Below are 53,967 nucleotides of genomic sequence, written 5' to 3' on the forward strand. Positions count from 1 at the left end.
CGAAAGGGACGAGAAGGTAACCGCAGTCCTCCGTATTGATGAAGGAGAGAGCGGAATTGAGATGGGGATATCACGCAAAGAGGCCACGAAGTGGGGGAGTTCGTTTGAAGTGCAGGAGGAGAGTGAACTAAAACTACAGGCATTATCTGTAGACCAAGTGTTGGGGGTTACTGGGCTACTTGAAGATTGGCTCAAATCCGAGTCACGTCCAACAACTGATGTGCAACTTACTGACGTTGGAGGCGTTCACATCCGCAAAGATTTAGATTCGTATGGCTCTCATTCTCAAACGGAGACTGAGTTCAACGACTTTACTGTCGCTGTAAGTGGACGAGACATCAAATTTTCCTACTGGTATGACACTGCTGAAGAGTGGCGAGAGATAGCTGTACCCTCTTGCGAAAACGCGAAAAGGGGAGTCTCACAGGATTACAGGAATGTACAGAATGTCTATGACACGATATACGATTTCTTCACGGTCGAATATTCGGGCCAAGTGAGTTACTTCCAGGAGGAGGAACCTGTGTCAGGGGAGAAAACGGCAGTTCATCAAATTGAGCAGATTTTTAACCAGTTTGGGGAAATCAGTATCCCGCTTCAAGAACGAAGAAGCGATAGAAAGCCTCTGACGATGGACGATGAGGCAGATGTTCAGTATCTTCTACATGGGCTTCTAAAACTCCATTTTGATGACGTTCGACGGGAGCCACATACTGAACGACACAGCTCAGTATCGCCTCGGATAGACTTCTTGATACAAAACGAGACGATAGGGGTGGAAGTAAAACGAGCCTCGCCAACCCGGCAGGAGCATTCACTTCGTAGTGAGTTGGCAGAGGACAAAGAACAGTATCGCCTTGACACGAATATTGATACCCTCCTCGTCTTTGTATTTGACCCCGAAAAACAGATTGGGAATAAGGCCGAGTTCGAAGACTCGTTTGAGCAAGAGACATCTCAGATGGAGACTCGGGTCACTGTTACGAGATGAGTTTCTTTCGGTAGTTCTGGCGGACTCGATGGCAACGGAACAGAACTTGAGGCTCTACTCGGGAACTTAGACGGCAATCAGACCAACACCGACGACAGCCAGTACCGCAGCACCCAGCCGACGTCTGAGCCCGGGCTCACCCAGCAACAAGCAACCCAGCAAGACGGCGACGATGGCCTGGGCGTTGACGAGCGTGGAAACGATGCTCGCGGGCGCGCTGGCGAACGCGAGCGCGGTGACGTGCTCGCCGACGGCGACGCCAGCGCCCGCGAGGACGAACTGGGGGAGGTAGGGGCGAATCCCGGTCGCTGGCCATCGGCGGAGGGCGAGCGGGAGGACGGCGACGGCGATACCGGCGAGGAATGTCGGCACCCAGAGGCGAGTCGGGAACGCGAAGTCGCCGAGGACGAGGCGACGGCCGATGTCGCTGGCGGCGTACAGCATCGCGGAGAGGAGGGCTAGCTGGGCGGGGCGGGCGGTGGCGGCCTTCCGGAGTGGCGTGAGGAGGTCGCCGCCCTCGTAGTTCGCGAGGTAGACCGCGGACGTGGCGACGGCGATGCCAAGGACGGCAGTCGGTTCGAGCGTCGCATCCAGTCCGAGGACCTCTATCGGGACGACGAACACCGGTACGATCTTCGCGATCGGTGCGACGTAGGAGACGTCGCCGACCCCGAGCGCGTAGACGGAGATGATGAACGCCGCGCCGCCGAGCACGACAGTCGCAGCGAACACGCCAACTGCGGTGGCGCCCAGCGACGGGAACGCCGGGAACCCGTCGGGACTCGTGGCGGCGACGGTCGGCAGGTACCACGCGATGGCCGAGACGTTCACGAACAGTGTGAGGACGGCGGCGTGGACGCCGGCGAAGTAACGCTTCAGAGCGAACAGCCAGACGCCCCAGACGCCAGCGGCGGCGAGCGCGTACAGTAGCCCCGACTCCATCACGCGAACGGAGCGGGTTCCCGGAGAAGAGTGGTTCGATTACTCCCGGAGGCCGTGGACGTACGTCTGGTCGTGGTCCGGGAACACGTCGCGGATGGCCTCCTCGCCGTGCTCCTCGGCGAGGAGCGCACGGAGTTCGGCCTCGTAGTCGGCGCGCGGAATCTCCTCGCTCGGGCCGACTTCGACGTCGAGTTCGGCGTCCACGAGGCGGTCGACCGCCCGGCGGCCGAACCCGGAGAGCGGGGAGAGGTAGTCGACGTCGTGGCGGTCCTCGAGGCTCTGTGCCTGGGCGCGCGAGACGGTCGGGACACGGTCGTCGCGGCGGGTGCCGTCAGCGATGGCGTCGAACCCCTCGCCGGCGACAGCCTCCAGGGCGTGCTCGTGGACGTGTTGGATGCCGTTTCGGGGGTAGCCGTCCTCGCGCATCAGTTCGACGGCCTCCCTTGCGACGTCCTGGTCGAGTTCGATCTCGGTGAACTCGAAGCCCGCCGCGTCCGCGGCGTCGCGGGCGTGTTCCCACTCGTCGGTCACGCCGAAGTGCGCGGTGACGAGCGTGATGTCGTAGAACCGTTCGAGCACGAGTGCCGCCAGCGTGGAGTCCTTCCCGCCGCTGTAGAGCAGGCCCAGCTCCATGCTAGCGGCGGTTGATGTTGAAGCTCTTGGAGTCGGGCTTGAGTTCGCGGAGCAGTTCCTTCATCTGCTCCTCGTCGATGCGGTCCTGTAGTCGGCCGGACTGGGCGAGCGCGAGGACCTGCTGTTCGACCTTCTCGGCGAACTGCGGCTTGCTCATCCGGATGGTGTTGAGCCGCTTGCGCGCGCCGTCGGTGAGGTGCTGCTTGAGCAGCGCCTGTTTCTGCTGTTCGGCCTGCTGCTGGGCCTGCTGCTGTGCCTCTCCCTGGGCGCCCCCGCCTCCCTGCTGTTGCTGCTTGAGTTTCTCCATCTTCTGTTCACGGAGTTCGTCGAGCCGCTCGTCGTCTGGGTTCCCACTCATGTTAGTCGGACCTTTGCTTCGTATCCCGTTAATTGTTGCGCACCCGGTCGGTGGTCGCGTGGCTCGGCGGCGGAGAAATCGGAGAAATTGCGTCGAACGCTACTTCAGGCGTAGCGCTCGAGTTCGGGACGGTCCAGGTTCTCGATGACCGTGTTCGCGGTGTCGTCGAGGAGGCTGCGGCCCTCCGCGGTGACGACGCGGCCGCGGTCGTGCTGCTGTTCGACGAGCTCCGCGTCCTCGAGCTGCTGGAGGATGGTGCGGATGATGTTCCGGGAGCCGGCGGCGCTCTCGGAGGGCGAGACGACGTAGCGGTTCGACCCGTCGCGGGTGTCGCCGTACGCCGTCGAGAGGCGCTTGACGCCGATGGGGCCTTCCATCGCGACCTTGCGCAGGAGGCTGGCGGCGCGGGTCGCCCAGAAGTCCTCCTGTTCGGGCGGGAGTTCTCGGCCGGAGCCAGTCTTCGCGAACTGTGCCCAGTCGGGCTCGTCGAGTTCGTCCTCGAGCTCCTCGGCGAGCTCGGCGAGGAGCTCGTCCGCAGGGGCGTCGTAGAGGGTTGCCATTGGGCCGAATTCACGGTGGATTCGTTTAAAGCCATCGTTAGGCGCGTGGACGAACGCAGTGAGTCCACGGCATGAGCGAGCGGAGCCAGCCGCGAGCCGCGTGGACAAACGCAGTGAGTCCACGGCATGAGCGAGCGGAGCCAGCCGCGAGCCGCGTGGACAAACGCAGTGAGTCCGCAGACTGAGCGAACGGGGAGTGGAACGACCCGTGAGCCGCGTGGCCGACCGGCGGGAGACCACTCCAGCATCCACGGCGTTTTAGTCGCGGGCGGTGAAGGGCCGGTATGGACGAACGGGCGGCGCTGGACCTCGTCGGTGGCCTCGTCGCGAGCGCCGGGGACGACGCCGCGTTCGTGGACGGGACGGTGCTCACCGTCGACATGCTCCACGAGACGACGGACTTCCCCGAGGGGACTACCCGCTACACCGCAGGCTGGCGGTCGGTCGGCGCGTCGCTGTCGGACGTGGCAGCGATGGGCGCACGGGTCACCGCAGCAGTGGCCGCCTACGCCGCGCCCGACTTCGACGACGAGGAACTGGGCGCGTTCGTCGAGGGCGCGTCGGCGGTCTGCGAGGACGCGGACGCGGCGTACGTCGGCGGCGACCTCGACAGCCACCAGGAGTTCACGGTGGCGACGGCGGCGGTCGGCGAGACGGACCGCCGCATCGGGCGCGACGGCGCGAAACCCGGCGATAGCGTGGTCGTGACGGGAACGCTCGGGCGGAGCGCGGCCGCACTGCGGCTGTTCGAGTCGGGGGAGACCGGACGCGCGAACGAGCTGTTCCGGTTCTCGCCGCGGGTCGCGGCGGGAGTGGCCCTCGGCGAGTACGCGACGGCGATGATGGACTCCAGCGACGGCCTCGCGCGCTCGCTCCACCAGCTATCGGAGGCCAGCGACTGCGGGTTCGCGGTGGACGCCGCGGAGATTCCCGTCGCACCGGAACTCGACGCACTCGTAGACCAGCCCCTGGAGGCCGCCACCACGTTCGGGGAGGATTTCGAACTCGTGGCGACGCTTCCGCCAGAAGCAGTGGACGACGCGCGCGAAGCGACACCGGTTCCACTGTCGGTCGTCGGCGAGGTCGTCGAGGACGGCGTGACGCTGGACGGGGAGCCGCTGGCGGACCGCGGCTGGACCCACTAACCCACGATCTGAATGGGGATGGGCATGAAGCAGAGCGCCCCGAGGACGAACGTCAGCACGCCCAGCGCGGAGCGGCGGCGGTCGAGGGGCTGGTCGTCGATCGGGTCGACGCTCCCCATGAACGTGACGAGCATGGAGAGGAACCCCCATAGCACCCAGATGCCGGCGGCGTTGCCGGCCTCGCCGACGAGCCAGAGGTAGCCCGCGAGCGCGAACAGGGTCGTGGGGACGAGCGGCGCGATGCGGTCGGCGGTGTCGCCGACGAGCGACCGGAGGATGTGGCCGCCGTCGAGCTGGCCGACCGGGATGAGGTTGAGGAACGTGACGAACATCCCGATCCAGCCGCCCATCACCACGGGGTTGATAGAGCGACTCGGGTCGCTGTAGGAGAGCGGCTCGCCGACGACCGTCGCGATGGCGCGCAGCAGCGGCGGGTAGGCGAACTGGATCTCCACGGCGGACGTGGAGTTGACTATCTCCGGCGGGACGTGCACCGGCGGGAGGAGGAGTCCGACGACAGTGACGACGACGGCGGCGACGAGTCCGGCGAGCGGGCCCGCAGCGCCGATGTCGAAGAGAGCGTCGCGGTCGGGCATCTGTCCGCGCATCCTGATGACCGCGCCCATCGTGCCGAACAGCGACGGGAACGGGATGAAGTACGGGAGGCTGGCGTCCACGTCGTGGTAGCGGCTCATCGCGTAGTGGCCGAGTTCGTGGGTGCCCAGCACGCCGATTACCGCGAGCATGAACGGGAGCGCGCGGAGAATCGCCGGGGAGAACGGGTCGACGTAGTACCACTGCGCGCCCACGAACAGCGTCGAGAGCACGGTGGCGACGAACAGCGCGACGTTCTTCCACGGGAAGTCACCCGTGTTCGTCTCGTGTGGCTCCGCGACGAGCACGAGTTCGCCGGTTCGGCGGGCGAGTTCGACCTCGTAGCCCCGCTCGCGGAACAGCGGCCAGACCGTCCGGATGACCGTCTGTCGGTCGGTCGTGGCGTCGCCGAAGTAGAGCACGCGGCCGTCCTGCTGGCTCACCTCGTAGACGTCGAAGACGGAGTCGAATCTCGCCGGCGCGGGCGCGTCGTCGGGCGGCTGGGCCGACATCACGCCGTAGTTACGCCCACAGTGGTTTAAACGCCTTGTCACCGGCACCGGCCAATCGCCGGACGTGGGACGGGAGCCGGAGCGGAGCGTCGGAAGGGGGAATCCGACGGGAACGGGCGTCGAGAAAGGGAACGGGAGCGCGAGCGGGGACAGTAGTCGGGGAACGCCGGCTTACGCGGGCTGGACGCGCCACGTGGTGGCGCTGGTGTACGACCACTTCTCGATGTCCAGGTCGGTCGCGGACTGCGAGAGCTTCACCATCAGCGCGCCGATCTCCTTGGGGGAGAGGTCGACGTCGTCGGCGATGAACTTGCTCTTGAAGTAGAGCTCACCGTCTTCGGCCTTCTCGCGGAGGTAGGACTTGAGGCGGGTCTCCTTGTCCTGCGGTTCGGGGGTCGTGGAGGACTGCTGGGTTGCGCTCATCTTCATCCCACCCTACTGCCCAGGAGAGGTTATAAAGGGGTGAACGTTAGCGGCTGTTCGCACGTTTTCAGCAGTAAACGGAATCAGTTGGACGTTTCACGACATTTTCAAACTCCCTTAGACGTTTTATAGGACCCCCTTACCGTTTCTTTCTCGTGGATTTTTGTAGCATCAAACGTCAGACAGTTGCGCCGGATTTCGACCATCGGACGCCTCAGTTCGGGTCGTGAACCCAGAACTCCTCCTCGACGGTCACCTCCTTCTTGAATATCGGCACCTCCTCCTTGAGGCGGTCGATGCCGTCCTCGACGGCCTGGAACGCCTCCCCGCGGTGGCCGGCGAGCACCGCGACGAAGACGATGTCCTCGCCCGCCTCGACGCGGCCGACGCGGTGGTGGAGTCGTACCCCCAGCACGCCGTCGCGGACCTCGAGTTCCTCGCGAATGGTCGCCGTGCGCTCGGCGGCCACCTCGTCGTACTTCTCGAAGGTGAGCGACTCCGTCCACTCGTCCTCGTCGTCCTCGAGTGCGCGCACCTGGCCGGTGAACGTGGCGATGGCGCCCGCGTAGTCCGCTTCCGGGCTGCGTTTGAGTTCCGCGACGAGCGAGGATAGCGTCTCGAACGGCTCCGCGTCCTCGACGGCCGCGACGGCCGCGTCGAGGTCCGGGTCCGCTGCGATCGTCGAGAGCACGGGGTCCTCCACGCCGGCGTCACCGACCGCAATCTGGGGGACGCGGGCGTCCGGGAAGTTCACGAGGAGCGCGTAGTCGTGGTCGCGGGCCAGTTCGTCGAGTACGTCGTCGACGGAGCGCTCGCCGCCGACGCCGGTCCAGCCGTCGCCGACGACGTAGGCGGTCCAGTCGGGCGCGTCGGTGTCGCCCTCCCGGACGACGGCGACGCGGCCCCGGTCGGCGAGCCGGTCCGCGAGTTCGTCCGCGACCGGGTCGGCGCCGGGCCCGGCGATGCCGAGCAGTTGCATACGTCGAGGTGCGTGTCCGCGGGGCTTGTAGGTGTCGCCGCGACGCTGCGAGCAAAGGTGTTCCGCAGCCGAACGAACCCGAGTTGACAACCCTTAAGGCCGCTTCGGAGGTATCACGCTGTAGTATGCGAGTCGTGGTTTCTATCGGCGGGAGCGTGCTCGCGCCCGACCTCTCACACGAGCGGGTCGAGGAGCACGCCGCCGCCATCGAACAACTGGCCGACGCCGGCTGCGAGGTCGGAGCCGTCGTCGGCGGTGGGGGTGTCGCGCGGGAGTACATCGGGACGGCCAGGGAGCTAGGGGCCAACGAGATCGAACTCGACGACATCGGCATCGACGTGACGCGTATCAACGCACGCCTGCTCATCGCGGCGCTCGGCGGGCGGGCCGCCCCCAGCCCCGCAGAGAACTACGAGGAGGCCGGAGAAGCGATGCGCCGCGACGACGTCGCCGTGATGGGTGGCGTCGTCGCCGGGCAGACCACCGACGCCGTGAGCGCGGCGCTCGCGGAGTACACGGACGCCGACCTCCTCCTCTACGCGACCAGCGTGCCGGGCGTGTTCAGCGCGGACCCCAACGAGGACGACGACGCCAAGCACTTCGAGCAGATGACCGCCGGCGAACTCGTCGACATCATCGCGGACATCGAGATGAACGCGGGTTCCTCCGCGCCGGTCGACCTGCTCGCCGCGAAACTCATCGAGCGCTCGGGCGTGCGCACCATCGTCCTCGACGGCACCGACCCCCAGCGCATCGTGGACGCGGTGCTGTACGGCGACCACGAGGGGACGGACATCATCCCGGACGGCGCCGACGACCAGATGACGTACTGGGCGAGCGAGTAGATGCAGTCCGAGGACGACCCCTACGCGCTCGCCGACGACCGCGACTTCTGGGCGGACGACGTCGCCGACCGCATCCTCGAACGCGACCCCGAGGAGCCAATCGTGATCAAGGGCGGCATCTCGCCGTCGGGTGTTCCCCACCTCGGCAACATGAACGAGATCGTCCGCGGCTACTTCGTCGCGGAGGCGCTCCGGGATCGCGGCTACGACGTCAGGCAGGTGTTCACGAGCGACGACCGGGACCCGCTCCGGAAGCTCCCGCGGAAACTCGCCGACCTCGACGGCAACATCGTCGACCTCGGTGACGTGAACGCGGGCGCGCTCGGGAAGAACCTCGGCGCGCCGTACACCGCGATTCCGGACCCGTTCGGCTGCTGTGACTCCTACGGCGACCACTTCTCGAACCTCATCGAGGAGTCCGCCGCGCTGCTCGGCATCGAGGTGGAGATGGTGTCGAACACCGCGCTGTACGAGGACGGCGACCTCGAGAACGTGACGGGGTTCCTCCTCGAGAACCGCGACACCGCCCGCGACGTTCTCGGCGAGTACCAGGACAAGGTCGACGAGGACTACGTGCCGTTCCGCCCCATCTGCGAGAACTGCGGGCACGTCACGGAGACAGACGCCGTGACCGCCATCGACCTCGACGCCGGCACCGTCGACTACGAGTGCGCGGACATCGAGGCCGGCGACCAGACCATCGAGGGCTGTGGACACGAGGGCACCGCGAGCCTGCGCGACGGGAAGCTTCCGTGGCGCTTCGAGTGGCCCGCCCAGTGGCGGGTCCTCGGCGTGGACTTCGAGCCGTTCGGCAAGGACCACGCGGAGGGCTCCTGGCCCTCGGGCGTCGACATCGCGCGCAACGTCCTCGGCGACGAACCGCCGGTGCCGATGGTGTACGAGTGGTTCACGCTCGACGGCGAGGCGTTCTCCTCGTCGTCGGGCCACGTGGTGCTCGTCCAGGACGTCCTCCGGATGCTCGAACCCGAGGTCGTGCGCTACTTCTTCAGCAAGGACCCGAAGAAGGCGCGGGACTTCTCCGTCGAGCGCCTCGACCAGCTCGTCGACGAGTTCGACCGCCTGGAGGCCGTCTACTTCGAGGACGCCGAAGCGGACGAGGACGAGCGCGAGCACGCCGAGCGCGTCTACCCGCTGGTCGCCGGCGAGGAGCGCCCCGAGCGCGTCCGCATCCCGTTCACGTTCGCGGCCGTCCTCGGGATGACCGACGACCCAGACATCCGCGAGACCATCGCCCGGAAGGAGGGCCACATCCCCGAGGACGCCTCGGAGGACGTCGTCGAGGACGCGCTCTCCCGCGTCGAACTCGCCCGGGAGTGGGCCCGCCGCACGGACAACGAGTTCAACTACGACCTGAAGCGGACCGAACTCCCGGACGCCGAGTTCGACAGCGTCACCGAGACGGCGCTCGACGAACTCGCCGACTTCATCGAACGCGAGGACCCCGACAGCGAGGCGCTGCAGGGCGAGATATACGAGTCCGCGAAGCGCCACGACGTCGACATCGGCGAGTTCTTCTCGGCGGGCTACCGGCTGTTCTTCGACGAGGACCAGGGGCCACAGCTCGGTCCGTTCCTCGCGAAACTCGACCGCGAGTTCGTCCTCGAGCGCCTGCGCCGGGAGCGGTAGGCGGGCCGACCGGACGCCGGCCGGGCGAATCCCACCCCGAACGTCTTTTGTCGCCACGCCACTGACGTTCTCATCAATGGACATCTGGACGGTACTGCTCGTCGCACTCGTCGTCTACTGGGCGGGCGTGGCGTGGGCCCGCAGTTCTGGGCTGCTGCCGTCGTGGGTCTCCGCGACGGGGCCGGTGCTGACGCTGCACACGAAGCGCGGGAAGCGGTTCCTCGACTGGGCAGCGACGCCGAAGCGGGCGTGGCGCGCGTGGGGGAACTTCGGGCTCGGCATCACCGCCGTCGTGCTCGTGAGCGTGCTGTTCGTCCTCCTGCTGTCGGCCGTTTCGACGCTCGCGAACCCGCCGGAGCCCTCCGCCGTGAACGAGCCACAGAACACGCTCATCATCCCGGGCTTCAACGAGTTCCTCCCCGCGTCTGTCGCGCCCGAAATCGTGCTCGGTCTCTTCGTCGGGATGGTCGTCCACGAGTTCGGCCACGGCCTGATGTCCCGCGTCGAGGACATCGAGGTCGAGTCGATGGGCGCCGTGCTGCTCGCCATCCTCCCCATCGGCGCGTTCGTCGAACCCAACCAGGAGAGCCAGAAGGAGAAGTCCCGCGGTGCGCAAGCGCGCATGTTCGCGGCGGGTGTGACGAACAACTTCCTCGTCGTCGTGCTCGCGTTCGGCCTCCTGTTCGGCCCCGTCGCGGGAGCCATCGCCGTCGCCGACGGCGGCCTCGTTGGCGCGGTGTACGACGACTCCGCGGCGGCCGAAGCGGGCATCTCGGGCGGCGACCGCATCGTCTCCGTGGGCGGCGAAGCGGTCGAGAACAACACCGAGTTCCAGCGTGCGCTCGGCGAGACCGGGGACCGCTCGGTGTCGGTGACGCTCGCGAACGGCGACCAGGTCGACGTCGACCGGCGGCTGCTGGTCGTCGGGAACTCCTCGGAGTCGCCGCTGGCCGCCATCGAGCGGGGCGACACGATAACCGAGGTCAACGGCACCGCGGTCCACACCGAGGCCGGACTGCGTGATGCCATCGAGAACAACACCGTCGCGACGTTCACGACCGAGGGCGGGAAGTCGGTGACCGGGCCGGCGGGCGCGTTCGTGACCGTCGCGCCGAACAGCCCCGCGGCCGCCAGCGGACTCCCCGCCGAGGCGACCGCGGTCATCGTCTCCGTCGACGGCGAACGAGTGACGGGCCGTGAGGACCTCCAGACCGTGCTGGACGCCCGCGCACCGGGCGAGACGGTCAGCGTGGTCGCGTACTTCGACGGCGAGCGCCAGACCTACGAGGTCGAACTCGGGACCCAGCCCGACGGCTCGAGCTACTTCGGCGTCGGCATCGCGCCGGGCGTCAGCGGCCTCACCGTCTCCGGGTTCGGCGCGAACCTCTACCCCGCCGAGCAGTTCCTCACGATGGTCTCCGGCGACGCCACCGGGTCGGCGTACCTCTCGGCGGTGTTCGGCTCCGGCGGCGGCCCCGTCCTGGGCTTCATTCAGGCCATCGTCGGCGGGCTCTACCTCCCGCTCATCGGCCTGCTCGACCCCTCCATCGGCTTCAACTTCCCGGGTTTCACGGGCGTGAACACGAGCTTCTACGTCGTCGAGGGGGTGCTCGGCGCGCTCCCCGCCGGCGTCGTCTTCGTGTTCGCGAACGTCCTGCTGTGGACCGCGTGGATCAACCTCAACCTCGGCTTCTTCAACTGCATCCCGGCGTTCCCGCTGGACGGCGGCCACCTCCTGCGGACCGGCGCCGAGGCGGTCACTTCGCGGCTCCCGGTCGACAACCAGCAAGCGTTCATACGCGCCATCACGACGAGCATCGGGCTGCTGATGCTCGCGAGCCTGGTGTTGATGCTGTTCGGACCGGAGCTGCTGAACTAGCGGTAGTCGCTTGTGCGGTTTTTCTTCGACCGTGGACGAGTCGTTCGGTAGGCGTGTGAATCCAGCGAGCGCCCGTTGGCAGTGAATCCGCAACCAACGTGCGAGCAACCACTTTCGGGGCAGCACCGTACGGTGCGTATGGACCATTCCGACTCCTACCGGCGTGAGGTCACCGCGAAGGTCGAATCGGGCTGGCGGGTCGAGGAGGAGACCCGTGAGCGAGTCACGCTCGTGCAGCGTGACTTCGGGAACCCGGGCATCCACCTCATCATCGCCATCTTCACCATCTGGTGGGCGATGGGCGTCCCGAACCTGCTGTACGCCGCGTACCGGTACTTCGGGAGCAACCAGCGCACCATCGTCTGGAAGGACCGGGGTGAGACCGACGCGGACGAGCAGGCAACGACTGTGGAATGATGCAGTATCGACGGCGCTAGAACCGGCGTTCCAGACGGAGAGACCGGCGATGCACAGGCGGCGTCAGTTCCTGGTACTGCATCTACGCCCTCAGGCGAGCGGCTGTGTCACTGTACGCTCTGAACACCGAACCGTTCTGACACCTGCCGGGAGCTATTCTGAGAGGCCCATCCGCTCGGCGAACTCCTCGGGGGTGTCCTCGACCCGCTCGAACTCCTCGAAGTAGTAGTCGTGGTGGCGGATGAGCTGTTCGACGATCCAGGCGGAGAACGCCTCGTCGAAGCGCCACCCCTCGCCCGGTTCCGGGTTCGTTATCTCGAAGCGTTCGTCGGTGCCGAGCACCGCGAACACGTGGTAGAAGCCGAGGATGACGTCGATGAAGTCGTCGCCCGTGTCGCCCACCTCGTCGCGCTTGTCCGCGAGTTCCGCCCGGCCCTCGTCGGTTATCTCGAAGTACTTCCGGTCGGGTTCGTCCTCGCGCTCGATCCGTTCGGCGTACCCCTCCTCCTCGAACTTGTAGAGGATGGGGTAGACGGAGCCGTAGGAGGGCTCCCAGTGACCGCCGCTGAGTGACTCGATCTCCTTGAGAATCTCGTAGCCGTAGCGGGGCTGTTCGTCGAGCAGTTCCAGGACGAGATAGGAGACGAGTCCCTTCGGTGGCCCGCTCTTTCGCATCTGCCCCCACGTTCCGCGGGTCGGCGGGAAAGGGTTTCGGTCGCGGTGACCCGCTCAGGAGGGGGACAACGGTGGGTTCACCCGACGAAACCGGCGCTCTCAGAGGGCGGGGCGGTGGCCCGAACGTGTCACTTCGGTAATTTCTCGTGGTCCTCGGTAGGAAAACCCTTCTACGCGGATTCCGAACCCCCGAACATGGTAGACGCCCCGCAGACCGAGGAGGGCTGGTTCGCGCTCCACGACTTCCGCACCGTCGACTGGGACGCGTGGCGGGACGCCCCGGAGCGCGACCGCGAGGCCGCACTCGAAGAAGCCGAATCGTTCCTGGAAGACCGCGAAGCACTCGCGCAAGCGGAGGATGGGGACTCCGCCGTCTTCTCCATCACCGGCCACAAGGCCGACCTCCTGTTCGTCCACTTCCGGGAGAGCCTGGACGAACTCGACCGCATCGAGCGCTCCTTCGAGCAGACGGCGTTCGCCGGCTACACCGAGCAGCCCCACTCCTACGTCTCTGTCACCGAAATTTCGGGCTACACCTCCCCTGAGTACTTCGAGGACCCGAAGAGCGTCGACGCGGGCCTGCGGCGCTACATGGAGGGGAAGCTCACGCCCGACATCCCCGAGGACACCTACGTCTCGTTCTACCCGATGAGCAAGCGCCGCCAGCCCGAGCAGAACTGGTACGACCTCTCGATGGAGGAGCGCGCCGACCTGATGGCGGGCCACGGCGAGGTCGGCAAGCAGTACGCCGGGAAGATCAGCCAGGTCATCGCGTCCTCCGTCGGCCTCGACGACTGGGAGTGGGGCGTCACGCTGTTCGCCGACGACCTCACCGACGTCAAGGACATCGTCTACGAGATGCGCTTCGACGAGGCGTCCTCGAAGTACGGCGAGTTCGGCGAGTTCTACGTCGGCCGCCGCTTCCCGCCCGCCGACCTCCCGGCGTACATGGCCGGCAAGCCGCTTCCGACCGGGGACGAGGACCAACAGAACGAACTGAAGGAGGCCCACCACCACGGCGACACCGGCCACCACCACGGTGAGGGCGGCGAGGACGAGGCCGAGGACCAGGACCTCCGCGGCGAACTCGAGGACCTGAACATCTACGCCGGCAAACCCCACGGCGAGGACGTTCACGCCACCGTCCTCTACTCCGAGGCGGACGTCGACGACCTCTTCGAGGAGGTCGAGGGGCTCCGCGGGAACTTCGACCACTACGACACGCACGTCAAGACCGCGGTGTACGAGGGCCGGGCGACCGACCGCTCCGCGGTCGTCTCCATCTGGGACACGGCGAGCGCCGCGGACACCGCCGCCGGCTTCCTCTCTGAGCTCCCCGACGTCGTCTCGCGAGCGGGCGAGGAGTCCGGCTTCGGGACGATGGGGATGTTCTACGAGACCAAACCCGAGCACACCGACGACTTCGTCGAGAAGTTCGACACCGTCGCCGACGTGCTCGCGGACATGGACGGCCACTTCGAGACCGACCTGATGGTCAACGTCGAGGACGAGAACGACATGTTCATCGCCAGCCAGTGGGCCTCGAAAGAGGACGCCATGGCGTTCTTCCGCTCGGACGCCTTCTCGGACACCGTCGACTGGGGCCGCGACGTGCTCGCCGGCCGGCCGCGCCACGTCTTCCTCGCGTAACTTTTTGCGTCGGGGGTTCGCTGCGCGAATCCCACTCGCAAAAATTTACATAAAAAGCCGCTCGCTATGCCCCTGACTCTCAGTCCGCGGAGCCGACGATACCAGCGTCTCGCAGGTCGTCGCCGTCGACGCTCGTCCGGTAGTCCTCCTCGGCCATCCCGTCGAAACGGTCGACACCGAAGTTGTCGGCGTAGAGGTCCGCGACGCGCTGGCGCTCCTCGTCGCTGACGGCGGGCGTCTCGGGTGCAGCCGCCCACTCGTCGATGTCGTCCTTCGAGCGGAACGTCGGCGTGACGGACGCGACCTCGTCGAAGCTGAGCAGCCACTGGATGGCGGCCTGGCCCAGCGTTCGGGCTCCGTCTCGTTCGAGGAAGCGCAGTTTCTCGATCTTCTCCCAGCCCGTCTCGTACCACTCGTCCGGGCGGAAGCCGCGGTGGTCGCCCTCGCCGAGCTCCGTCTCGGGCGTCACCTGCTCGTTCAGGAGCCCCGAGGAGTGTGGGACGCGGGGGATGAGCGACGTGGCGGCGCCCGTCTCGCGCACCGTCTCCACGAAGTGGTTGTGGACGTCCTGCTCGAGGAGGTTGCCGACGTACTGGACGCCGTCGAAGGCTTCCTCGATGGCGAAGTCGCCCTCCGCGAGCCAGCCGATGGACGGGCCGAGCGCGACGCCGATTGCCTCCGCGCGGCCGTCCTCGCGGAGTTCGTCGAGGAGTTCCAGCACGTCCGGCGTGAGCTCCGAAACGTCCGGATTGTGGAGCTGGAGGTAGTCCACGCTGTCGACGCCGAGTCGGTCGAGACTCCCCTCGACGGCGTCCCGGAGGTACTCGGCGTCCATCTCCTTCGGGAGTTCGCCGTGGCCCGCCTGCGGGTTGTTGTAGAAGTCGTAGCCAACCTTCGTCGCGACTGTCATCTCGTCGCCGCGCTCGGCGAGCACCTCACCCAGCAGTTCCTCGCTGCGGCCGTGCCCGTAGACGTCGCCCGTGTCGAAGTACGTGATACCCGCGTCGAGCGCGTACTCCACCATCTCGAGCGCGTCGTCCTCGTCGCGGTCACCCCACCAGTCGGTGCCGACGACCCACGCGCCGAAGCCGACCTCGCTGACCTCGACCCCGGAGTCCCCGAGTTCGCGGTGTTGCATGCGCGGAGGTTGGAGGGTCCGTCACTTAGCGAGTGCGGTTCCGGCGTCACGAGTTGTACCAAGTTTCTCTGCCAGATTCATCTATACCACCCCGAAAGCCCCGGCCAGGTACGGTCGCGCGCCTCGCTGTGCTCCTCGCTCCCGCTGGTCGCTGCGGTGCTTGCTTCGGCGTGCTTCCCGTACCTGGCCGCCCCTTTCAGTCCCACCGACTGACTGACCAACCGGCAGGCTGGGACTGAAAGGGGCGAGGCTGTGGACAAAGACGGACGACGCAAGCACCGCAGGGAGCGACGCGACCGAGGCGCGCAGCGAGTCCATCGAGTCCACAGCCTCGGGGCTTTCTACGCGGTAGAGAGAGTCCCACCAGCTGACTCCGAATACACGCAGTCACAACAGTAAAGCGGGGGTTCCCGTCGGTACGGAAACCACTATCTGTGACCACGGCCCACTACGACGCATGACCAAGCGACGCGTCTCGCTCCCCGACGGCGCGGAGGCCACGCTCCGCGGGTTCATCGCGGAGGTGGACGACCGGCTCGCGGCGGCGAGCGACCCGGACGCGCTCTCAGAGGCCGTCACCGAGATCCTCGTGGACCTCCACGGCGACCGGGACGCCTACGAGGCGTGGCGGAACGACGAGAGCGTCTCGCCCGTCGAGGCGGCGCGGCTGTCGAACTACGACCCGCGGAACGCCACGCTCGAATCGGAGTACTACGCCGAGAAGGACGAGGAGGCGTTCGCCCGCTCGAAGCCACTGCAGTGGCTCTGGCGGCAGTTCGACAACTCGCCGCTGGCTGACAACGTGGAGTTCGCCCACCGGTTCCGCCGGACGGTCGCCGACCACCTGTTCGCGGACGTCGGCGAGGACGTCCGCCTGTTCCGGGGCATCTCGATGACGTACGGCCACAACATCGAACTCGGTGACAACGTCGTGGTCCACGACGACGTCCACCTCGACGACCGCGGCGAACTCGTCGTCGGCGACCGCGCGAGCGTCAGCGACGGCGTCCACGTCTACACCCACGACCACGACATCGTCGACCAGACCGCGGTGGACAACTTCCGGACGATCATCGGCGACGACGCCCGCGTCACGCAGGGCGCGATGGTCAGGGCTGGCGTCCGCATCGGGACCAACGCCATCGTCGGCGCGCGCTCCGTCGTTCAGGCCGACGTCCCGGACCACCACGTCGCGGTGGGGATGCCCGCGAAGAGCGTCAAGGTGAAGCCGGGCTGGGAGTCGGACGCCGACCCGCTCGAGGACGCCAACGAGAACCGGCGAGAGGAGCGCCGCCTCCCCGTCGACCTGTCGGCTGAGGTCGACACGTACGACGAGTTCCAGCGCGACCTCCAGCCACCGGACGCGTGAGAACGTCCGCATCGCCGACGGTTGCTTCCCCCGACGACAGCGGCGATTCCGTCGCTCCCGGCGGGCCAAGGCTGAATAGGCTCGGCGTGTTAGCTAGACACATGGAATGGGGGCTGTTCGTGCTCGCGATCGTCTTCGTCGCGGTGCTCCAGTTCGCGGTGTGGCGGCGCCTCCAGAGCGGCGACGTCGGCGCGACGGACTCCCCGATGCCGCGGGAGAGTGCCCACTTCACCGACCACCCGGCCCACGAGGAGTCGGAGCCGGACGTGGCGCTCTGCCCGGAGTGTGGCGCCGAGAACGACCCCGACTACAAGTTCTGCCGCGACTGTGTCAGCGTGCTCCGGGCGTGACGCGGGCCGTCGCCATCAACGTCGCAGCCAACACCAACCAGCCGGGGTTCCGCGGGCCGCTCCGGTCGGACGGCTCGTTCGTCTACGTGCCCATCCCGGAGTCCGAGCCCACGACGGAACCGGTGCCGACGTACGCCGACCTCGACCTCCCCCTCGACGTCCCGACAGACGTCCTGGAGACGCCGGTCCACCTCGACCCCACGTTCGCGGAGTATACCTGTTGTGACCGCTACACGTACGGCGACCCCCACGGCGTGAAGGCCCGACCGCTCTCCGCGCTGTCGGCGGGCGACCGGGTCTACTTCTACGCGACCCTCGACGCCCCGGGCGACCCGGCCGACTGGATGGCCGCAGAGTGGGGAACGTACCTCATCGGGGAGTTCACGCTCGCTCGCGACCCAGTGGACGGCGACGCGTTCGCCGACCTCTCCCACGCTGAGCGCGAGGCCTACGCGGGGAACGCGCACCTGAAACGCGACCCGTTCGATGCCGCGGTGCTGCTCGTCGGCGACGACGGTTCCAGGCTGTACGACCGGGCGGTCCCGCTGAGCGGCGCGCGCGGCGTCGACGCCAACCACGTCGTGACGGAGTGGTCGGCCGACTCCGGGAAGGGGCCGTGGTGGCGCCGACCGCTGCGCTACGACGAGGACGGCGCCCGGAATCTTCGGGAGTGGGTCGGGCGGGAAGACTACCCCCGCGTGCGCTGACGCTTACGTGGCTCGCGACCGTAGGACGGTGTATGCTGGAACTCTACCAGTCCGAAGGCTGCCCGCACTCCCAGAAGGCTCGCGAGACGCTCTCGGAACTCGGCGTCTCCTACGTCGCGCACAACCCCCGTCTGCCCGGCGACGAGGGCGGCGACGTGACGAACGAGCAGACCCACCACCAGCTCACGGCCATCGGCGGCGAGGACACCATCCCGTTCCTCGTGGACACCGACCGCCAGGAAACGGTGTACGACTCCGAGGAGATCGTCGACTACATCGAAGAACATTACGCGTAGTCACGGACGACGGCGTCCACTCACCGCAACACTGCCGTCACACCACCGTCCGCGCGCTCGTAGGCGCCGTCGTCCGTCACCCGAAAGGCATCGATTCTGACGACGAGTCGGCCGCCGTCGAGCGTCGCCCGCAGCAGCGGCCCCCGACTCGTCACGACCACGTACGGCGGGGCGGCGACGGGGTCGGCCTGCAGACGCCCGCCGGCCGCGTCAACGGCGCCCGCGAGCAGGTCCGGGAGTCGTTCGAGCACCCCGTTCGTCGCGAGACACGCCTGCAGTCGGTCGGCGGCGGCGCTCGCGTCCGTCGTCCGGGGACCGTCCCAGGAGTCCGTCACGGCGTCCGCGCACGTCTCGACGGCCGCAACCACCTGTGCGTGTTCGGACGCGACGTGGTCGCGGGCCGCACCGGGGTCGAGCGTCGTCACGCTCCGAGTTGGTCGGTCGGCGACAATGAGCGTTCGGGACGGTCTGCGCGCGTCACTCGGTGTCCTCGTACACCGATTCGACCGCGTCCACGACCGGTTCGACCGGCTCCCCGCGGTCGAGTGAGAGGAACAGCCCCTCGTCGCCGAAGTAGACGCGGACGACGGTGAACACGTCGAACCCCGTCGCGAGGTAGCGGACCCGCTCGGACAGCGGGAAGATGTCCTCCTTGTAGAACTCCTTCTCGGTGAAGTCGAGGTGGACGTAGGAGTGGATCTCCTCGAAGTGCGTCTGCATCTCGTCCTCGTCCTCGTAGAACTGGAGCGTGAGGTCGTCGACGTACAGCGCGTTGAACTCGTCGGCGTCGAACTCGACGAGCGATCGCAGCGACCCCTCGACCGCCTCCTCGATTGCCGCCTGCATGGCCGCCACGTCGAGCGACACGACACGTGGGTCGTTCGAGACTGGCATCGTTCCCCGGTGTCGACTACAGCCGCTTAGGTGTGAGTGTTAGTAAAAAAACATGAGTTGCGGGGTAGAGAACACTCAGTTGTGAGAACGTCTGCCGGCGGGGAGTAGCCCGAGCTGGATAGCTGACAATCCGCCAACTTGATTCGGGGGCCTCGAAGGAGAATGCGCCGGCCGGGAGGTCACCGAGCGAAGCGAGGTGACCATCGGCCGGCAAACGACCGAAGGGAGTGCGCCGGCCGGAAGTTGAACCCGGGCCACCAGAAGATTCGCCGTGCTCGTCTTCCGAGGTCGCAAAACTTCGCTTCGCTCAGTTTTGCTCCTATGAACTTGGGAACCTCGAAGGGAGTGCGCCGGCCGGGAATCTCGTGAGCGAAGCGAACGAGACATCGGGCGGCGGAGTCTCTGTCGCAAACGAACGTGAGCGACGAGAATGCGCCGGCCGGGAGTTGAACCCGGGCTATGAGCTTGGGAAGCTCATGTCCTACCACTAGACCACCGGCGCTCACTGCGTTCGCGCCGAGCATCGGCGAACTCCGTTCGCCTCAACACCGACGCGGGTGCCTCGCGCCCGCGGATAGCGGGGCGCAAGGGAGCTTCGGACGTTACTAGCCGCCCGCCGCCACTTGAACGTAGCGTTTCCCGAAGTGGACGAACGTTCACGAATCGGGGGCGGTGAGTGGGTTTTAGTCGGTGCCGGGAGAATCGCGGGGTATGGCCGGTCCAGACACCATCGAGCCTCTCGACCTGCGGTTCTCCGAGACGGAACTCGCCGAGCGCCGCGACCGCATCCAGTCGTTCATCCGGGAGACCGTCGACGCCGCGGACGCCGACCGCTGCGTGCTCGGACTCTCCGGGGGTATCGACTCGACGACTGTCGCGCACCTCGCCGTGGCGGAGCTGGGGTCTGACGCGCTCCACGGGCTCGTGATGCCCGGGGAGGTGTCCAGCGAGGCGAACATGAGCGACGCCGAGCGGGTCGCCGAGCTGCTGGACATCGAGTACGACGTCGTCGAGATCGACCCGTTCGTCGACCTACTGACTGAGCTCTACCCCGACGCAGAGGGCGACCAGCTCGCGGTCGGGAACGCCCGCGCACGCACCCGCGGCGTGCTCAACTACCTCGTCGCGAACCACGAGTCCGGCGTCGTGCTCGGAACCGGAAACCGGACGGAGGCACTCGCGGGCTACTTCACCAAGTACGGCGACGGTGCCGTCGACTGCCACCCAATCGGCAACCTCTACAAGATGCAGGTTCGCCAGCTCGCCCGGGAGCTGGACGTCCCCGAGGACCTCGTGACGAAGACGCCGACGGCGGAGCTGTGGGCCGACCAGACCGACGAGGAGGAACTCGGCGTCGACTACGACACCATCGACGCGGTGCTCGCGGTTCACGTCGACGGCGGCGTCCCGGCGAGCGCGACGGCCGGCCACCTCGGCGTCCCGGACAGCGTCGTCGAGAACGTGCGGGGGCTCTACGAGCGCAGCGAGCACAAACGCGCGATGCCGCCGTCCCCCTGAGTCAGAACGGGTCCCGAGAGAGCAGTTCGCCGAACGCCTCGGCCTCCAGACGGTCGGTCTCCTCGCGGTCCGCGTCGACAGCGAGCAGCGCGTTCAACTCCTGGAGCGCGGCCGCGTCGTTCGCCGCCACCTCGTCGGCCACGTCTCTCGGCTCGGAGACGACACGGGAGACGAGACCCATCTCGCGGGCCGCCTCGGCGTCGACTGCCCGTCCGGACAGCGAGAGGTCTGCGGCGTGGGTCGCACCAACCGCTCGCTCGAGTCGTCGCGTCCCACCCCAGGCGCCGAACAGTCCGAGCGTGACGCCGGTCTCCGCGAACGTCGCGTCGGGCGTGCAGACGCGGAGGTCGCAGGCGAGCGCGAGTTCCACGCCGCCGCCACGGGCCGCGCCGTCGACGCCCGACGACGACCACGCTGTCGGCGTCCGCGATGGCGTTCATCGTGCGCTGGCCGCGCCGGGCGAACGCCTCGCCGCGCTCGCGGTCGAGGCCCCTGACCGTGTCGAGGTCCGCGCCGGCACAGAACGCCGCGCCCGCCCCGTGGACGTAGACGACCGGCTGGTCGGCGCCGCGGACTGCGGCCCGCAGGTCGTCCAGGCCGGCGGGCGTGAGCGCGTTCCGCCGGTCGGGGCGGTTGAGGGTCACCACCCTGACGCGGTCGTCGTCTGTGACTGCGAGCATACCGGACCGTCGCGGTGCTTTCCAAAGGTCTTTGCCGTTCCCGCCGCTACCCTCCCGCGATGGAGGAGGCCGAGCAGGCACGGGCCGCCGCCCTCGAAGCCGTCGCGGACATCGAACCCGACGGGCTCCGGGCGGTCATCGACGACCACGTCGCGTCGTCCTCGATGTTACCGGGCGTGTTGACGATTCTGAGTGCGCGCGTAGTCGACGGCAGCGCCGACGAGCACGCGGTCTCGCGGCGGGCCGCCGGCGTGCAGCTCATCTACGAGGGGCTCCGGGTCACCAGAGACCTCGTCGCCACCGAGCCGTGGGCGGACACCGACGAGTCCGACCCGGACGACGACCTCGACGTACTCGCCGCTGACGTCCTGGTCGCCCGGGGGTTCCGCATCCTCGCGCGCACGGAAGCGGCCAGCCACGCGGTCCAGACCGTCCGGGAGTTCGGGCGCGAGCAGACTGACGCCCAGGAAGGGCGGACCTCGACCGCCCAGACCCTGGAAGCCAACGTCTTCGAACTCGCGGCCATCGCTGGCGCCACGGCTGCGGGCGGCGAGACGCCGGTGCCACTGCGCCAGTACGTCGTCGGTCTCGCGGCCAACCACGGCGCCCCGCCGCTCGCCGACGCGACGGACGCGCTCCCGGAGGGCGTCGAAGAGGTGATGACCCGCGTCGGCGGCCCGACGGCGGACGACAGGGTCAGCCCCACCTCGGTCGGGGACCGCTGAATCGAAACGAATAAAGAAGACGCCGTCCCTTGATACTGATGCGTGCCTGGGTAGCTTAGCGGTAAAGCGCGTCCTTGGTAAGGACGAGACCCCGGATTCAAATTCCGGCCTAGGCTCTCCACGTTCTCTCCGGTTTCTCGGCCCGTTCTACGCTTCGATAGCGACAGGTCTCGGCGACCCGTCAGTTGAGCTGATACTCAGAAAACGGGTTGCGGCCCGGAACCGGCCGCCTCGCTGCCTGGAGCGAGCGAAAGTGGGAGTGGGGAGTGCCGGACGCGTGGGGGGAGGTGGGGAGTAAGACGCGCGTCCAGTCGGCTGATTCTCGCCGGGTTACATAAGTGTACGTCAGACGCATGCGGCGACCGGAAACGACTACGGGGCCTGGGGTCGTGGTCGCCCCATGGACGGACTCGGCGTTCCACTGGCGACACCGTTCGACGACACGGGTGACGTGGACCACGACGCGCTGGCGGACCTCGTCGCGTGGGTGACCGACCGCGGTGTCGACTTCCTCGTGCCCTGCGGGTCGAACAGCGAGGCAGAACTGCTCACCGCAACCGAACGGGCGGCCGTCGTGGAGACGGTCGTCGATGCCGCACCGACGGACACTCCGGTGCTCGCGGGGACCGGGAGCCCGGGGCTGCGGGAGACCCTCGAGGCGACGGAGCGGGCGGCCGAGGCGGGCGCCGACGGTGTGCTCGTCGTCACGCCGTTCTACTACAAGCACGACGAGACCGACGTAGCGGCGTACTACCGGGAGGTCGCGGACGCCGCCTCCCTCCCGGTCTACCTCTACAGCGTTCCGAAGTACACTGGTCACGCGCTAGTACCCGAGACCGTGGCGTCGCTGGCCTCGCACCCGAACGTCGCCGGTATGAAGGATTCGTCCGGTAACCTGGGCGCGTTCCAGCGCATCCGGGCGGCCACCGCCGACGAGGCCTTCGACCTGTTCGTGGGGAGCGGGAGCCTGTTCGCGCCGGGGCTCGACGCGGGTGCGGACGGCGGCGTCCTCGCGCTCGCGAACGTCGCGCCGGAACGCGCTGCGGAAGTCGCCGAGCACCACGCCGCCGGCGACGACGACGCGGCGCGAGCCGTGAACCGGTCGGTGGTGGAACTCGACCACGCGGTGACCGCGAAGTACGGCGTTCCCGGGCTGAAAGCGGCGATGCGCTACCGCGGCGCGCCGGCGGGCACCGTGCGCTCGCCGCACCGACCGGTCGACGACGACGCCATCACTGTCCTCGAGACCCTCGTCGACGACGCGCTGTAGCGTGCGGTAGGCCGACCCTGTTCCACTCGCATCAGCGTTCTGCCACCCGTCGGAAGACACATTACCCAGTAGCGTCGGACTGTTGGGCATGAACCGCCGTAGATTCCTCGGAGGAGCGGGCGTCGTTGGGCTCGGGGCGCTCGCTGGCTGTAGTAGTGCTGTCGGCACTGTCGCGCCGCCGGACGTCCCGCAGGCGGAGATCGACGAGGGCGGCTGGGAACGGACGGACAAGACGGAGCAGACGGTCTTCGAGGAGTCCTACGGCCCGGTCACCATCACCGGGAAGTCGACGACGCTGACGTTCGCCGACGAGGCGCTCGCCGCCGAGGTCTCCGAGAAGACGCTCGACCAGATCGACGGCACGCTCGCCATCTTCGCGGCCTCCCACATCAACTTCTCTCCAGACCTCAACAACCTGCCCGGTGGCGTCGGTCAGAAGGAGGTCGTCGAGCAGGCTGAGACCGCCGCGCGCGAACAGTTCAAGCAACGGATGCGCGACCAGGGACTCGAGAACGTCCAGGAGACCGGTGAGGAGCCCTTCCAGACGGACTCCGGGGCGAGCCCGGGGCTCGCCACGTTCACCGCCGAGTTCCCGGTCGGGAAGATGGCGTACGACACCGGCGAGGAGACGTTCAACATCGACGTGGGCACCATCGAGGTCGCGGGCGACCTCGCGGTGTGGAACGTCGGCGACTACGTCGTCGTGGCGGGTGGGGCCTACCCCGCCGAGAGCTTCGCGACGACGACGACCAAGGAGCTCTCCGAGGCCATCAGCGTGACCGTCGACATCGACCTCGGACTGACGCCCGGGGAGTACCGCCAGGAAGTGCGGAGCCTCATCGCCGGCACACAATGACGACGTGGCAGTCGTTGTTCGAGCGCGCGGCCGAGTACGACGTCGACGTCGAGGACGTGCGAGACGCCCTTTCTGAACGTCGCGATGAGTGACGTCGACCCGGCCCGCGTCGTCGCCGGCGCCGACGTGCTCGCCGCCGACCTGTTCGTCGACGGCGACGCTCGGCGGGCGCTTGACCACGTCCGCTCGCACTCGTGGGTCGGACTCGTCGCGAGCGAGCCGCTACTCGACGACGCTGCCGCGATCGTCGAGGAACTCGGCGGCGCTGCACTGGCGGCCGACTGGAGAGAGAAGGTCGAAGCGACGGCGACGCTCGTCGAGCACCCAGCGGGCGACCACCCGGCGCTCGCGGTGGCCTACCACGGGAACGCCGCCCACCTACTCACGTACGACGAGGACCTGCAGTCGGCGCGGACGGGGATGGAGCTACAGAAGCGCGTTGACGTGAGCGTGAAGTCGCCGACGGCGTTCGCGGCCATCTTCGACCCCGAGCGGCTCTACTCGGCAGTGGTCGGCGGGGAGTATCCCGGTCCGGACCACGACCCGCGGGACTGAGGGGCTGACAGGTGGCGCGCGACTCGCTCCCGGGCCGGTGCGCCGCCGGTTTCCGCGTCGCCGACCCGGGCTGTTCTCAGGTCACCCGCCGGGTTAGTCCCGGCTTCCCACTTGAATCTCAGCGTTCGGCGAGCCAGTCGGCGAGTTTCGCGAGCGCGCGGCCGCGGTGGCTGAGCGCGTTCTTCTCGGCGGTGTCCATCTCGGCGAACGTCTCGCCGTCGTGTTCGAAGATGGGGTCGTAGCCGAACCCACCGTCCCCCCGCGGTTCGACCAGTCGGCCCTGGACGGCCCCCGAGAACGTCTCGGTGGTGTCGCCGTCGGTGAACGCCACGACGCAACGGAACGCGCTCCGGCGGTTCTCCAGGGACTCCGCGAGGTTCCAGACGCGCTCGACACCCAGCGTGTCCTCGACGTACGCGGAGTACGGGCCGGGGAAGCCGTCGAGTGCGCGGACGAACAACCCCGCGTCGTCCACGATGACGGGCACGTCGGCGTCCTGGTCCTCGTAGGCCTCCTCGGCGCCGCGGGCGGCGATGGTGTCGAGGCTGACGCTCTGCACCTCGGTGTAGTCGTAGTCGAACTGTTCGACGTCGTAGACGTCCTCGAGATACTGCTCGGCCTCCCGGACCTTCCCGGGGTTCGTCGTGACGAACCGGAGCGTGCGCATGTGCTCCGCGTCGCGGGCCAGGGAATTGGGTGCGTCGATTCAGTCGTCGTCGACGACGACTTCGACCGCTTCGTCTCGCGTATCCCCGTCGTCGTCCCCTTGCTGTTGCTGCCACAGCAGTCCCCCGGCGACCGCGAGCACGATCCAGGACCGCCAGTTCGCCAGGTTCAGCGTGTAGCCGACGCCGAACGGCTTGTCCACGAGCATTCCCTCGCCCGGCTGCCAGTACGAGGAGAGCATCCGGCTGATGCTGGGTCGCTCGAAGTTGTACGGCACTCCGAACAGTTCACCGCGCGTCGATTTCTCTGCCATGGGCGGACCTTCGGCGTGACGGCCCAAATCAGTTTGGGGCGGCCTGGTAGCGGCCTCGGCCCTCGATAGCCCGCAACTGGTCGACGACGCTCTCCACCCCGTGTTCCAGGTAGGCCGCCTCGAAGGCGGTGGCGAGCGCGTCGGCGTCGTCGGCGGTGCCCGCGAGACTCTGCTCGAAGACGTGGCAGTCCATCGCGTAGTCCTCCTCGTCGTCCGTGTAGTAGCCGAGGCCGAAGTCGATGAGGTAGGTGCGGTCGTCGCTCGCGTTCGCCGCTCGTTCGTCCCGTGACGTCTGCGACGTCACGCGCACGTTCCGAGTGGTCGGGTCGCCGTGGACGAACCCGGCCCGGTGGATGGTTGCGAGGTGGCGGCCGACGTCCCGCACCCGGGATTCGGTGAGCGCGTCCCGGAGGTCGGCATCCCCGACGCGCTGGAGCGTGAGCGTCGCCTTCGGCACGTCGACGTCCCACACGAGCGGCGTCGGCACGCCGTGGCGCCGCGCTTCGCTCGTGAGTCGTGCTTCTAGGACGGTGCGGTCCCGCCGCAGTCGGGCGTCCAGCGTCTCGTGGCGGTAGGTCTTCGGGAGGCGGGTCTTCACCACGCGGTCGTCCTCGAAGGTGATCGTCGCCTCCGCGCCCTGTACGACGTCGCCGTCCCGGAGTGGCGGCGGGTCCGGTCCCCGCCACGTCACGGGCACCTCGTCCGGCCGGAAGTTCGAGTCGATACCGGAGTCCTCGATAGCGAGCGTATCGCCCGCCGCGGCCATCTTCGCGCCGAGCACCGCTATCATCCCCGCGTTGTCCCGCAGGAATCGGGGTTCGGGCGCGAAGAACTCCGCGCCGCGCTGCTCACACATCGACGCGAGCATCCCCCGAAGGCGGTCGTTCTGGCCGACGCCGCCGCCGAGGACGAGTTCGTCGCGGCCGGTCAGCGAGAGCGCGCGTTCGGCGACTTCGGTCAGCATCGCGAAGACGTGCTCCTCCAGGCCGCGACAGACGTTCTCCACCCGTTCGCCGTCGTCGTACGCTGCCTTGGCGGCGCTCATGATGCCCGAAAAGGAGAAATCCATCCCCTTCACGACGTACGGGAGGTCGGTGTACTCGCCCTCCTTCGCGTGGGCCTCGACCTTCGGGCCGCCGGGGTGGGTCCAGCCGACGTGGCGCGTGAACTTGTCGAGGGCGTTGCCGACGCCGGTGTCCATCGTCTCCCCGAGCACGCGGTAGCGGCCGTTCCGGTAGGCGAGGACGTGGGCGTTCGCGCCGCTGGCGTTCAGGCAGACCGGCGAGTCGAACCCCGAACGGTGGCGCCCGACCTCCAGATGCGCGACCATGTGGTTGACGCCGACCAGCGGCACGTCCAGGGTCTGGGCGAGCGCGCGCGCTGCGGAGCCGACGATGCGCAAGCAGGGTCCGAGACCCGGCCCGCGGGAGAAGGCGACTGCGTCGACGTCGCCGTCGCTCTCGTCGAGGATGGTTTCGACGACGGAGGGAACCGCCGACCGCATGTGTTCTGCGGCCTCTCTCGGGTGGATGCCACCGCTCTCGGGCTGGTAGGCACTCGACTCGATGAGGACAGAATCAGTCCCGGAATCGTAGAGGGCGGCGCTCGCACACCAGGCGGTTCCCTCGATTCCGAGAACGCGCATCTACCGCGCTACTCCCACTCGGTGTAGCCGCACTTCCCGCAGTGCTTGCGGTCACCGTGGTCCGCGAGGAACGTGTCGCCACAGCGGGGGCAGTGTTCTCGGGCCTCCTGGCCGTCGTCGTCGTAGTAGTCACCGCGGGGCATTATTCGGCCTCCTCCGCTTCGCTGTCGGCGTCCTCGCCGATCTTGTTGCGCTTGAGCATGTGCTCGTGTTCGACCTCGGCGGCCTCCTCGGGGGAGTCGTACACCTTCGACCGGCCGACGGTCTGGCGCATCCCGAACTTCGTATTCAGGTTGTGGACGACGACCTCCTCGGAGTCCTTGTCCAGTTTCGCGGCGAGGCTGTCCCGCACGGAGAGGCGGGACGGCGTCTCCTCGTCGTGTTTGATCTCGAATTTGACCTCGGTCCGGTGGAGCAGCGGGTTCTCCTCCTGCTCCAGAATTTCGATTTCCATGGTCAGTTGTGTGTACATGGACGCGAAATCAGTAAAAGGATTTCGAAGGGACTGTCGGGCGCTCGAACCCGAAACTCAGTCGAGAACCGCCCAGAACTCCTCGGTCGTCTCTAGCAACTTGGCCAGTTCTCGGGCCCGCGCCTTCGTCTCGCTGTCGACGTTCACCAGCACCATCCCCTCGTTCGGCTGGCCGTAGACGACGCTCGCGCCCGTCGGCGACGCGAGCACTGCTGGGAGCGTCGCGAGGTCCTCCTCGCCGGCGACGGTGACGAGCGTCGACCCGTCGGCGTCGATGGCGTCGACGAGCGCTTCCAGCAGTTCGTCGGATACCGTCGCGGGCTCGCTCGCGACCTCGACCTCGCGGTCGGCGTCGGGCACGCCACTGCGGACTTCCTCCGATGCCTCCTCGCGCTTGGTCTTCCCGTCGACGAGTGCGACTTTCGGCGGCGCGCCCGCTGCGACGAGGTGGTAGGTGACGACGTCGCCTACCGCGATGACCGGGTCGCCAGCGTCCGCGAGCAGTCGCTCGGCGTCCTGGTAGACGGGTCCGAGGGGGTCCTTGAACGCGCCGCGCGCGTCCGGCGGCAGCGTGGCGACCGGTCGGGGCACGCTATCTGACTTTCAGCGCGTACTCGCCCGACTCCGCGACCTCCATCTTCTCGGCAATCTCGGACTGCTCGGGGTGCGTGATGACCACGTAGCCCGCCCAGTCCTCGGTGAGACTCGTCGAGGAGCAGTACGGACACATCTCCTCGTCGGGCTCGACGATGTGGTGGCAGTCGTGGCAGGCGAGACGGTTCGATGCCATTACTCGGCCTCCTGGTTCTGCTCCTGTTGCTCGCGGTCGGCCCGGAGCCAGCCGTGCTTCCCGAGCCCGGGCTGTTTCGCGGTCAGCCCGATCTTCGATTCGCGCGGGTTGCGCTCGTCGATGCTCTTCGTGACGATTCGCGCCCGCACCGCGTCGCCGGTGCCGATGACGCTGTTGGACTCGCGGGACGCGAGCTGCTGGTTCTCCTCGTCGAACGCGAGGTACTCGTCGGAGATCTGGGAGACGTGCAGCAGGCCGTCGACCGGCCCGATGCCGACGAAGGCGCCGAAGCTGACGACCTCGACGATCTCGCCGTCGACGACCTCCTGCATCTCGGGGTCGAACGTGACCGCGTCGAACTCGGCATCGTAGTAGACGCCGGGTCGACTCGGCAGCACCGCGCCGTCACCGAGGTCGTGGACCTCCGTGACGGTGACGATGCTCCCGATGTCCTCGTCCATCCGTCCCTCTAGTTTGTCCTGTAACAGCCGCTTCACGAGGTCCGGCCCCACGTCTCCGAGGTGCTGGGGCGGAACCTCCACCGTGTCCTTCAGCCGTGCTCGCTTGTACATCTATGGTTGAGTGATAGTCAGTTGATTCCGACCCCTTAAATGAATTACCGGGACGCCCGCGTCGAGCAGGCGCTCCTTCAGGGGGCCGTCGTTCGTGACGACTGCGTCCACGTCGCCCCGCGTGGCGAGTCCGTAGATCGCGTCGTCGGCGTACGGTTCCTCGGTCTCCACGGCGTCACAGCGGGTCGCCAGGTCCGCCCCCACGCTCGCGGCTTTCCCCTCCTCGCCGCCGCGTTCGGCGAGTTTCGAGAGCTCCGCGACGACGCAGTCGGGCACGACGGCGTCGTAGCTGCCGAGGGTGCGGTCGAGTTCCTCGAAGAGGCGAACCCCGACCTCCACCGGCATCATCAGCGCGTTGGCGTCCATGGCGACTCGGGTCACTCCGTGAGCGTTCCCACGCCGATGAGCCGCCAGCGGGCGCCCACGCGGCGGTTGATGGCGATCTTCGCGCCCGGCGGCGCGCACACCGGCCGCTTGAGTTCTACCTCGCACTCGTCCTCACGGGCACTCGTCACCGCCCCGACGGTCGTCGCGGTGCCGACGGTGAGCATCAGCGGCTCACCGGTGGAGATGTCCTCGATCTCCTCGCCCTCTTCGGCGCCGACGAGGCGCTCGAGCAGGTCGACGTCCATCGTGAAGGAGTTCCACGTCGGCGGGAGCGTGCCGGGCGGGCCGGCGACCTGTCCCGCGAGCGCGTCGCCCTTCGTGAGACTCGGGTCGAGACCCGTGCCGACGCCGAGCAGGCCGCCCGGCGACACCGAGTCGACCGTCTCGCCGCCCGCCTGGAGGCTCCGGACGTCCGTGCTGACCGAGCGCCACTCCGTCTGGCCGCCCTCGTCGACCTCGCGGCCGGGGCGGAGTTCGATCTCCTCGTCGACCTCGAGTTCGCCGGCGACGAGACTGCCGCCGAGCACGCCGCCGGTCAGGCCGTCCCAGGTCGTGCCCGGGCGGTTGATGTCGAACGACCGCGCGACGTACATCTGGGCGTCCGCGTCGGGGTCCCGCTCGGGCGTGGGGATCTCCGACTGGAGCGCGTCGATGACGAGGTCGATGTTGATCTCCTGTTCGGCGGAGATAGGGACGATGGGCGCGCCCTCCGCGACCGTGCCCTCGACGAACTCCTGGATCTGCTCGTAGTTCTCGCGGGCCTGCTCGGCGTCCACGAGGTCGATCTTGTTCTGCGCGATGACGATGTTCTCGATGCCGATGATGTCCAGCGCCATCAGGTGCTCCTCAGTCTGGGGCTGAGGGACGGGTTCGTTGGCGCCGACGACCAGCACCGCGCCGTCCATCAGGGACGCCCCCGAGAGCATCGTCGCCATCAGCGTCTCGTGGCCGGGCGCGTCGACGAAGGAGACGGTCCGCAGTACCTCCGTCTCCGTCTCGTGGTCCGGGCACGTCTCTTCGACCGTGTAACACTCGGGCTCGTCGCAGTCGGGACACCGGCGCAGCGTGGCGTCGGCGTATCCGAGGCGGATGGAGATACCGCGTTTCATCTCCTCGGAGTGCTGGTCAGTCCACTCACCGCTGAGTGCGCGGACCAGCGTCGTCTTGCCGTGGTCCACGTGGCCGACCAGTCCGATGTTCACCTCCGGTTGTCGGTGGTTGTCTGCCATGTTCACAGAGTAATCTTGCGTGAATTTCGCCCCGAACGACTGATAAACCTACTGTTACAGAGGCGGCCGAGACGCCCCCGCGGGCGCCGAGACGCGGCCCTCGGCAGTCGGCGGTCTCCGGCCGCCGGGGACGCGGCGTTTAACCGGGCCGGCCGCCTACGCCGGCCCGTGCGAGAGTTCGGCTTCGAACTGCGGCTGTGCGCCCACCTCGAAGCAGCGGGCGTGCCGGGCGTCGGGGACGCTGGCGTCGTCTCGCGGCAGCTCGGCACGAGCGTCCACGCCGCCGGCGGCCGCATCGTGGACACCGTCTGCGTGCTCCCGGGGCCACAGTTCGACGCACGGACCGAACTCACCAGCGAGACGATTCCGCCCGCGATCCTCGACGGCGACGTGCGCGTCGGCCAGTGGACCCGCGTCACCCGCGCCTTCGACGGGCCGCCGGAGCGCGCCCGCTCGCTTGCCGAGCGCGGCGCCGACACGGGGTTCCTCGACCTCACCCGGCGGAGCGGCCAGCACGTCGTCCGGCAGACCGCGCGCTACCCTGACTGGGTCGGCGGCCTCGTCGGCGTGGAGAACAAACCCGATCTCGGCCGCCCCGGCGACCTGCGACTCCAGATGCGCCACGACGCCAGTCTCGGGGTCCTCGACTACGCCGTCCTCGCCACCGCGTCCCACGTCACGCGCGCCCACCTGAATCGGCTTCCAGACGAGGTGGGCGTCTGGCGCGTCGACTTCGACAGCGAGGACCCAGTCGAAGTCGTCCGCGAACCGCAGCGACTCGACGCGGCGGGACCGGGTCTGGAGGTGCTCGACGAACAGCCCGGACGGACGGACGTGCAACCCGTGACCGCCGCCGAGAAGGCCCGCCAGCGCCGCAGCGTTGCCGAGCGCGCGTACGGCAAGGGGTGGAGAACGTTCGACCTCCCGGCCTGCACGGAGGCTTCCACTGGCGAAGGCGACACCACGCTCCCGTTCTGCGCGTTCAAGGACCGTCTCGTGGATGCTGCCGCGGAGTGCGGCCCGGACTGCCCGGGCTACGCCGAAGCGGACCCGCCGGAGACGGACCTCGACAGCGAGCGCGAGGCGGCGACGGCGTGGCGTGCGGACGCGGGCGGCCGCAGGAGGCAGTCCGGTCTCGACCAGTTCTGAGCGGATTCACGGAGAAGTGGCTACGCATCGAGAGAGCGCTTCGATAGCCCACGCCAGGCGGGTTCTGTCTTCTACGTCACGAGGCCACCAGCGACTGAACGTCTTACGGTGCATCGGTCAGATATGGAACGTCTCGCCGTCCACCGCCAGCGCGTCGTCGAACGCCTCGTCGACGGGGTAGAAGTGTGAGACGTGGACGAGTCGGGTCTGGCTGGCACCCAGGTCGTCGGCGAGCGCCAGCGCGCCCTCTCTCGTCATGTGCTTGGTTCCGAACGTGCGCGGAACCCCGTTGTCACCCTCGTGCTGGCCGCCCGCGGGGTGGTACTCGCAGAGGTGTGCGGGCACGATGCCGTCGGCGAGCAGGAGGTCGGGGTCTCGCATCGCGTCCCTGGATTCCTCGGGAATCGCGTACGTGGTGTCGCCCGAGAGCACGAGTTTCGCCCCGCCGCGCTCGACCACCACGCCGTAGCACAGCAGCGGCGGGTGGTCGACCGGAACCAGCGTCACGTCGAAGCCGGCGGCCTCGAAGGACTCGTGCGGCGAGACGGCGCGGGGATGGACGTTGTCGAGGTAGTCGTACTTCCGGGCGACCGTCTCGGCGACGGACTCCCCCGTCTCCGGGTCCGTCTCGTCGGCGGCGTACACCGGCAGGTCGTCGAAGAGGCGGTAGGCGTTCCCGAGGCCGTCGAGGTGGTCGAAGTGGACGTGTGTGACGACGCCGGCGTCCGGAAGCGGGACGTCCTCGCGGAGGAACTGCGTCCGGAAATCTGGACTAAAATCGAGGAGGAGGGAGTCGCCGCTGTCGGCTTCGACGTGGACGGAGAAGCGCGTGCGTTCGACGCCGCGCTCGACCGCCGCCCGGCAGGTGTCGCAGTCACACCCCGGCGTCGGGGTGCCCGTCGTGTCGCCGGTGCCGAGCAGCGTGACTCGCATCAGTGGTCGTGCGCGTGGTCGTGGTCGTGTCCCTCGTGACTCTCCGCGGTGGTGCCGTCCTCGAGTGCGTCCTCGAGCGTGTCGAGGTTCCGGAGGTGGTCGCGGTCCTCGAAGTCCTCGACGGCGGCCATGAGGTCCTCCTGGGTGAGCGTGCGGCGGTCCTCGACGAGCGCGTCGAGGACGGCCTCGCGGAGCACCAGTCGGAGGTCGCTGCCCGTGAGGCCCTCCGTCTGGGCGGCGACAGCGGCCGGGTCGAACTCCGCGATGTCGAGTTCCCGGGTGACGAGCGCGAGGATGTCCGCGCGCATCGCCTCGTCGGGCCGCGGGAAGGAGAGAATCTCGTCGAAGCGACGCCACGCCGCGGCATCGAGTTCGTCCGGGTGGTTGGTCGCGCCAATGAGCAGCACGTCGTCGTTGACGAGGCTCACCTCGTCGATGCTCTTCAGGAGCGTGTTGACGGCGCGCTTGATGGCGTTGTGCTCGTCGCCCGTGCGCGTGGTGGCGACGAAGTCGAACTCGTCCATGAAGAGGATGCACGGCGAGAGCCGTTTCGCCACCTCGAACACCTTCTCGACGTTCTTCGCCGTCTCGCCGAGATACTGGCTCGTGATCATCGAGAGCTTCACCTCGACGAACGGGAGGTCGAGCTGGTGGGCGAGCCCGCGCGCGGTCGAGGTCTTCCCCGTCCCCGGCGGCCCGACGAAGAGGAGCTTCCCGATCTCGCTGAGCCCGATTGTGGCGAGGTAGTCGCGGTGCTCGATGGCCTTCGCCACCTTCGACATCTCCTCCTCCTGCTCCTCCGTGAGCACGATGTCGTCGAGGGTGACGTCGATCTCCGCGGGGGAGCGCACCTCCACGAGGTCGAGCATCTCCTCGTCCTCCTCGTCGAAGTACTCCGCGAGCAGGCCGTCGATCCACTTCCGGTCGGCCTGCACGGAGCGGTTGTCCGTTCGTGCGGTCTCGTAGTCTACACCGAAGTCCTCGCCCATGACGAACGCCAGCGCGGGGTTGTCGTGGACCCGCTCCGCGTCGGCTCGCTCGGCGAACCAGTCGATCGCCATGTCGTCGTCGACGAGTTGCATACTGCCCGCGAACGTGTCGCGGTCGGTGAACATCAGCCCGGACACCGCCTCCCAGGGGTCCTCGACGCCGGCAGCCTCGCTGACTGCCTCCTCGGTCGCCTGTGGCGGCCGCGGAACGCCGTCGTTCTCCCAGAGTGCGCTGCGGTGTGCGGGCGGTAGGTCGTTCTCGTCGAGTTCCCGGTGCTGGTCGTAGACGCGGGCCGTGAGCAGGAATTCGACGACGTCGAGCGCCTCAGTCACTATCCGGGAACTATCCACCCGGGCGGCTTAAGAGCGTCGCAGTCGTCCCGGGAGTTTCTGGTCAGCCAGTCGCGTTCGCTCGAACGTAGAACACCACCGGCTGGCCGTGCTGGTAGCCCTGGTGGACGGTTCTGGTGTAGCCGCGCTCCGCGAGGTCCACCTCGAGGTTCTGCTCGTCGGACTCCAGCGTGACGACGACCGGCGGGTCGTGTTCGATAATCTCCTCGGACTGCATCGTGCTGGAGACGTTCGCGTCGTAGATGCCGAAGTACCACGGCAGCGGCAGGCGACTGAACCAGCCCTGGTAGCCGCCGCCCGTGTCCGTCTCGTTGTCGTAGTTGTCGATGCGCAGCGTCTTCTCCACCCCGAGTTCGTTCGGCGAGTAGTACTCCTCGCCGTAGAACATCACGTCCACGCCGTCGTTGGTCGCCGACACCTCGCGAATCTCCGCGAGCGTCGGCTGCATCTCCCCGGAGGGCTGGGCGTACTGGACGAGCGGGTTGTCCGGCCCCTGGGCGTTCGCGTAGGACGTCTGTGCCGCCACGGCACCCGTTCCGGCGGCCGCGACGAGCAACACGACGGCGGCGGCGCGGGCCTGCGCGGTGTTGCCGGCGGCGAGGGCGCGGCGGCCGTGGTCGAAGACGAGCGCGGCGCCGACGCCCGCGGGCACCGCCAGCGGGACGAGCGCGTTGACCATCGTCCACCCCGCCGTGATGTCCGACACCGCGGGGTAGCCGAAGACGGAGAACGCGCCCCAGTAGAAGCAGAACGCGACGACGGCCCGCGGCTGTTCGGTGGCGTAGCGGTCGTAGAGGAAGCCCAGCAGTGCGAACGACACGAGCGCGAGACCACCCACCCCCAACACAGTGAGGTCGTGTTTCAGGAACGCGATGTAGGAGTGGGCCTGCATCCCCGTCGACCCCCAGAGCCCGGCGAACTCGTCGTAGGTGCCGAGCGTGGCCGCGCGCAGCACCTCGGGGACCAGGTCGGGGTTCGTGAACATCCGGTAGAAGTCGGGCTTCGGCGCGTAGAACGAGACGACGACGACGGCGAACTCGACGGCGGCCAGCGAGAGGTGGAGTTTGTAGCGCCACGCGTCACGGAGCGCACTGCGGGCGTACGTTCTGGCCGTTTCGTACCGCGACGCGTCGTCGCTCGCGCCCGCGAGCACGAGCCGGCCGTCGAAGACGAGGACGAGCGCGCCCAGCCAGCAGACTGGGTAGAGCAGGCTGTTCTCCTTGGTGGTGAACGCGAGCGCGAACGGGAGCGCGCCGGCGTAGAGGTAGCGGGCCTTCCCGGTGGAGAGCGCGCGGAGGAACAGGCCGAGCGCGGTGAGCATGAACGCCGCGAGCAGCAGGTCGTTGCGCATGAACCGCGAGTAGTAGAGCAGGACGGGGTTGGCCGCGAGGAAGACGCCGACGGCGACCATCTCCGTCCCGCGCAGGTGGTCGCGGTAGAGCCACGCAGCGAGCGGCAGCAGGCCGCCAACGAGCGCGACGACGAGACGCATCGCGAAGTCCGAGGGTCCGAGCAGGTCGAAGACGATGCCGTTGACGTGCGGGAGGAACGGCCCGTGGATGATGGCGCGGTACTCCCAGCCGCCGACGTCCATGTAGTGGCGGATCCAGTCGGCGACTCGCGCCTCGTCCTGGTGGGCGACCCGCCAGCCGAGCGCCCAGAGGCGTGCGACCAGTGCGACTGCGACGACTCCGAGGAGGGCTGCGACGACTCGGATGCGTCCGCCCGAGTCGCCCCGCGGCCGTGACATACCCTTGTTGTCGGGCCGACGTGGGTAAACGCTTTCCGGAGTGGGTGGACGAACGAAGTGAGTCCACCGAATACACGAGCGGGGAGCACAGCGACCCGCGAGGTGCGCACACGGAGCACGTTGACGCGAACGGCGACCAGCGGGAACCGTGAGCAGTATTCTCTACGACCGGGAGGCCCCCGCGGCTGAGACGCTCGATAAACAGCGAGCGACTGGCGTCCGGTTGTGAGAGGTTTATGGTTCGTCGTCCGCCACGTCATAGTATGGCAAGTGAGAGCACTCCGGTCGTCGCGGCGGCCTACCGAACCCCCCAGGGGAAGGAAGGCGGCGCCTTCGCCGACACCCGCAGCGAGGACCTCTCGGTCCCGCTCATCGACCACATTCTCGCGGAGAACGGACTCACGAGCGACCACATCGACGACCTCCAGTGGGGGGTCGCCCAGCAGCGCGGCGAGCAGGACAACAACGTCGCGCGGGTCATCGCGCTCCTCTCGGACCTCGGCGAGGACGTGCCCGCGGCGTCGGTCAACCGCTGGTGTGCGTCCTCGATGGAGGCCATCATGCGCGCCGCCGACTCCATCACGGCGGGGCAGCGCGACGCCATCATCGCGGGCGGCGTCGAGAACATGAGTCGCGTCCCGATGGACGGCAACTCCTACGAGCACCTCCACCCCCGACTCGCGGAGCTGTACAACGTCCCCCAGCTCCAGATGGGGATGACCGCCGAAGAGGTCGCCGAGCGCTACGAGATCAGCCGCGAGCAGCAGGACGAGTACGCCCTCCAGTCCCAGCAGCGCGCGGCCGACGCCACCGACTCCGGGCGCTTCGACGACCAGATTGTGCCCATCGAGACCGACAGCGGTCTCGTCGAGGAGGACGAGGGTATCCGCCGCGACACGTCGATGGAGGCGCTGAGCCAGCTCCCGACGGTGTTCAGGAGCGACGGCACGGTGACGCCCGGCAACGCCAGCCAGATATCCGATGGCGCGGCCGCGACGCTCGTCACCAGCGAGGCGTTCGCCGAGGACCACGGCCTCGACGTGCTCGCGTACGTGGGCGACCACAACGTCACGGGCGTCGACCCCGAGGTCATGGGCATCGGCCCGGTCCCCGCCACGAGGGAACTCCTCGACCGCACGGGCGAGGACATCGACGAGTTCGACGTCGTGGAACTCAACGAGGCGTTCGCGTCCCAGACCGTCTACGCCCGCGACGAACTCGGCGTCGACAACGAGAAGTTCAACGTCAACGGCGGCGCCATCGCGCTCGGCCACCCGCTCGGCGCGAGCGGCGCGCGCCTCCCCGTCACCCTGATTCACGAACTCATCGAGCGCGACGCCGACAAGGGTCTCGCGACGCTCTGCGTCGGCTTCGGCCAGGGCGCGGCCATCACCTTCGAGCGGTAACGCGACACAGTCACTTTTTGGCGGAGATTTTCCGAGGGAGCAACGCGCGGAGCGAAGTGACGCGCCTCGGACTGTGCGAACGGTGAGCAACGCGAACCGTGAGCAGAGCGACCGAGAGAAAAGGTCCTCGCGCCAGGGCGCGGCCATCACCTTCGAGCGGTAAGACCGCACTCCCCCTCACGGCCGTGAGCGTATCCTAGCTGTCACTTATTTCGGCCTGGCGCGCGTTAGCCAGTGACGTGACCCGCTCGCGAACGGTGGGCCTGTTCGTCGTCGTGACGCTCGTCTTCGGAACGGCGTTTCCGGCGGTCAAGACCGGGCTCTCCGACATCCCACCACTGCTGTTCGCCGCGGGTCGGAGCTACGTCGCCGCCGCCGTCCTGCTCGTCTACGTGGGTGCGACGGTGGAGTACCGGAGCCCGCAGTCGCGTGAGGACTGGCAGGCCGTCCTCGCGGGGGGCGCGTTCCTCATCGGCGGGTCCGGGTTCGCGTTCGTCGGCCAGCAGTTCATCACGAGCGGCGTGGCCGCCGTCATCTTCAGTCTCTCGCCCATCGTCACGGCGCTGCTCGCCTGGGCTCTGCTCCCGGCGGAGCGACTGGTCGGCCGCGACTACCTCGGTGTGGTGCTGGGCTTCCTCGGCGTGGCGATACTCCTCAGACCGGACCCGGCGAGCCTCCTCGACCCGGCCGTCGTCGGGAAGGCGCTCGTCCTGACCGGGGTGAGTACCGTCGCGTTCGGGGCCGTACTCGTCCGTCGGAGTGGGTCCGCGATGCCAGTGCCGGCGCTGACCGCCTGGTCGATGGTCGTCGGGGCGACGATACAGGGGACGTTCGCGTTCGCGGTCGGGGAGTCCCTGGCGAGTGTCCGGCCGACTCCGCTGGCGGTCGTGTCGGTGGTCTACCTCGGTCTCTTCGCCGGTGCCATCGGGTTCGTGCTCTACCTCACGCTGATGGGGGAGGTGGGCGCGCTGAAGGCGAACCTCGTGACCTACCTCACGCCCGTCGTCGCGCTCGTCCTCGGGTGGCTGCTGCTCGGGGAGCGCGTCGAGGCGGTGACGCTGCTCGGGTTCGCCGTCATCGCCGCCGGGTTCGTGCTCCTCGAGAGCCGGGAGTTGGCCGCGGAACTGGCGAAGTACCGTAGCCTGTACCGGTGAGCGCGTCGCTGACTCGGATTTCGGAGTTTGGCGAACTCAGCCACGTCTCCCACCGTCGAAGACGACCCCGACGACGAGGCCCACCAGAACCGCCGCCGAACCGGAGCGGCGACTGGAACAGTGCTGTCCGGCGCAGCCGAATCCGGCTCCTTCGGCGTCCCGCCGGTCGACGGTCGGTGGAGTCACGATAGCCGAGACACCGTAGCCAGATAGGGATGTGTTCACGTGACAGTGGCGTCCCGAGCCACGAAACTGATACCGCTTGCACACGTTCTCCTACGGGATGCCCTCCCTCGGAATCGTCGTTCCAGCCTACAGCCCGAACGTCCAGGTGCTCGTCGAGTACCTGCAGTCGCTCCGCGAGACCCTGGACCCCGAGCGCCTCCACGTCGAACTCGACGGTGGGCGGACGGAGACAGTCGAGCGCGTCCGGGATGCGGGTGCGACGGTGAACAACGCCTACCGACGACGCGGCAAAGGAGCGGCCATCACCGCCGGCTTCGAGGCACTGGAGACCGACGTGCTCGCGTTCGCGGACGCCGACGGCAGCACGGGCGCCGACTCGCTGGGCGACGTCGTCGCGGCCGTCGTGGACGGCGGCGCGGATCTGGCCGTGGGCTCCCGGCGCCACCCCGACGCGGAGGTGACGAGCCACCAGACGTTCGCCCGCCGGTTCCTCGGCGACGGGTTCGCGTGGCTCGCCGGCAACCTGCTCGCGGTCGACCTCTACGACTACCAGTGCGGCGCGAAGGCGCTCACCGCCGGGGCCTGGCAGCGCGTCCGCGACCACCTCCACGAACCCGGGTTCGCGTGGGACGTCGAACTGGTGGCGATGGCCGGCGCGCTGGGGCTGCGCGTCGCGGAGGTGCCACTGGTCTGGGAGGACAAACCCGGTTCGACCGTCTCGGTGGTCCGGACGCCGGTGGAGTTGTTGGAGACGCTGGTGGCTGCCCGCCACCGCGCGAAGCGACTCGAGGACAGTCGACTCCACGAGGCCATCGCCGCCCGGCGCCAGGAGTCCGCGGCCCTCGTCGAACGAAACCATGAGTAGCGGCGACCGCCTGCGGGGCGTCGTCCCCGAGCGCTTCGACTCGCTGGTGTCGGGCGCCCGGTTCGGCCAGTTCGTCTCGGTCGGCGTCGTCGGCGCGGTCAGCGACAACGCAGTGCTGGCGGCGCTCCGGCTCGGCGCCGGCGTGCCGGAGATGTGGGCGAAGGCAGCGGGCGTCGAGACGGCCATCCTCGTGATGTTCCTCGTCAACGAGCACTGGACGTTCGCGGGGGAGGGCGCCACCGGGCGCAAGGCGTTCGCGAAGCGCCTCGGAAAATCCCACCTCGTGCGCTCGGGCGGCGTCGCCGTCCAGCTGGCGGCGTACTGGCTGCTCACGCAGCGGCTCGCCGTGACGCTCGTCGTCGCCGGCACCGACCTCTGGTTCCTCGCCGCGAGTCCGCTCGCCATCGCGGCGGCGATGCTCGTCAACTACGTCTTCGAGAGCGTCTTCACCTGGCAGGTCCACCAGGACGATCCGGCGTAGCCGTCGGGTCGGGTGGCCGACCAATCAGCTATGTCTCACGTCCGCGGTGAGCTTTTCCGGGTGTCGACAGTAGCAGACCCCATGGACGAACGAGCGGGCATCGGTGACGTCGGGTTCTGGGCAGACGCCGACGGCGCCGAGGCGCTACAGCACTACCGAACGCTCGTGAACCTGGTCGACGACGGCATCTACCAGCTAGACGCCAGCGGGCGGTTCGTCGCGGTGAACGACGTCATCGTGGACCTGACGGGGTACGACCGCGAGGAGCTCATCGGCAACTCCGTCGCGCTGCTGCTCGACGAGGACGACTACCGGCACATCGAGCGCGGGATCGTCGAGCAGCTCGCGACCGACGCGGGGCAGATGCAGACGTTCGAGCTGACGGTGGAGACGGCCGACGGGACGCTGATTCCGTGCGAGCTCAGGGTGAACCTGCTCGTGGAGGACGGGGAGTTCCGTGGGACCGTCGGCGTCGCCCGCGACATCAGCGCGGAGGAGCACGGCCAGGAGCTGCTGCGCAAGCAGCGCCAGTACGACGCCATCTTCAACGACCCGAACATCCTCGTCGGGCGTCTGGACCCTGACGGAACGGTGCGGGACATCAACGAGACGGCGATGGAGTACATCGACGCCGACCTCGCCGACGTCGTCGGCGAACCGTTCTGGGAGACGCCCTGGTGGGGTCGCGGGAACAGCGTGGAGGCCGACGTCCGGGAGTGGGTCGAGCGCGCGGCCGCCGGCGAGTACGTCGACTTCGAGGCCGACATCGCCAGCCTGAGCGGGGAGGCCCGCACCGTCAGCGGCTACTTCCGGCCCGTGACGGACGACGACGGCGAGGTCGTCTCCCTCATCGTCTCCGACCGAGACGTCACCGAGCGCCAGGCCCGCGAGCGCGAGCTCCGGGAGGTCGAGCGGCGATTCCAGACCCTCGTCGACAACTACCCGGCGGGCGGTGTCTCACTGGTCGACGAGAGCCTCCGCTACGTCATGTTCGTGGGAACACCAGGTGGTAACGCCGGCCTGACGAGAGACGACCTGGAGGGAGAGCGCATCTCGGACGCACTGCCGGAGGCGGTCGCCGACGTCGTCGTCCCCTACTACGAGGCTGCGCTCGACGGTGAGAGCACCGAGGTCGTGGAAGCCATCGGGGACAGGGCGTACCAGCTACACTTCGTCCCCATCCGGGACGACGACGGCGGCGTCACGAGCGTGATGGGGATGTCCCAGGACATCACCGAGCAGACGGAACGCGAGCGGGACCTGCGCGAGGCGAAGGCACAACTCGAGGCGGCGACGGAGGCCGGCGCGGTCGGCACCTGGGAGTGGCACGTTCCCGAGGACCGGTTCGTCGCGGGCGCGTCGTTCGCCCGAAAGTTCGGCGTCGACCCGGACGCCGCCCGTGAAGGTGTGCCCATCGACCGGTTCGTCGCGGCAATCCACGAAGACGACCGCGAGCGTGTCGAACGGAAGATCGACGCGGCGCTCGAGTCCTGCGGGGAGTACGAGGCCGAGTACCGCGTGCAGAACGCCGACGGGGAGTGGCGGTGGGTGGTCGCCCGCGGCCAAGTCGAGTGCGACGAGGACGGCGACCCCGTCACGTTCCCCGGGGCCGTCACCGACATCACGGAGCGCAAGCGGGCAGAGCTCGAGCGCCAGCGGACGAAGCAGGAGCTGGAGACGATCTTCGAGATTCTGCCGGTCGGCGTGATGGTGGCGCGCGCGGACGGCCACCTCGAGCGGGTGAACGAGGTCGCGACGGAGATCTGGGGCGGGGAGGTGTATCCGGCAGAGGACCAGAGCGACTACGACGAGTACCCGGGCTGGTGGGCCGACACCGGCGAGCGCGTCGGGCCCGACGAGTGGACGATGGCGCGGGCCCTCGAGGGCGAGGCGGTCGACGACCCCGACGTGTTCGAGATCGAGTCGTTCGACGGCGAGCGCAGGACGATCGAGGTCCGCGGGAAGCCGATCACGGACGCCGACGGCGAGGTCACCCGGGCGGTCGTCGCGTTCACCGACGCCACGGAGCGTCGGGAAACCCAGCGCAAACTCGAGGAGTCCAACGAGCGCCTCGAGCAGTTCGCGTACGCGGCGTCCCACGACCTCCAGGAGCCCCTGCGGATGGTATCCAGCTACCTGCAACTGCTCGAGAGTCGCTACAGCGACGAACTCGACGAGGACGCCGAGGAGTTCATCGAGTTCGCCGTCGACGGCGCCGAGCGGATGCGGGAGATGATCGAGGGGCTCCTGGAGTACTCGCGGGTCGAGACGCAGGGCGACCCGTTCGAGCCAGTCGACCTCGAGGACGTGCTCGCGGACGTCCGCGAGGACCTCCGCGTGAAAATCGAGGAGAGCGACGCCGCCATCCACAGCGACTCCCTCCCCCGCGTGCTCGGCGACCCGAGTCAGCTCCGGCAGGTGTTCCAGAACCTGCTGGCGAACGCCATCGAGTACAGCGGCGACGGGCCGCCGCGGGTCGACGTATCCGCCGAGCGCACTGGCGACCGGTGGCGACTCTCGGTCAGCGACCAGGGCATCGGCATCGACCCCGCCGAACGGGAGCGCGTCTTCGAGGTGTTCCAGCGCCTCCACAGCCAGGACGAACACGCGGGGACGGGCGTGGGGCTCGCCCTCTGCAAGCGCATCGTCGAACGCCACGGCGGCGACATCCGGGTCGACTCGGAACCGGGAGAAGGGACGACGTTCTCGTTCACGCTGCCGGCAGCCGACGACTGACCGCCGCCGGGGCGCGAGAAAATATACCTCAGTCGCGCGGGTGGGACCACTCCAGCGCCTCGCGGACCGCCTCCGTCCGACCGAGGAACGTGAGGTGGTCGCCGTGCTGCAGCGTGAAGTCCGGGTCCGGCACCTGGTTGTCGCCGTCGCGGCCGACGAGCGCGATGATGCAGCCGTTCGGGAGTTCGGCGTCGACCTCCTCGATGGTGCGGCCGACGAGGTCCTCCGAGGTCACTTCGACCTCCTGGACGTCGCCCGAGCGCCCGATCTCGGTCATCCAGTTGGCGAGCGCGGGGCGCTCGATGATGTTGTCGATGCCCCACGCGGTCGCCAGCGACGAGGAGACCGTCCGGACGCCGAGGTCCTCGAAGGCGTCGACGTTGTCCGGGTTGTTCGCGCGAGCGATGATGGTCTCGACGTCGAACTTCGACTCGGCCAGCTGGGCGACCAGCAGGTTGGCGTCGTCGTCACCCGTCGCGGCGACGACGATGCGGGCGCTGTCCGCCCCCGCCGACCGGAGTTCGTCGGTGTCCGTCCCGTCGCCGTGGTAGACGGTGAACCCCTCGTTCCGCGCTCGTTCGACCATCGATACGTCCCGTTCGACGATGACGACGTTCTCACCGCGGTCTTCGAGGCGCTCAGCGAGCGCACGACCGACGGTGCCGCCGCCGACGATGATGACACGCATTGGTATGACGTCGAGTGCTTCCGCGATGTGTCTTGCGAGACCGCCCTCGAAGACGACCGTCAGCAGGATGGTGAGGAAGACGATGCCGACGAGGAGGCTCGCCGCTGCCTCCATGCCGACGTTCTGGAGTTCCACGGCGAACAGCGTCGCGACCGACGCCGGGATGATGCCACGAGGACCGACCGCGCTCATGAACGTCCGCTCCGCCCACGAGTACCGGCCGCCGTACGTGGAGAGGTAGACGGCGATGGGGCGGACGATTGCCGCGATGACGACGACCGCCGCGAGCCCCGCGAGACCGAACTGCGTCAGGTCGTCGAAGGACAGCAGCGCCGCCAGCGCGATGAACACGAACGAGAGGACGACGAGCGTCACGTCGCCCTTGAACGACTCGATCTCCTCCTCGTAGGGGAGGTTAGCGTTGCCGAGCACCATCCCCGCCGTCGCCACCGCCGCGATGCCCGCTTCGCCGCGGAGCGTGTTGGCGGCACCGTAGGAGACCAGCGCGCCCGCGAGTACGATGAGACGGGCGCTCTGGGGTGCGTTCCCCCGCGAGAGGTCGACGTGGCGGAGCAGGTACCAGATGACGGCCGCGACGACCAGGCCGACCAGGACGCCGACGCCGAGCCGGGTCATGAAGTCCTGGAGCACCGCCATCGCCGGCAGGTCGGGGTTGACGACGACCTGGAACACGACGATGGCGAGGATGGCGGCCGTCACGTCGTTGACCACGCCCTCGGTCTCCAGGGCCGCGCCGACGCGGTCCCGGACCGGGACCACCTCGAGGATGGGCGTGATGACCGTCGGTCCGGTCGCAACCAGCAGGCTGCCGACGAGGAAGGAGACGTCCCAGCGGGCGTCCAGCAGGTAGTGGACGGCGAGTGAGGTGCCGACCAGCGAGATGACCGCCCCGATGGTGACGAGCCGGAGCGTCGCGCCCGGCGCCTCCCGGAGCTTCGAGGCCTTCAGGTGGAACGCTCCCTCGAAGACGATGATCGCGACCGAGAGCCCGACGACGCCCGCCAGCGGCTCCACGCCGCCGAAGGACTCGATGGTCACGACCCCGAGCACTTCCGGCCCGACGACGATACCAGCGAAGATGAGGAACAGGACGCTGGGCACCTGGAGTCGGTCCGCCAGCACCTGCGCCGCGACCCCGAGTGCGATGATGGTCGCGACGATGGGGATGATCGCCGAGCTCATGAGTTACCCTCCTGTGTCGGCATCGGTGGGGACTTGTCGAGGGGGCCGTATAAAGCGCGTGGGTTGCGGCCCGAACTGCTCTGTTTCGCCCGTCGCCGCTCGGGTTCGACTGGTCGCCGGCTACTCGTACATGTCGCCGATCTGGTCGGCGAACGCGTCGAGGATGTTCCGGCGCTTCTTCTTCATCGTCGGCGTGAGCATCTCGTTGTCCTCGGTGAACTCGGTGGGGACGAGCCGGAACTGCTTGATCTGCTCGTAGCGCTCGAACTGCTCGTTGACGTGGTCGACCTCCTCCTGGATGCGGGCCTTCACCCGGTCGTCGCGGCAGAGTTCGGCGTCGTCGGCGGGCACGTCGACGTCCTCGTTGTGCGCCCACCGGCGGACGCCGTCGAAGTTCGGGACCACGATCGCCGAGACGAACTTCTGCTCGTCGCCGACGACCATGGCCTGCTCGACGAGCGGGCTGGCGGCGAACGCGTCCTCGATGGGGCCGGGGGCGACGTTCTTCCCCGTCGACAGCGTGAGCAACTGTTTCGCGCGCTCGAGGAATCGAACGTAGCCGTCTTCGCGGATCTCGACCACGTCGCCGGTGCGGAACCACTCCTGGCCGTCCCGCTCGACGAACGCCTCCTCGGTGGCCTCCGGGAGCTCCCAGTAGCCGTCGAACACCTGCGGACCGCGGACCAGCAGTTCGCCCGCGCGGCCGGCGGTCCGCTCCTGCTGTTCCGGGCTGGCGACTGACTCGTCGAGTTCGAGGTCGGTGCCCGGCACCGGCGGACCGATGGTGCCGACCTTCGGCTCCTCGGCCGGGTTGACGGAGACCACCGGACTGGTCTCGGTGAGCCCGTACCCCTCCAGGATGGGGAGGCCGATGCCGTGGTAGAGCGCGCAGAGCTCCGGAGAGAGCGAGCCACCGCCGGAGATGAAGAACTCCACGTTGCCGCCGAGGGCGTCCCGCACCTTCTCGAAGACGAGTCTGTCCGCGACGGCGCGCTTCCCGCGGAGCACGAGGCCGGGGTCGTCGGCCTCGTAGTACTCGCGGCCAACGTCGACGGCCCACTCGAAGATGCGCTCTTTCGTCGGCGACTCGGTGGCTTGCTCGCGGACGGCGTCGAACAGTTTCTCGTAGACGCGCGGGACGCTGGTGCCGGACGTCGGCTGGACCAGCCCGAAGTCCTCCTGGAGGGTGTCCGGGGACTCCGCGTAGCAGACGTGGGCGCCCGAGGCGAACATCAGGAAGTGGCCGGCGAGGCGTTCGAGGACGTGGGCGAGCGGGAGGTAGGAGACGACGCGGCTGGTCTCGTCGATGCTCTGGCCGTCCTGCTTGTCGGGACGCGGCCCGAATCGCTTGCGGGACTGGTTGAGGTTCGCCCGGAAGTTCTCGTGGGTGAGCGTCACGCCCTTCGGCTTCCCGGTGGTGCCGGAGGTGTAGATGAGGCTCGCCAGGTCGCCGTAGTCCCGCTCGTCGATCCACGACTCGTAGGCGTCCCGGTCGTAGGCCTCGCGGCCGCGCTCGTAGAGGTCGGCCAGCGAGAGGGTGTCCGCGTCGGCGACGTGGTCCATCGTGACCACGAACTTCACCTCGAGGTCGTCCTCGACCTCGCGGAAGCGCTCCAGTTCGGACTCGCCCTCGACGACGACGCCCGTCGCGCCACTGTCGCCGAGCAGGTGTTCGACCTGCCGGCTACTCGACCCGGGGTAGACGGTGGTGACGGCGCCGCCCGCCGCGAGTACGCCGAAGTCGCACTGCGCCCACTCCATCCGGGTGTGTGCGAAGATGCCGACGCGGTCGCCCGGTTCGATGCCCAGCTCGCGGAACCCCGCGGCGAGGTTCCGCACGATCTCCCGCATCTCGCCGTAGGAGACGTTCGCGTAGTCGCCGTCGGGCGCGGGCGGGAGTACGTCCGGCGTCAGCGTCCGGTCGTAGATGCCGCCCTTGTAGCCCTGCGCGGGGCGGGCCGAGTGGCGTTCGGCCGCGTTCTCGAACATCCGTGGCAGGGTGTCCTCCACGGTCACCTCGTCCTCGTAGTTCTGCTCGGCCTCGCGCCAGTTCATGGGTATCCCTCTCACTCCCGGTTCTTAAGATAGTGGAGAACTCCACGAACGTTCATTTTCGTTTCCGCTTCCGCCTTGCGGTCGCCCCAGACCCCGGCGACCTCGTTGGTCGCCGCGAAGTGGTCGGCGGTGGCCGTCTCGCTGCCGCGTTCGACGACCTCCGCCTCGACGGCGTCGACCCACTCTCGCAGCACCTGCTCGTACTGCTTCAGCACGGCGTCCGTCTCCGCCGGCCCAGGACCGAAGTGCGCGTACAGCAGCACGTCGGGGTCGATGCGGCGGATCATCTCGACGTCCGTGACGCACTGCTCGAGGTCGAAGTTCGGCGGCGGACTCGTCTCCCGCACCTGCTCCTTTGCCGGCACCCAGATGCCGGCCGCGTCCGCGGTGAACACCGCGTCACAGGAGTGGTCCTCGTAGACGACCTGGTGGGGCGCGTGGCCGGGGGCGTGGTGGACCGTCAGCTCCCGGGAGCCCAGGTCGACGGTGTCGCCGTCGGTCAGTTCCACGATGCGCTCGGCGGGGACCGGCTGCGGGTCGGTGTAGAACTCCCACTGGTCGCCGACCGCGCGCTTGGTCCCCTCGACGAGGCGTTCCGGGTCGACGAGGTGGGGCGCGCCGACCTCGTGGACGTAGACCTCCGCGTTCGGACAGGCGTCGGCGAGGAAGCCCGCGCCGCCCGCGTGGTCGAGGTGGACGTGCGTGACGAGGATGGCCGCGAGTTCGTCGCGGCCGATGCCCGCCTCGTCGAGGGCCTCGAGGATGCGCTCGTAGTTCGTGCCGATTCCCGTGTCCACGACGGCGGGGCGGTCGGCGTCGACGACGTAGACGGAGCCGTACGCTTCGGTGTCGTACATCCCGGTGTCGACGTAGGAGATCCCGGGGCACTGCTCGACATCGAAGACGTCACCGATACTCATGTGTCAAAGCAGGGGCGGCCGCGGGCAAAAGCGTTCGCGTGGGAGAGCGGCCGAGGACCACGAACCGACCGCCCGACTGCTCGATGGCGGCGAGGCGGTCGAGGTGCGGGTAGAGGTAGCGGCTGATGACGGCGCCGAACCAGAAGCCCACGACGGGCGCGATGAGCCACCAGACGACGATCTCGCCGAGCACCGCGAGGTCGAGGGTGTCGGTCGCGAGACCGAGGCCGGCGATGGCCCCGACGGCAGTCATCGACGTGGAGACGGGGACGCCGTAGAGGTTCGCGACGGCCATCCCGAGGCCGATGAACCCGAGCACGACGATGCTCGCCTCGATGGTGAACGCCGACCGGCGACGAGGTCGCCGCCGAGCGTCGCGATGACCTTTCTGCCGACTGTCCACCCGCCGAGGAGGACGAAGAACGTCATCAGCGCCGCGGCGGTCGTCTTCCGGGTGACGCCCGCGCCGACCGGCGGCCCCCAGACGACGCCCGTCGACGACCCGCCGATGTTGAACCCGACGAACCCGGCCACGGCCAGGCCGACCAGCAGGAGGGTCGAAACCATGCCCGGCCGTTCGTATCCCCCGAAGTATAGATTCTGGGTCGGTCGTCGGCGGGACGCGGGGTTTGCCACGCCCTCCCGGGGATGCGACACGTTCTTGCCGCGTCCCGGTGAACCAACAGGAAAATGCTGAGCAGACAGTTCGTCCGGGAGCACCCAGAGGCGGTCCGCGACGCCCTCGCGAAGAAGGGCGTGGACGCGGACGTGAGCCGGATTCTCGAAGTCGACGAGGAGTGGCGGGAGCTGAAGAGCCGCGGGGACACGCTCCGCCACGAGCGCAACGAGGTCTCCTCGAAGATCGGCCAGCTCAAACAGGAGGGCGACGAGGAGGCAGCCCAGGAGGCCATCGACCGCTCGGGAGAACTGAAGGCGGAACTGGAGGAGGTCGAGGACCGCGCCGACGAACTGGAGGCGGAACTGGAGCGGAAACTGCTCACGCTCCCGATGATCCCCGACGACGACGTCCCTGTCGGGGCCGACGAGACGGAGAACGTCGAGCGGCGCCGCGAAGGCTTCGACGACCTGCGCGACCTCCCCGTGGAGGTCGTCCCCCACTACGACCTCGGGGAGGACCTGGACATCCTCGACTTCGAGCGCGGCGCGAAAGTGTCGGGCGGCGGCTTCTACTTCGCGAAGGGTGCGGGCGCTCGCCTCGAACACGCGCTCGTCCAGTTCATGCTCGACGTCCACCGCGAGCAGGGCTACGTCGACGTCTTCCCGCCCATCCCGGTGAACTCGAAGTCGATGGAGGGCACCGGCCAGTTCCCGAAGTTCGTGGAGGACGCCTACCGCGTCGGCGACGTCAACGAGGCCGACTACGAGGACGACGACCTCTGGCTGCTTCCGACCTCGGAGGTACCGGTGACGAACATGTACCGCGACGAGATTCTGCTCAGCGACGACCTCCCGCTGAAACACCAAGCGTACTCGCCGAACTTCCGGCGCGAGGCGGGCGAGCACGGCACGGAGACGCGGGGCATCGTACGAGTTCACCAGTTCAACAAGGTGGAGATGGTGAACTTCGTCGAACCCGAGGAGTCCTACGAGCGCTTCGAGGGTCTCGTCGACGAGGCCGAGGAGGTCCTCCGGCGCCTCGAACTCCCCTACCGCATCCTCGAGATGTGCACGGGCGACCTGGGGTTCACGCAGGCGAAGAAGTACGACATCGAGGTGTGGGCGCCCGGCGACGAGATGGACGAGGGGCCCGCGGAGGGCGGCCGCTGGCTGGAGGTCTCGTCGGTGTCGAACTTCGAGGACTTCCAGGCGCGGCGCGCTGGCATCCAGTACCGCCCCGAGCGCCACGAGTCGGCGGAGCACCTCCACACGCTGAACGGGTCGGGGCTCGCCATCCCCCGCGTGATGGTCGCCATCCTCGAGTACTACCAGAACGACGACGGCACCGTCGACGTACCCGAAGCGCTCCAGCCGTACATGAACGGCCAGGCGGTCATCGAGGGGACGCAGAAAGTCGGCGAGTCGGCGCTGGGCGACGGCGAACGCGAGGCGTGAGCAGCGAGACAACGAGCGAAGCGAGTTGTCTCGCTACAAGCGAGCGGGGAGCACCGCGACCCGCGTGGCCGACCGGAGGGAGGCCACGGACTGAGCGAACGCCTCGGAACGCGCGAGCGGCGAACGTAGTGGGCCGTGAGCGCCGCGGTAGCGAGTAACGCCGCGTCGGCGGCGAGCGAAACTAACCTGAAACTACACTCTTTCCGGTTCGTGCCGAACTGTGGAGGCGATGGCACGAATCCTACCAGCGAGGTGGCCGTAGATGGTCGACCTCGGCTACACGCTCTCCAGCGAGGAACACCCGCCGAACGACCTCGTCGCCGACGCGGTCCGCGCGGAGGACGCCGGCTTCGACTTCCTCGGCATCTCCGACCACTTCCACCCGTGGACGAGCCAGCAGGGTGAGAGCCCGTTCGTCTGGTCGACGCTCGGCGGCGTCGCCCACGCGACCGACGACATCCCCGTCGGCGTCGGCGTCACCTGCCCCATCATCCGCTACCACCCCGCGACCGTCGCGCACGCAGCGGGGTCCGTCGCCGCGATGCTGCCCGGGCGGTTCGCGCTCGGTGTCGGCACCGGCGAACTCCTCAACGAGCACGTCTACGGCGACCACTGGCCCGAGCACGCGGTTCGCCTGGAGATGCTCGAGGAGGCCGTCGACGTCATCCGGAAGCTCTGGACGGGCGAGCAGGTGAGCCACCACGGCGAGTACTACACCGTCCAGAACGCGCGGCTGTTCACGCTCCCCGAGGAGACGCCACCCATCCACGTCTCCGCGTACGGCGAGCGAACGGCGAAGGTGGCCGCCGACATCGGCGACGGCTTCTGGTGCGTCGGCCCGCAGGACACCGTCGAGACCTGGGAGCAGGCGGGCGGGGAGGGGCCGCGGTACACCCAGCTCCAGATGTGTTACGCTGAAACCGAGGAGGAGGCCGTCGAGACCGCCTACGAGTGGTGGCCGAACGACGCGCTCCCCGGCGAGTTGAGCGCCCAGTTGCCGACGCCGGTCCACTTCGAGCAGGCCTGCGAGATGGTGTCGAAGGAGGACATCCGTGAGGGGAGCATGGTCACCAGCCCCGACCCCGAGGACCACGTCGAGAGCATCCGGGAGGCCGTCGACGCGGGCTACGACCACGTCTACGTCCACCAGGTCGGCCCCAATCAGGCGTCGTTCGTCGAGTTCTACGAGGAGGAGGTGTTCCCCGCGCTCGAGGACGCCGGGCTGGCGTAGGTCCGCAGCCCGGTTATCTCGCCGTCGCCCACCTCGAAGACGTCGACGAACGCGAACAGTTCCCCCTCGGCGTCGAGCAGTCGGCCGCGAGCGGCGACGCCCTCCTGTCCCTCGTACACCGCGTCGACGACGTGCCGGGTGTCCGTCCGCGGCCGGTCGTCGCGCATGAACGAGACGAACGCCTCGCGGCTGGAGAACGTGCGGTCGGGGCGGACCTGCTCGAACTCCGCGGCGAGCAGCGCGGCGAGCGCATCGTACTCCCCGTCGTCGATGGCGTCGTAGTAGGCCTGGGCGAGGGCGGCGGCGTCCATACCGTGGCTGTGGGCGCGCCCCGCCAAGAAACCGAGGGCTGGAATCGGCATCCGCCACAACCGGTAGTGGGCGGACTGAAAGGGGCGGCACGCTCGCGCTTGCTTGTTCTCTCGCGACGCAAGGACCGCAGGCCGTCAGGCCGAGGACCACAGCGAGCGAGCGGACGCGAGCGTACCGGGGCTTTCTACGGGTTCTAGCGCCAATGCGAGCGGACGCGAACCGTTCTCGGGTCGGGGCGCTTTTGCCCGGTGGCCGACAATCGAACCCGTGGACCTCCACGTCAGGTACGAGGGCGACGACGACCCCGAGAAGTGCACGGCACGGAAGCTCGCGCGCTTCGACATGGCGACGCTCCACGAGTCGGCGCGAGCGACGCCCTACGGCGTGGTCCTCAACCCGCACGCCGAGCAGGCGCTGTCGCCCGCGGACGCCGACCACGCGAACCTCGTCGCCCTCGACTGCTCGTGGGAGACGGCCGGGCGCGCGATGTTCGAGATGAAAGGGGAACACCGCGCGCTCCCGTTCCTCGTCGCGGCCAACCCCGTGAACTACGGAAAGCCGTTCCAGCTCAACACCGTGGAGGCGTTCGCGGGCGCGCTCTGCATCCTCAGGGAGCGCGAGCACGCCGAGGAGATTCTCTCGAAGTTCCGCTGGGGCCACACGTTCCTCGAACTGAACGAGGAGCCGCTGCGCCGCTACAGCGAGTGTGTGAACTCCGCGGACGTCGTCGCCGTACAGGACGACTACCTGACCGACGAGGAGGCGGCGGACGCGGCCGAGGAACTGGAGGGTGACACGTGACGGGCGACCTCTCGGACACGTACGTCGCGGCGCTCCAGCACGACCAGGCGGACCTCCCGGCGGACGTCACGCTCGTGGGCGTGGTGCGTCGGCCGACCGGCTGGTTCTCGGCGGCCGTCGACGAGAACGTGCCGGCGGTCGCCCCGCCCGAGGAGTTACTGGACGACGCGAAGGCCCGCGAGGCCGAACTGGAGGGCGACGGCGTCGCTGACGCGGCGGCGAACCGGCGGGCGTGGGCAGACGTCGACTTCGCCGACCGCTACCGCGAGCACCTCGAGCGCGACCCGGAGGCGCAGGCTGCCGTCGACGCGCTCGCCGAGCGACTCCGGGACGGCGAGTCGCTGGCGCTGGTCTGCTTCGAGAACACCGACGAGAAGCGCTGTCACCGGACGATTCTCCGCGATCGGCTGGCTGCGGTACGCTAAGCGGTGGGCCGCACTCACAGCGTCGCGACGGGGTTTTTCCGTGCGTCCGCAGTAGCGCCGCGCATGGACGCACCGCCGACGAGCGTCCTCCTGCCGACGACGCGGTGGACGCCGGCCTGCGAGGAGGTAGCGACACAGCTCGGCCCGGAGGACGAACTGCTGGTCGTCTGCGACACCGAAACGGACCCCGTCGCCGAGCGGGTCGCCGACGAACCCGACCGCGTTCGGCTGGTGGTCGCCGGGGAGCCAGAGGGCTGCTCGGGGAAGGCCAACGCCGTCGCGGCAGGGATGGAGGCAGCCCGCCACGACCGAGTCGCCTGGACCGACGACGACTTCCACCACCCGCCGGACTGGCTCGACGGTCTCCAGGCCGACTACGAGCGCCACGGTCCGGTGTCCGAACTTCCGGCGTTCGTCGGGCGGGACCCGCTCTCGGTGCTCCTGGAGCCACTGTACGTGCTCGGCGGGACCGCCGGCGTCTACGCCGGGGACAAGGTGTGGGCCGGCGCCGTGCTGTTCGAGCGCGGCGACCTGGACGTCGACGCCTTCCTCGCGGACCTGCGGCGCACCGTCAGCGACGACGGTCTGCTCTCCGAGCACCTCGACGCGACCGCGCTCCGCCGGACCCGGCGGGTGGCTGTCGGCGGGTCCATCCGGGAGAGCCTTGAGCGACACGTCCGGTTCTCGAAGATAGCCTACATCCACGACCCGCGGGGGATGGTCGCAAGCAGCGTCGTGACCGCCGGCCTCGCGGCCGCCAGTCTGCTCGCGCCGCTGTACGCGTTCGTCGTGGCGGCGCTGCTGTTCTCTGGCCTGTACGCCGCGTTCGGCAACCGGCGCTGGACGGCGGTCCTCGCGTACCCCGCGATGCTCGCGTCGTTACCGCTGCTCGTGTACGCTCACGCCCGCCGGACGTTCGTCTGGGGCGGCCGGCGCTACCGCTGGCGGAGCAAGTTCGATGTCGAGGTGTCGTCCTGACCACCGCCTCGTTCCGAACCGCTTAAACGCGGCGCGGGCGAACCCGGTGGCATGACCGAGACCATCGAGGACCGGCTGCTGGGCAAGCAGATCTGCATGCGGTGCAACGCGCGGAACCCGAAGGACGCCGAGAGCTGCCGGAAGTGCGGCTACAAGAACCTCCGCCCGAAGGCCAAGGAGACCCGTTCGACGTAACCGCTACTCCTCCTCGCGCCACTCGTCTTCGAGCACCGCGTAGTACCGCACGTCGAGGTAGTCGCCGTCGACGAACACCTGGTCGCGGTGGGTGCCCTCCAGTTCGTAGCCGAGTTTCTCCCAGATGCGGGCCGACGCCTCGTTGCCCTCGAAGACGCGGGCGACGACGCGGTGGCGGCGGTGCTGGTCGAACGCGTACTGCGTGGCGAGCCGGCCGGCCTCCGTGCCGTAGCCGTTGCCCCAGTGCTCCTCGGCGAGGAAGATGCCGAGTTCCGCGCTCCCGTTGGCGTCGTCGACGCCGTGGATGCCGAGGCTGCCGACCGGGTCGCCGTCGACGGCGACGACGAAGTTCACGTTGCCGTTGTCCGCGCTCGCGCGCTCCTCGTACCACTCCCGCTCTTGTT

The 53,967-nt window shown here is 68.3% G+C and carries 59 protein-coding genes, 2 tRNA genes and 1 pseudogene (1 of these 62 only partly in view); 30 read left to right on the forward strand and 32 right to left on the reverse strand.

Translation table 11 applies throughout. The features are described from left to right. The first annotated feature begins 496 nt into the window (after window positions 1-496). A complete protein-coding gene (locus tag HALDL1_14950) occupies window positions 497-991 on the forward strand; it encodes a hypothetical protein (protein AHG05399.1) in 495 nt (164 codons plus the stop codon). A gap of 66 nt (window positions 992-1,057) precedes the next feature. Here the strand turns inward: HALDL1_14950 and HALDL1_14955 are convergent, their stop codons facing one another. From HALDL1_14955 to HALDL1_14970, 4 genes are all read right to left on the reverse strand, one after another. Beyond that, window positions 1,058-1,933, reverse strand: coding sequence for a hypothetical protein (locus tag HALDL1_14955; protein AHG04741.1), 876 nt, complete (start codon window positions 1,931-1,933; stop codon window positions 1,058-1,060). 39 nt (window positions 1,934-1,972) lie between these two features. Next, a complete protein-coding gene (locus HALDL1_14960) occupies window positions 1,973-2,566 on the reverse strand; it encodes a tRNA(5-methylaminomethyl-2-thiouridylate) methyltransferase (GenBank protein ID AHG04742.1) in 594 nt (197 codons plus the stop codon). A gap of 1 nt (window position 2,567) precedes the next feature. After that, complete coding sequence (locus tag HALDL1_14965; protein AHG04743.1) at window positions 2,568-2,924, reverse strand: DNA-binding protein; 357 nt, start codon at window positions 2,922-2,924, stop codon at window positions 2,568-2,570. Between the two features lie 104 nt (window positions 2,925-3,028). Continuing rightward, entirely contained in the window at window positions 3,029-3,484 is a 456-nt protein-coding gene (locus tag HALDL1_14970; protein AHG04744.1) for a 30S ribosomal protein S19, read from the reverse strand. Window positions 3,485-3,768: 284 nt separating this feature from the next. On the opposite strand from HALDL1_14970, the gene HALDL1_14975 reads away from it, so the two are divergent. After that, the gene (locus HALDL1_14975; protein AHG04745.1) at window positions 3,769-4,629 is read left to right on the forward strand and encodes a thiamine-monophosphate kinase; all 861 of its coding nucleotides are present in this window, start codon (window positions 3,769-3,771) and stop codon (window positions 4,627-4,629) included. Here the strand turns inward: HALDL1_14975 and HALDL1_14980 are convergent. The 3 genes from HALDL1_14980 to HALDL1_14990 all read right to left on the reverse strand — a co-directional run bounded on the left by HALDL1_14980 (window position 4,626) and on the right by HALDL1_14990 (window position 7,137). Next, on the reverse strand, window positions 4,626-5,735 hold the full coding sequence (locus tag HALDL1_14980) for a membrane protein (protein AHG04746.1): 1,110 nt from the start codon (window positions 5,733-5,735) through the stop codon (window positions 4,626-4,628). The two genes, HALDL1_14975 and HALDL1_14980, sit on opposite strands and share 4 nt — an antisense overlap. Window positions 5,736-5,906: 171 nt before the next feature. Next, window positions 5,907-6,158, reverse strand: coding sequence for a hypothetical protein (locus HALDL1_14985; GenBank protein AHG04747.1), 252 nt, complete (start codon window positions 6,156-6,158; stop codon window positions 5,907-5,909). A 214-nt stretch (window positions 6,159-6,372) separates the two neighbouring features. Continuing rightward, entirely contained in the window at window positions 6,373-7,137 is a 765-nt protein-coding gene (locus HALDL1_14990) for a molybdopterin-guanine dinucleotide biosynthesis protein MoaE (GenBank protein AHG04748.1), read from the reverse strand. Window positions 7,138-7,262: 125 nt separating this feature from the next. Here HALDL1_14990 and HALDL1_14995 point away from each other — a divergent pair, with 125 nt between their 5' ends. From HALDL1_14995 to HALDL1_15010, 4 genes are all read left to right on the forward strand, one after another. Further along, complete coding sequence (locus tag HALDL1_14995; GenBank protein ID AHG04749.1) at window positions 7,263-7,982, forward strand: uridylate kinase; 720 nt, start codon at window positions 7,263-7,265, stop codon at window positions 7,980-7,982. After that, window positions 7,983-9,629, forward strand: a complete 1,647-nt coding sequence (locus tag HALDL1_15000) for a lysyl-tRNA synthetase (protein AHG04750.1) — start codon at window positions 7,983-7,985, stop codon at window positions 9,627-9,629. Between the two features lie 76 nt (window positions 9,630-9,705). Then, window positions 9,706-11,508, forward strand: coding sequence for a metalloprotease (locus HALDL1_15005; protein AHG04751.1), 1,803 nt, complete (start codon window positions 9,706-9,708; stop codon window positions 11,506-11,508). A gap of 138 nt (window positions 11,509-11,646) precedes the next feature. Then, window positions 11,647-11,925 carry a hypothetical protein gene (locus HALDL1_15010; GenBank protein ID AHG04752.1) on the forward strand — a complete coding sequence of 93 codons (279 nt, stop codon included), beginning with the start codon at window positions 11,647-11,649 and terminating at the stop codon, window positions 11,923-11,925. Window positions 11,926-12,078: 153 nt separating this feature from the next. On the opposite strand, the gene HALDL1_15015 is transcribed toward HALDL1_15010, so the two are convergent. Continuing rightward, entirely contained in the window at window positions 12,079-12,600 is a 522-nt protein-coding gene (locus HALDL1_15015; GenBank protein AHG04753.1) for a PadR family transcriptional regulator, read from the reverse strand. Between the two features lie 195 nt (window positions 12,601-12,795). On the opposite strand from HALDL1_15015, the gene HALDL1_15020 reads away from it, so the two are divergent. Continuing rightward, window positions 12,796-14,250, forward strand: coding sequence for a hypothetical protein (locus HALDL1_15020; GenBank protein AHG04754.1), 1,455 nt, complete (start codon window positions 12,796-12,798; stop codon window positions 14,248-14,250). A gap of 79 nt (window positions 14,251-14,329) precedes the next feature. Here HALDL1_15020 and HALDL1_15025 read toward each other — a convergent pair whose 3' ends face one another. Beyond that, window positions 14,330-15,388 (reverse strand): general stress protein, encoded by a 1,059-nt coding sequence (locus HALDL1_15025; protein AHG04755.1) that lies wholly within the window; start codon window positions 15,386-15,388, stop codon window positions 14,330-14,332. 457 nt (window positions 15,389-15,845) lie between these two features. Between HALDL1_15025 and HALDL1_15030 the strand changes: the two genes are divergently transcribed. The 4 genes from HALDL1_15030 to HALDL1_15045 all read left to right on the forward strand — a co-directional run bounded on the left by HALDL1_15030 (window position 15,846) and on the right by HALDL1_15045 (window position 18,110). Then, window positions 15,846-16,757 carry an acetyltransferase gene (locus HALDL1_15030; protein AHG04756.1) on the forward strand — a complete coding sequence of 304 codons (912 nt, stop codon included), beginning with the start codon at window positions 15,846-15,848 and terminating at the stop codon, window positions 16,755-16,757. 101 nt (window positions 16,758-16,858) lie between these two features. Further along, window positions 16,859-17,107 carry a hypothetical protein gene (locus HALDL1_15035; GenBank protein ID AHG04757.1) on the forward strand — a complete coding sequence of 83 codons (249 nt, stop codon included), beginning with the start codon at window positions 16,859-16,861 and terminating at the stop codon, window positions 17,105-17,107. Further along, complete coding sequence (locus HALDL1_15040; protein AHG04758.1) at window positions 17,104-17,814, forward strand: hypothetical protein; 711 nt, start codon at window positions 17,104-17,106, stop codon at window positions 17,812-17,814. Before HALDL1_15035 ends, HALDL1_15040 begins: the two co-directional genes overlap by 4 nt. Before the next feature lie 32 nt (window positions 17,815-17,846). After that, complete coding sequence (locus tag HALDL1_15045) at window positions 17,847-18,110, forward strand: glutaredoxin (GenBank protein ID AHG04759.1); 264 nt, start codon at window positions 17,847-17,849, stop codon at window positions 18,108-18,110. Between the two features lie 20 nt (window positions 18,111-18,130). On the opposite strand, the gene HALDL1_15050 is transcribed toward HALDL1_15045, so the two are convergent. The 3 genes from HALDL1_15050 to HALDL1_15060 all read right to left on the reverse strand — a co-directional run bounded on the left by HALDL1_15050 (window position 18,131) and on the right by HALDL1_15060 (window position 19,506). Further along, window positions 18,131-18,535 (reverse strand): hypothetical protein, encoded by a 405-nt coding sequence (locus HALDL1_15050; GenBank protein ID AHG04760.1) that lies wholly within the window; start codon window positions 18,533-18,535, stop codon window positions 18,131-18,133. A 52-nt stretch (window positions 18,536-18,587) separates the two neighbouring features. Continuing rightward, window positions 18,588-19,004 carry a hypothetical protein gene (locus tag HALDL1_15055; protein AHG05400.1) on the reverse strand — a complete coding sequence of 139 codons (417 nt, stop codon included), beginning with the start codon at window positions 19,002-19,004 and terminating at the stop codon, window positions 18,588-18,590. Window positions 19,005-19,435: 431 nt separating this feature from the next. Then, window positions 19,436-19,506 (reverse strand) — tRNA-Gly (locus HALDL1_15060). A gap of 209 nt (window positions 19,507-19,715) precedes the next feature. On the opposite strand from HALDL1_15060, the gene HALDL1_15065 reads away from it, so the two are divergent. Then, window positions 19,716-20,522: an NAD synthetase gene (locus HALDL1_15065; GenBank protein AHG04761.1), complete on the forward strand. Its 807-nt coding sequence runs from the start codon at window positions 19,716-19,718 to the stop codon at window positions 20,520-20,522. A gap of 1 nt (window position 20,523) precedes the next feature. On the opposite strand, the pseudogene HALDL1_15070 reads toward HALDL1_15065, so the two are convergent. Then, window positions 20,524-21,202 (reverse strand): annotated as a pseudogene (locus HALDL1_15070) (enoyl-CoA hydratase). Window positions 21,203-21,261: 59 nt separating this feature from the next. Here HALDL1_15070 and HALDL1_15075 point away from each other — a divergent pair. From HALDL1_15075 to HALDL1_15100, 6 genes are all read left to right on the forward strand, one after another. Beyond that, window positions 21,262-21,927, forward strand: a complete 666-nt coding sequence (locus tag HALDL1_15075; GenBank protein ID AHG04762.1) for a hypothetical protein — start codon at window positions 21,262-21,264, stop codon at window positions 21,925-21,927. A 44-nt stretch (window positions 21,928-21,971) separates the two neighbouring features. Then, window positions 21,972-22,043: transfer RNA gene (locus HALDL1_15080), tRNA-Thr, on the forward strand. Between the two features lie 284 nt (window positions 22,044-22,327). Beyond that, the gene (locus HALDL1_15085) at window positions 22,328-23,197 is read left to right on the forward strand and encodes a dihydrodipicolinate synthase (protein ID AHG04763.1); all 870 of its coding nucleotides are present in this window, start codon (window positions 22,328-22,330) and stop codon (window positions 23,195-23,197) included. A gap of 88 nt (window positions 23,198-23,285) precedes the next feature. Beyond that, a complete protein-coding gene (locus HALDL1_15090) occupies window positions 23,286-24,053 on the forward strand; it encodes a hypothetical protein (GenBank protein AHG04764.1) in 768 nt (255 codons plus the stop codon). After that, window positions 24,050-24,145: a hypothetical protein gene (locus tag HALDL1_15095; GenBank protein AHG04765.1), complete on the forward strand. Its 96-nt coding sequence runs from the start codon at window positions 24,050-24,052 to the stop codon at window positions 24,143-24,145. Before HALDL1_15090 ends, HALDL1_15095 begins: the two co-directional genes overlap by 4 nt. Continuing rightward, window positions 24,138-24,608: a hypothetical protein gene (locus tag HALDL1_15100; protein ID AHG04766.1), complete on the forward strand. Its 471-nt coding sequence runs from the start codon at window positions 24,138-24,140 to the stop codon at window positions 24,606-24,608. The genes HALDL1_15095 and HALDL1_15100 overlap by 8 nt, the downstream gene beginning before the upstream one ends. 118 nt (window positions 24,609-24,726) lie before the next feature. Here the strand turns inward: HALDL1_15100 and HALDL1_15105 are convergent, their stop codons facing one another. The 10 genes from HALDL1_15105 to HALDL1_15150 form a co-directional block, all read right to left on the reverse strand. Further along, window positions 24,727-25,275 (reverse strand): deoxyribonucleotide triphosphate pyrophosphatase, encoded by a 549-nt coding sequence (locus HALDL1_15105; GenBank protein ID AHG04767.1) that lies wholly within the window; start codon window positions 25,273-25,275, stop codon window positions 24,727-24,729. A 39-nt stretch (window positions 25,276-25,314) separates the two neighbouring features. Next, window positions 25,315-25,587: a hypothetical protein gene (locus tag HALDL1_15110; protein ID AHG04768.1), complete on the reverse strand. Its 273-nt coding sequence runs from the start codon at window positions 25,585-25,587 to the stop codon at window positions 25,315-25,317. A gap of 28 nt (window positions 25,588-25,615) precedes the next feature. Further along, window positions 25,616-27,232, reverse strand: a complete 1,617-nt coding sequence (locus HALDL1_15115; protein AHG04769.1) for a serine/threonine-protein kinase — start codon at window positions 27,230-27,232, stop codon at window positions 25,616-25,618. Between the two features lie 8 nt (window positions 27,233-27,240). Further along, window positions 27,241-27,375 carry a 30S ribosomal protein S27 gene (locus HALDL1_15120; GenBank protein ID AHG04770.1) on the reverse strand — a complete coding sequence of 45 codons (135 nt, stop codon included), beginning with the start codon at window positions 27,373-27,375 and terminating at the stop codon, window positions 27,241-27,243. Further along, the gene (gene rps24e, locus HALDL1_15125; GenBank protein AHG04771.1) at window positions 27,375-27,686 is read right to left on the reverse strand and encodes a 30S ribosomal protein S24; all 312 of its coding nucleotides are present in this window, start codon (window positions 27,684-27,686) and stop codon (window positions 27,375-27,377) included. The genes HALDL1_15120 and rps24e overlap by 1 nt, the downstream gene beginning before the upstream one ends. 75 nt (window positions 27,687-27,761) lie before the next feature. After that, window positions 27,762-28,295 carry a hypothetical protein gene (locus HALDL1_15130; GenBank protein ID AHG04772.1) on the reverse strand — a complete coding sequence of 178 codons (534 nt, stop codon included), beginning with the start codon at window positions 28,293-28,295 and terminating at the stop codon, window positions 27,762-27,764. 1 nt (window position 28,296) lies between these two features. Next, window positions 28,297-28,494, reverse strand: a complete 198-nt coding sequence (locus HALDL1_15135; protein ID AHG04773.1) for a DNA-directed RNA polymerase subunit E'' — start codon at window positions 28,492-28,494, stop codon at window positions 28,297-28,299. After that, on the reverse strand, window positions 28,494-29,066 hold the full coding sequence (locus tag HALDL1_15140) for a DNA-directed RNA polymerase subunit E' (GenBank protein AHG04774.1): 573 nt from the start codon (window positions 29,064-29,066) through the stop codon (window positions 28,494-28,496). Before HALDL1_15140 ends, HALDL1_15135 begins: the two co-directional genes overlap by 1 nt. Continuing rightward, complete coding sequence (locus HALDL1_15145) at window positions 29,067-29,447, reverse strand: nucleotide binding protein PINc (protein ID AHG04775.1); 381 nt, start codon at window positions 29,445-29,447, stop codon at window positions 29,067-29,069. After that, entirely contained in the window at window positions 29,444-30,682 is a 1,239-nt protein-coding gene (locus HALDL1_15150; GenBank protein ID AHG04776.1) for a translation initiation factor 2 subunit gamma, read from the reverse strand. The genes HALDL1_15145 and HALDL1_15150 overlap by 4 nt, the downstream gene beginning before the upstream one ends. A 168-nt stretch (window positions 30,683-30,850) precedes the next feature. On the opposite strand from HALDL1_15150, the gene HALDL1_15155 reads away from it, so the two are divergent. After that, window positions 30,851-31,831: a hypothetical protein gene (locus tag HALDL1_15155; protein AHG04777.1), complete on the forward strand. Its 981-nt coding sequence runs from the start codon at window positions 30,851-30,853 to the stop codon at window positions 31,829-31,831. Window positions 31,832-31,948: 117 nt separating this feature from the next. Here the strand turns inward: HALDL1_15155 and HALDL1_15160 are convergent, their stop codons facing one another. The 3 genes from HALDL1_15160 to HALDL1_15170 form a co-directional block, all read right to left on the reverse strand. Next, window positions 31,949-32,764 (reverse strand): ATP-binding protein, encoded by an 816-nt coding sequence (locus HALDL1_15160; protein AHG04778.1) that lies wholly within the window; start codon window positions 32,762-32,764, stop codon window positions 31,949-31,951. Next, window positions 32,764-34,086, reverse strand: coding sequence for an ATPase AAA (locus HALDL1_15165; GenBank protein AHG04779.1), 1,323 nt, complete (start codon window positions 34,084-34,086; stop codon window positions 32,764-32,766). Before HALDL1_15165 ends, HALDL1_15160 begins: the two co-directional genes overlap by 1 nt. A 61-nt stretch (window positions 34,087-34,147) precedes the next feature. Beyond that, window positions 34,148-35,854, reverse strand: a complete 1,707-nt coding sequence (locus HALDL1_15170; GenBank protein AHG04780.1) for a hypothetical protein — start codon at window positions 35,852-35,854, stop codon at window positions 34,148-34,150. Between the two features lie 263 nt (window positions 35,855-36,117). On the opposite strand from HALDL1_15170, the gene HALDL1_15175 reads away from it, so the two are divergent. The 5 genes from HALDL1_15175 (at window position 36,118) to HALDL1_15195 (ending at window position 42,682) form a co-directional block, all read left to right on the forward strand. Then, window positions 36,118-37,260: an acetyl-CoA acetyltransferase gene (locus HALDL1_15175; GenBank protein ID AHG04781.1), complete on the forward strand. Its 1,143-nt coding sequence runs from the start codon at window positions 36,118-36,120 to the stop codon at window positions 37,258-37,260. A 239-nt stretch (window positions 37,261-37,499) separates the two neighbouring features. Then, complete coding sequence (locus HALDL1_15180) at window positions 37,500-38,414, forward strand: multidrug transporter (GenBank protein ID AHG04782.1); 915 nt, start codon at window positions 37,500-37,502, stop codon at window positions 38,412-38,414. A gap of 283 nt (window positions 38,415-38,697) precedes the next feature. Then, window positions 38,698-39,465 carry a dolichol-P-glucose transferase gene (locus HALDL1_15185; GenBank protein AHG04783.1) on the forward strand — a complete coding sequence of 256 codons (768 nt, stop codon included), beginning with the start codon at window positions 38,698-38,700 and terminating at the stop codon, window positions 39,463-39,465. Next, window positions 39,458-39,946 (forward strand): sugar translocase, encoded by a 489-nt coding sequence (locus HALDL1_15190; GenBank protein AHG04784.1) that lies wholly within the window; start codon window positions 39,458-39,460, stop codon window positions 39,944-39,946. The genes HALDL1_15185 and HALDL1_15190 overlap by 8 nt, the downstream gene beginning before the upstream one ends. A gap of 81 nt (window positions 39,947-40,027) precedes the next feature. After that, on the forward strand, window positions 40,028-42,682 hold the full coding sequence (locus HALDL1_15195) for a histidine kinase (protein AHG04785.1): 2,655 nt from the start codon (window positions 40,028-40,030) through the stop codon (window positions 42,680-42,682). Window positions 42,683-42,710: 28 nt separating this feature from the next. Here the strand turns inward: HALDL1_15195 and HALDL1_15200 are convergent, their stop codons facing one another. From HALDL1_15200 to HALDL1_15215, 4 genes are all read right to left on the reverse strand, one after another. Next, window positions 42,711-44,573, reverse strand: a complete 1,863-nt coding sequence (locus HALDL1_15200) for a potassium transporter (GenBank protein AHG04786.1) — start codon at window positions 44,571-44,573, stop codon at window positions 42,711-42,713. A 120-nt stretch (window positions 44,574-44,693) separates the two neighbouring features. Then, the gene (locus HALDL1_15205) at window positions 44,694-46,628 is read right to left on the reverse strand and encodes a hypothetical protein (GenBank protein AHG04787.1); all 1,935 of its coding nucleotides are present in this window, start codon (window positions 46,626-46,628) and stop codon (window positions 44,694-44,696) included. An 11-nt stretch (window positions 46,629-46,639) separates the two neighbouring features. Beyond that, window positions 46,640-47,548, reverse strand: coding sequence for a metallo-beta-lactamase (locus HALDL1_15210; GenBank protein ID AHG04788.1), 909 nt, complete (start codon window positions 47,546-47,548; stop codon window positions 46,640-46,642). Continuing rightward, window positions 47,535-47,867 carry a hypothetical protein gene (locus HALDL1_15215; GenBank protein AHG05401.1) on the reverse strand — a complete coding sequence of 111 codons (333 nt, stop codon included), beginning with the start codon at window positions 47,865-47,867 and terminating at the stop codon, window positions 47,535-47,537. The genes HALDL1_15210 and HALDL1_15215 overlap by 14 nt, the downstream gene beginning before the upstream one ends. A gap of 371 nt (window positions 47,868-48,238) precedes the next feature. Between HALDL1_15215 and HALDL1_15220 the strand changes: the two genes are divergently transcribed. Next, entirely contained in the window at window positions 48,239-49,621 is a 1,383-nt protein-coding gene (locus HALDL1_15220) for a seryl-tRNA synthase (GenBank protein ID AHG04789.1), read from the forward strand. 262 nt (window positions 49,622-49,883) lie between these two features. Continuing rightward, window positions 49,884-50,852: a luciferase gene (locus HALDL1_15225; GenBank protein AHG04790.1), complete on the forward strand. Its 969-nt coding sequence runs from the start codon at window positions 49,884-49,886 to the stop codon at window positions 50,850-50,852. Here the strand turns inward: HALDL1_15225 and HALDL1_15230 are convergent. After that, window positions 50,804-51,163 carry a hypothetical protein gene (locus HALDL1_15230; protein ID AHG04791.1) on the reverse strand — a complete coding sequence of 120 codons (360 nt, stop codon included), beginning with the start codon at window positions 51,161-51,163 and terminating at the stop codon, window positions 50,804-50,806. The genes HALDL1_15225 and HALDL1_15230 overlap by 49 nt on opposite strands. 268 nt (window positions 51,164-51,431) lie before the next feature. On the opposite strand from HALDL1_15230, the gene HALDL1_15235 reads away from it, so the two are divergent. From HALDL1_15235 to rpl40e, 4 genes are all read left to right on the forward strand, one after another. Continuing rightward, window positions 51,432-51,965, forward strand: a complete 534-nt coding sequence (locus HALDL1_15235) for a hypothetical protein (GenBank protein AHG04792.1) — start codon at window positions 51,432-51,434, stop codon at window positions 51,963-51,965. Next, window positions 51,962-52,390, forward strand: coding sequence for a hypothetical protein (locus tag HALDL1_15240; protein AHG04793.1), 429 nt, complete (start codon window positions 51,962-51,964; stop codon window positions 52,388-52,390). Before HALDL1_15235 ends, HALDL1_15240 begins: the two co-directional genes overlap by 4 nt. A gap of 63 nt (window positions 52,391-52,453) precedes the next feature. Next, window positions 52,454-53,368 (forward strand): glycosyl transferase, encoded by a 915-nt coding sequence (locus HALDL1_15245; protein AHG04794.1) that lies wholly within the window; start codon window positions 52,454-52,456, stop codon window positions 53,366-53,368. A gap of 51 nt (window positions 53,369-53,419) precedes the next feature. Beyond that, on the forward strand, window positions 53,420-53,563 hold the full coding sequence (gene rpl40e / locus HALDL1_15250) for a 50S ribosomal protein L40 (protein ID AHG04795.1): 144 nt from the start codon (window positions 53,420-53,422) through the stop codon (window positions 53,561-53,563). Between the two features lie 3 nt (window positions 53,564-53,566). Here rpl40e and HALDL1_15255 read toward each other — a convergent pair whose 3' ends face one another. Further along, a protein-coding gene (locus tag HALDL1_15255; protein AHG04796.1) for an acetyltransferase crosses the window boundary here: on the reverse strand, window positions 53,567-53,967 show its 3' portion. 139 nt of this gene lie beyond the right edge of the window; the window shows 401 of its 540 coding nt (coding positions 140-540); its start codon lies beyond the right edge, outside the window; the stop codon is at window positions 53,567-53,569.

The organism is Halobacterium sp. DL1 (genome assembly GCA_000230955.3).
In the GTDB taxonomy this organism is placed as follows: Archaea; Halobacteriota; Halobacteria; order Halobacteriales; family Halobacteriaceae; genus Halobacterium.

What these genes read in the sequence shown, in the direction of transcription:
- HALDL1_14955 (AHG04741.1), bottom strand. Translation starts at nt 1,933, where the DNA reads ATGGAGTCGGGGCTACTGTACGCGCTCGCCGCCGCTGGCGTCTGGGGC.
- HALDL1_14960 (AHG04742.1), bottom strand. Translation starts at nt 2,566, where the DNA reads ATGGAGCTGGGCCTGCTCTACAGCGGCGGGAAGGACTCCACGCTGGCG.
- HALDL1_14965 (AHG04743.1), bottom strand. Translation starts at nt 2,924, where the DNA reads ATGAGTGGGAACCCAGACGACGAGCGGCTCGACGAACTCCGTGAACAG.
- HALDL1_14970 (AHG04744.1), bottom strand. Translation starts at nt 3,484, where the DNA reads ATGGCAACCCTCTACGACGCCCCTGCGGACGAGCTCCTCGCCGAGCTC.
- HALDL1_14975 (AHG04745.1), top strand. Translation starts at nt 3,769, where the DNA reads ATGGACGAACGGGCGGCGCTGGACCTCGTCGGTGGCCTCGTCGCGAGC.
- HALDL1_14980 (AHG04746.1), bottom strand. Translation starts at nt 5,735, where the DNA reads ATGTCGGCCCAGCCGCCCGACGACGCGCCCGCGCCGGCGAGATTCGAC.
- HALDL1_14985 (AHG04747.1), bottom strand. Translation starts at nt 6,158, where the DNA reads ATGAGCGCAACCCAGCAGTCCTCCACGACCCCCGAACCGCAGGACAAG.
- HALDL1_14990 (AHG04748.1), bottom strand. Translation starts at nt 7,137, where the DNA reads ATGCAACTGCTCGGCATCGCCGGGCCCGGCGCCGACCCGGTCGCGGAC.
- HALDL1_14995 (AHG04749.1), top strand. Translation starts at nt 7,263, where the DNA reads ATGCGAGTCGTGGTTTCTATCGGCGGGAGCGTGCTCGCGCCCGACCTC.
- HALDL1_15000 (AHG04750.1), top strand. Translation starts at nt 7,983, where the DNA reads ATGCAGTCCGAGGACGACCCCTACGCGCTCGCCGACGACCGCGACTTC.
- HALDL1_15005 (AHG04751.1), top strand. Translation starts at nt 9,706, where the DNA reads ATGGACATCTGGACGGTACTGCTCGTCGCACTCGTCGTCTACTGGGCG.
- HALDL1_15010 (AHG04752.1), top strand. Translation starts at nt 11,647, where the DNA reads ATGGACCATTCCGACTCCTACCGGCGTGAGGTCACCGCGAAGGTCGAA.
- HALDL1_15015 (AHG04753.1), bottom strand. Translation starts at nt 12,600, where the DNA reads ATGCGAAAGAGCGGGCCACCGAAGGGACTCGTCTCCTATCTCGTCCTG.
- HALDL1_15020 (AHG04754.1), top strand. Translation starts at nt 12,796, where the DNA reads ATGGTAGACGCCCCGCAGACCGAGGAGGGCTGGTTCGCGCTCCACGAC.
- HALDL1_15025 (AHG04755.1), bottom strand. Translation starts at nt 15,388, where the DNA reads ATGCAACACCGCGAACTCGGGGACTCCGGGGTCGAGGTCAGCGAGGTC.
- HALDL1_15030 (AHG04756.1), top strand. Translation starts at nt 15,846, where the DNA reads ATGACCAAGCGACGCGTCTCGCTCCCCGACGGCGCGGAGGCCACGCTC.
- HALDL1_15035 (AHG04757.1), top strand. Translation starts at nt 16,859, where the DNA reads ATGGAATGGGGGCTGTTCGTGCTCGCGATCGTCTTCGTCGCGGTGCTC.
- HALDL1_15045 (AHG04759.1), top strand. Translation starts at nt 17,847, where the DNA reads ATGCTGGAACTCTACCAGTCCGAAGGCTGCCCGCACTCCCAGAAGGCT.
- HALDL1_15055 (AHG05400.1), bottom strand. Translation starts at nt 19,004, where the DNA reads ATGCCAGTCTCGAACGACCCACGTGTCGTGTCGCTCGACGTGGCGGCC.
- HALDL1_15065 (AHG04761.1), top strand. Translation starts at nt 19,716, where the DNA reads ATGGCCGGTCCAGACACCATCGAGCCTCTCGACCTGCGGTTCTCCGAG.
- HALDL1_15075 (AHG04762.1), top strand. Translation starts at nt 21,262, where the DNA reads ATGGAGGAGGCCGAGCAGGCACGGGCCGCCGCCCTCGAAGCCGTCGCG.
- HALDL1_15085 (AHG04763.1), top strand. Translation starts at nt 22,328, where the DNA reads ATGGACGGACTCGGCGTTCCACTGGCGACACCGTTCGACGACACGGGT.
- HALDL1_15090 (AHG04764.1), top strand. Translation starts at nt 23,286, where the DNA reads ATGAACCGCCGTAGATTCCTCGGAGGAGCGGGCGTCGTTGGGCTCGGG.
- HALDL1_15095 (AHG04765.1), top strand. Translation starts at nt 24,050, where the DNA reads ATGACGACGTGGCAGTCGTTGTTCGAGCGCGCGGCCGAGTACGACGTC.
- HALDL1_15100 (AHG04766.1), top strand. Translation starts at nt 24,138, where the DNA reads ATGAGTGACGTCGACCCGGCCCGCGTCGTCGCCGGCGCCGACGTGCTC.
- HALDL1_15105 (AHG04767.1), bottom strand. Translation starts at nt 25,275, where the DNA reads ATGCGCACGCTCCGGTTCGTCACGACGAACCCCGGGAAGGTCCGGGAG.
- HALDL1_15110 (AHG04768.1), bottom strand. Translation starts at nt 25,587, where the DNA reads ATGGCAGAGAAATCGACGCGCGGTGAACTGTTCGGAGTGCCGTACAAC.
- HALDL1_15115 (AHG04769.1), bottom strand. Translation starts at nt 27,232, where the DNA reads ATGCGCGTTCTCGGAATCGAGGGAACCGCCTGGTGTGCGAGCGCCGCC.
- HALDL1_15120 (AHG04770.1), bottom strand. Translation starts at nt 27,375, where the DNA reads ATGCCCCGCGGTGACTACTACGACGACGACGGCCAGGAGGCCCGAGAA.
- rps24e (AHG04771.1), bottom strand. Translation starts at nt 27,686, where the DNA reads ATGGAAATCGAAATTCTGGAGCAGGAGGAGAACCCGCTGCTCCACCGG.
- HALDL1_15135 (AHG04773.1), bottom strand. Translation starts at nt 28,494, where the DNA reads ATGGCATCGAACCGTCTCGCCTGCCACGACTGCCACCACATCGTCGAG.
- HALDL1_15140 (AHG04774.1), bottom strand. Translation starts at nt 29,066, where the DNA reads ATGTACAAGCGAGCACGGCTGAAGGACACGGTGGAGGTTCCGCCCCAG.
- HALDL1_15150 (AHG04776.1), bottom strand. Translation starts at nt 30,682, where the DNA reads ATGGCAGACAACCACCGACAACCGGAGGTGAACATCGGACTGGTCGGC.
- HALDL1_15160 (AHG04778.1), bottom strand. Translation starts at nt 32,764, where the DNA reads ATGCGAGTCACGCTGCTCGGCACCGGCGACACGACGGGCACCCCGACG.
- HALDL1_15170 (AHG04780.1), bottom strand. Translation starts at nt 35,854, where the DNA reads ATGTCACGGCCGCGGGGCGACTCGGGCGGACGCATCCGAGTCGTCGCA.
- HALDL1_15175 (AHG04781.1), top strand. Translation starts at nt 36,118, where the DNA reads ATGGCAAGTGAGAGCACTCCGGTCGTCGCGGCGGCCTACCGAACCCCC.
- HALDL1_15185 (AHG04783.1), top strand. Translation starts at nt 38,698, where the DNA reads ATGCCCTCCCTCGGAATCGTCGTTCCAGCCTACAGCCCGAACGTCCAG.
- HALDL1_15190 (AHG04784.1), top strand. Translation starts at nt 39,458, where the DNA reads ATGAGTAGCGGCGACCGCCTGCGGGGCGTCGTCCCCGAGCGCTTCGAC.
- HALDL1_15195 (AHG04785.1), top strand. Translation starts at nt 40,028, where the DNA reads ATGGACGAACGAGCGGGCATCGGTGACGTCGGGTTCTGGGCAGACGCC.
- HALDL1_15200 (AHG04786.1), bottom strand. Translation starts at nt 44,573, where the DNA reads ATGAGCTCGGCGATCATCCCCATCGTCGCGACCATCATCGCACTCGGG.
- HALDL1_15205 (AHG04787.1), bottom strand. Translation starts at nt 46,628, where the DNA reads ATGAACTGGCGCGAGGCCGAGCAGAACTACGAGGACGAGGTGACCGTG.
- HALDL1_15210 (AHG04788.1), bottom strand. Translation starts at nt 47,548, where the DNA reads ATGAGTATCGGTGACGTCTTCGATGTCGAGCAGTGCCCCGGGATCTCC.
- HALDL1_15220 (AHG04789.1), top strand. Translation starts at nt 48,239, where the DNA reads ATGCTGAGCAGACAGTTCGTCCGGGAGCACCCAGAGGCGGTCCGCGAC.
- HALDL1_15225 (AHG04790.1), top strand. Translation starts at nt 49,884, where the DNA reads ATGGTCGACCTCGGCTACACGCTCTCCAGCGAGGAACACCCGCCGAAC.
- HALDL1_15230 (AHG04791.1), bottom strand. Translation starts at nt 51,163, where the DNA reads ATGGACGCCGCCGCCCTCGCCCAGGCCTACTACGACGCCATCGACGAC.
- HALDL1_15245 (AHG04794.1), top strand. Translation starts at nt 52,454, where the DNA reads ATGGACGCACCGCCGACGAGCGTCCTCCTGCCGACGACGCGGTGGACG.
- rpl40e (AHG04795.1), top strand. Translation starts at nt 53,420, where the DNA reads ATGACCGAGACCATCGAGGACCGGCTGCTGGGCAAGCAGATCTGCATG.